At 68.4% G+C, this 54,337-nt stretch carries 71 protein-coding genes and 3 tRNA genes (2 of these 74 running past the window's edge); 69 read left to right on the top strand and 5 right to left on the bottom strand.

Annotated features, from left to right (window positions below; genetic code table 11):
• Positions 1–355, bottom strand: partial view of a S1C family serine protease gene (locus ACYP53_RS33870; protein ID WP_459650286.1) — the 5' portion only. Its footprint begins 668 nt before the window's first position; only the first 355 of its 1,023 coding nucleotides appear in the window; it begins with the start codon at positions 353–355; the stop codon falls past the left edge of the window.
• 172 nt (positions 356–527) lie between these two features.
• Between ACYP53_RS33870 and ACYP53_RS33865 the strand changes: the two genes are divergently transcribed.
• The 5 genes from ACYP53_RS33865 to ACYP53_RS33845 all read left to right on the top strand — a co-directional run bounded on the left by ACYP53_RS33865 (position 528) and on the right by ACYP53_RS33845 (position 5,993).
• Positions 528–1,586: a Clp protease N-terminal domain-containing protein gene (locus ACYP53_RS33865; protein ID WP_459650285.1), complete on the top strand. Its 1,059-nt coding sequence runs from the start codon at positions 528–530 to the stop codon at positions 1,584–1,586.
• A gap of 152 nt (positions 1,587–1,738) precedes the next feature.
• Entirely contained in the window at positions 1,739–4,504 is a 2,766-nt protein-coding gene (gene lanL / locus ACYP53_RS33860) for a class IV lanthionine synthetase LanL (RefSeq protein WP_459650284.1), read from the top strand.
• Positions 4,501–4,623, top strand: a complete 123-nt coding sequence (locus tag ACYP53_RS33855; protein WP_459650283.1) for an ALQxL family class IV lanthipeptide — start codon at positions 4,501–4,503, stop codon at positions 4,621–4,623. Before lanL ends, ACYP53_RS33855 begins: the two co-directional genes overlap by 4 nt.
• 54 nt (positions 4,624–4,677) lie before the next feature.
• Positions 4,678–4,797, top strand: coding sequence for an ALQxL family class IV lanthipeptide (locus tag ACYP53_RS33850; RefSeq protein WP_373313806.1), 120 nt, complete (start codon positions 4,678–4,680; stop codon positions 4,795–4,797).
• Between the two features lie 206 nt (positions 4,798–5,003).
• Positions 5,004–5,993: a right-handed parallel beta-helix repeat-containing protein gene (locus ACYP53_RS33845; RefSeq protein ID WP_459650282.1), complete on the top strand. Its 990-nt coding sequence runs from the start codon at positions 5,004–5,006 to the stop codon at positions 5,991–5,993.
• Between the two features lie 20 nt (positions 5,994–6,013).
• Here ACYP53_RS33845 and ACYP53_RS33840 read toward each other — a convergent pair whose 3' ends face one another.
• The gene (locus ACYP53_RS33840) at positions 6,014–6,268 is read right to left on the bottom strand and encodes an oxidoreductase C-terminal domain-containing protein (protein WP_459650281.1); all 255 of its coding nucleotides are present in this window, start codon (positions 6,266–6,268) and stop codon (positions 6,014–6,016) included.
• Positions 6,269–6,326: 58 nt separating this feature from the next.
• Between ACYP53_RS33840 and ACYP53_RS33835 the strand changes: the two genes are divergently transcribed.
• Entirely contained in the window at positions 6,327–7,880 is a 1,554-nt protein-coding gene (locus ACYP53_RS33835) for a recombinase family protein (protein ID WP_459650280.1), read from the top strand.
• A 313-nt stretch (positions 7,881–8,193) separates the two neighbouring features.
• Positions 8,194–8,264 (top strand) — tRNA-His (locus ACYP53_RS33830).
• A 206-nt stretch (positions 8,265–8,470) separates the two neighbouring features.
• Here the strand turns inward: ACYP53_RS33830 and ACYP53_RS33825 are convergent.
• Positions 8,471–9,184, bottom strand: coding sequence for a hypothetical protein (locus tag ACYP53_RS33825; protein WP_459650279.1), 714 nt, complete (start codon positions 9,182–9,184; stop codon positions 8,471–8,473).
• 615 nt (positions 9,185–9,799) lie between these two features.
• Between ACYP53_RS33825 and ACYP53_RS33820 the strand changes: the two genes are divergently transcribed.
• The 3 genes from ACYP53_RS33820 to ACYP53_RS33810 all read left to right on the top strand — a co-directional run bounded on the left by ACYP53_RS33820 (position 9,800) and on the right by ACYP53_RS33810 (position 10,349).
• Positions 9,800–9,873, top strand: a tRNA-Ile gene (locus ACYP53_RS33820).
• A 38-nt stretch (positions 9,874–9,911) separates the two neighbouring features.
• Positions 9,912–9,983: transfer RNA gene (locus tag ACYP53_RS33815), tRNA-Pro, on the top strand.
• Between the two features lie 6 nt (positions 9,984–9,989).
• A complete protein-coding gene (locus ACYP53_RS33810; RefSeq protein WP_459650278.1) occupies positions 9,990–10,349 on the top strand; it encodes a hypothetical protein in 360 nt (119 codons plus the stop codon).
• Here ACYP53_RS33810 and ACYP53_RS33805 read toward each other — a convergent pair.
• On the bottom strand, positions 10,327–10,596 hold the full coding sequence (locus ACYP53_RS33805) for a response regulator (RefSeq protein ID WP_459650277.1): 270 nt from the start codon (positions 10,594–10,596) through the stop codon (positions 10,327–10,329). The two genes, ACYP53_RS33810 and ACYP53_RS33805, sit on opposite strands and share 23 nt — an antisense overlap.
• A 41-nt stretch (positions 10,597–10,637) precedes the next feature.
• On the opposite strand from ACYP53_RS33805, the gene ACYP53_RS33800 reads away from it, so the two are divergent.
• The 3 genes from ACYP53_RS33800 to ACYP53_RS33790 all read left to right on the top strand — a co-directional run bounded on the left by ACYP53_RS33800 (position 10,638) and on the right by ACYP53_RS33790 (position 12,934).
• Positions 10,638–10,943 (top strand): HNH endonuclease, encoded by a 306-nt coding sequence (locus tag ACYP53_RS33800; RefSeq protein ID WP_459650276.1) that lies wholly within the window; start codon positions 10,638–10,640, stop codon positions 10,941–10,943.
• A gap of 3 nt (positions 10,944–10,946) precedes the next feature.
• Entirely contained in the window at positions 10,947–11,672 is a 726-nt protein-coding gene (locus ACYP53_RS33795) for a spherulation-specific family 4 protein (protein ID WP_459650275.1), read from the top strand.
• An 860-nt stretch (positions 11,673–12,532) separates the two neighbouring features.
• Entirely contained in the window at positions 12,533–12,934 is a 402-nt protein-coding gene (locus ACYP53_RS33790) for a hypothetical protein (protein ID WP_459650274.1), read from the top strand.
• Here ACYP53_RS33790 and ACYP53_RS33785 read toward each other — a convergent pair.
• A complete protein-coding gene (locus ACYP53_RS33785; protein ID WP_459650273.1) occupies positions 12,905–13,090 on the bottom strand; it encodes a hypothetical protein in 186 nt (61 codons plus the stop codon). The two genes, ACYP53_RS33790 and ACYP53_RS33785, sit on opposite strands and share 30 nt — an antisense overlap.
• 342 nt (positions 13,091–13,432) lie before the next feature.
• Here ACYP53_RS33785 and ACYP53_RS33780 point away from each other — a divergent pair, with 342 nt between their 5' ends.
• The 56 genes from ACYP53_RS33780 to ACYP53_RS33505 all read left to right on the top strand — a co-directional run.
• Positions 13,433–13,897 (top strand): phage terminase small subunit, encoded by a 465-nt coding sequence (locus tag ACYP53_RS33780; protein WP_459650272.1) that lies wholly within the window; start codon positions 13,433–13,435, stop codon positions 13,895–13,897.
• A gap of 79 nt (positions 13,898–13,976) precedes the next feature.
• A complete protein-coding gene (locus tag ACYP53_RS33775) occupies positions 13,977–15,644 on the top strand; it encodes a terminase (protein ID WP_459650271.1) in 1,668 nt (555 codons plus the stop codon).
• A 12-nt stretch (positions 15,645–15,656) separates the two neighbouring features.
• Positions 15,657–17,108, top strand: coding sequence for a phage portal protein (locus ACYP53_RS33770; RefSeq protein WP_459650270.1), 1,452 nt, complete (start codon positions 15,657–15,659; stop codon positions 17,106–17,108).
• A gap of 25 nt (positions 17,109–17,133) precedes the next feature.
• The gene (locus ACYP53_RS33765) at positions 17,134–17,910 is read left to right on the top strand and encodes a hypothetical protein (RefSeq protein ID WP_459650269.1); all 777 of its coding nucleotides are present in this window, start codon (positions 17,134–17,136) and stop codon (positions 17,908–17,910) included.
• A gap of 200 nt (positions 17,911–18,110) precedes the next feature.
• Positions 18,111–18,581: a capsid assembly scaffolding protein Gp46 family protein gene (locus ACYP53_RS33760; RefSeq protein ID WP_459650268.1), complete on the top strand. Its 471-nt coding sequence runs from the start codon at positions 18,111–18,113 to the stop codon at positions 18,579–18,581.
• A gap of 15 nt (positions 18,582–18,596) precedes the next feature.
• Complete coding sequence (locus ACYP53_RS33755) at positions 18,597–18,995, top strand: head decoration protein (protein WP_459650267.1); 399 nt, start codon at positions 18,597–18,599, stop codon at positions 18,993–18,995.
• Between the two features lie 15 nt (positions 18,996–19,010).
• The gene (locus tag ACYP53_RS33750; RefSeq protein ID WP_459650266.1) at positions 19,011–20,030 is read left to right on the top strand and encodes a major capsid protein; all 1,020 of its coding nucleotides are present in this window, start codon (positions 19,011–19,013) and stop codon (positions 20,028–20,030) included.
• Entirely contained in the window at positions 20,030–20,257 is a 228-nt protein-coding gene (locus tag ACYP53_RS33745; protein ID WP_459650265.1) for a hypothetical protein, read from the top strand. Before ACYP53_RS33750 ends, ACYP53_RS33745 begins: the two co-directional genes overlap by 1 nt.
• The gene (locus ACYP53_RS33740; RefSeq protein WP_459650264.1) at positions 20,238–20,618 is read left to right on the top strand and encodes a hypothetical protein; all 381 of its coding nucleotides are present in this window, start codon (positions 20,238–20,240) and stop codon (positions 20,616–20,618) included. The genes ACYP53_RS33745 and ACYP53_RS33740 overlap by 20 nt, the downstream gene beginning before the upstream one ends.
• Positions 20,619–20,635: 17 nt before the next feature.
• Complete coding sequence (locus ACYP53_RS33735) at positions 20,636–20,953, top strand: hypothetical protein (RefSeq protein ID WP_459650263.1); 318 nt, start codon at positions 20,636–20,638, stop codon at positions 20,951–20,953.
• Positions 20,953–21,312 (top strand): hypothetical protein, encoded by a 360-nt coding sequence (locus tag ACYP53_RS33730; RefSeq protein WP_459650262.1) that lies wholly within the window; start codon positions 20,953–20,955, stop codon positions 21,310–21,312. The genes ACYP53_RS33735 and ACYP53_RS33730 overlap by 1 nt, the downstream gene beginning before the upstream one ends.
• On the top strand, positions 21,305–21,688 hold the full coding sequence (locus ACYP53_RS33725) for a hypothetical protein (RefSeq protein ID WP_459650261.1): 384 nt from the start codon (positions 21,305–21,307) through the stop codon (positions 21,686–21,688). Before ACYP53_RS33730 ends, ACYP53_RS33725 begins: the two co-directional genes overlap by 8 nt.
• A gap of 64 nt (positions 21,689–21,752) precedes the next feature.
• Entirely contained in the window at positions 21,753–22,337 is a 585-nt protein-coding gene (locus ACYP53_RS33720) for a phage tail tube protein (protein ID WP_459650260.1), read from the top strand.
• 71 nt (positions 22,338–22,408) lie between these two features.
• Positions 22,409–22,729, top strand: coding sequence for a hypothetical protein (locus ACYP53_RS33715; RefSeq protein ID WP_459650259.1), 321 nt, complete (start codon positions 22,409–22,411; stop codon positions 22,727–22,729).
• 397 nt (positions 22,730–23,126) lie between these two features.
• Positions 23,127–27,800 (top strand): transglycosylase SLT domain-containing protein, encoded by a 4,674-nt coding sequence (locus tag ACYP53_RS33710; protein WP_459650258.1) that lies wholly within the window; start codon positions 23,127–23,129, stop codon positions 27,798–27,800.
• Positions 27,800–30,040 carry a hypothetical protein gene (locus tag ACYP53_RS33705; RefSeq protein WP_459650257.1) on the top strand — a complete coding sequence of 747 codons (2,241 nt, stop codon included), beginning with the start codon at positions 27,800–27,802 and terminating at the stop codon, positions 30,038–30,040. Before ACYP53_RS33710 ends, ACYP53_RS33705 begins: the two co-directional genes overlap by 1 nt.
• 62 nt (positions 30,041–30,102) lie before the next feature.
• Entirely contained in the window at positions 30,103–31,146 is a 1,044-nt protein-coding gene (locus tag ACYP53_RS33700) for a DUF5047 domain-containing protein (protein WP_459650256.1), read from the top strand.
• Complete coding sequence (locus tag ACYP53_RS33695) at positions 31,143–31,385, top strand: hypothetical protein (RefSeq protein ID WP_459650255.1); 243 nt, start codon at positions 31,143–31,145, stop codon at positions 31,383–31,385. Before ACYP53_RS33700 ends, ACYP53_RS33695 begins: the two co-directional genes overlap by 4 nt.
• 19 nt (positions 31,386–31,404) lie before the next feature.
• Positions 31,405–32,067 carry a hypothetical protein gene (locus ACYP53_RS33690; protein ID WP_459650254.1) on the top strand — a complete coding sequence of 221 codons (663 nt, stop codon included), beginning with the start codon at positions 31,405–31,407 and terminating at the stop codon, positions 32,065–32,067.
• A 203-nt stretch (positions 32,068–32,270) separates the two neighbouring features.
• Entirely contained in the window at positions 32,271–33,443 is a 1,173-nt protein-coding gene (locus tag ACYP53_RS33685) for a peptidoglycan-binding protein (RefSeq protein ID WP_459650253.1), read from the top strand.
• Positions 33,440–33,736, top strand: coding sequence for a hypothetical protein (locus ACYP53_RS33680; RefSeq protein ID WP_459650252.1), 297 nt, complete (start codon positions 33,440–33,442; stop codon positions 33,734–33,736). The genes ACYP53_RS33685 and ACYP53_RS33680 overlap by 4 nt, the downstream gene beginning before the upstream one ends.
• Before the next feature lie 90 nt (positions 33,737–33,826).
• Positions 33,827–34,426 (top strand): deoxynucleotide monophosphate kinase family protein, encoded by a 600-nt coding sequence (locus ACYP53_RS33675; protein ID WP_459650251.1) that lies wholly within the window; start codon positions 33,827–33,829, stop codon positions 34,424–34,426.
• 7 nt (positions 34,427–34,433) lie between these two features.
• Positions 34,434–34,697: a hypothetical protein gene (locus ACYP53_RS33670; RefSeq protein ID WP_459650250.1), complete on the top strand. Its 264-nt coding sequence runs from the start codon at positions 34,434–34,436 to the stop codon at positions 34,695–34,697.
• Between the two features lie 446 nt (positions 34,698–35,143).
• Positions 35,144–35,455 (top strand): hypothetical protein, encoded by a 312-nt coding sequence (locus ACYP53_RS33665; protein WP_459650249.1) that lies wholly within the window; start codon positions 35,144–35,146, stop codon positions 35,453–35,455.
• 67 nt (positions 35,456–35,522) lie between these two features.
• Complete coding sequence (locus tag ACYP53_RS33660) at positions 35,523–36,287, top strand: hypothetical protein (protein WP_459650248.1); 765 nt, start codon at positions 35,523–35,525, stop codon at positions 36,285–36,287.
• Between the two features lie 199 nt (positions 36,288–36,486).
• Positions 36,487–37,284 (top strand): hypothetical protein, encoded by a 798-nt coding sequence (locus tag ACYP53_RS33655; protein ID WP_459650247.1) that lies wholly within the window; start codon positions 36,487–36,489, stop codon positions 37,282–37,284.
• On the top strand, positions 37,281–37,574 hold the full coding sequence (locus ACYP53_RS33650) for a hypothetical protein (RefSeq protein WP_459650246.1): 294 nt from the start codon (positions 37,281–37,283) through the stop codon (positions 37,572–37,574). The genes ACYP53_RS33655 and ACYP53_RS33650 overlap by 4 nt, the downstream gene beginning before the upstream one ends.
• On the top strand, positions 37,571–38,200 hold the full coding sequence (locus ACYP53_RS33645) for an RNA ligase family protein (protein WP_459650245.1): 630 nt from the start codon (positions 37,571–37,573) through the stop codon (positions 38,198–38,200). Before ACYP53_RS33650 ends, ACYP53_RS33645 begins: the two co-directional genes overlap by 4 nt.
• The gene (locus ACYP53_RS33640; protein ID WP_459650244.1) at positions 38,197–38,424 is read left to right on the top strand and encodes a hypothetical protein; all 228 of its coding nucleotides are present in this window, start codon (positions 38,197–38,199) and stop codon (positions 38,422–38,424) included. Before ACYP53_RS33645 ends, ACYP53_RS33640 begins: the two co-directional genes overlap by 4 nt.
• Before the next feature lie 83 nt (positions 38,425–38,507).
• Positions 38,508–38,717 carry a hypothetical protein gene (locus ACYP53_RS33635; RefSeq protein WP_459650243.1) on the top strand — a complete coding sequence of 70 codons (210 nt, stop codon included), beginning with the start codon at positions 38,508–38,510 and terminating at the stop codon, positions 38,715–38,717.
• Complete coding sequence (locus tag ACYP53_RS33630; RefSeq protein ID WP_459650242.1) at positions 38,714–38,941, top strand: hypothetical protein; 228 nt, start codon at positions 38,714–38,716, stop codon at positions 38,939–38,941. Before ACYP53_RS33635 ends, ACYP53_RS33630 begins: the two co-directional genes overlap by 4 nt.
• A 307-nt stretch (positions 38,942–39,248) precedes the next feature.
• Complete coding sequence (locus tag ACYP53_RS33625; RefSeq protein WP_459650241.1) at positions 39,249–39,728, top strand: hypothetical protein; 480 nt, start codon at positions 39,249–39,251, stop codon at positions 39,726–39,728.
• A gap of 149 nt (positions 39,729–39,877) precedes the next feature.
• Positions 39,878–40,603, top strand: coding sequence for a recombination directionality factor (locus tag ACYP53_RS33620; protein ID WP_459650240.1), 726 nt, complete (start codon positions 39,878–39,880; stop codon positions 40,601–40,603).
• 81 nt (positions 40,604–40,684) lie between these two features.
• Entirely contained in the window at positions 40,685–41,182 is a 498-nt protein-coding gene (locus ACYP53_RS33615; protein ID WP_459650239.1) for a DNA cytosine methyltransferase, read from the top strand.
• A gap of 67 nt (positions 41,183–41,249) precedes the next feature.
• Positions 41,250–41,675, top strand: a complete 426-nt coding sequence (locus ACYP53_RS33610) for a DNA (cytosine-5-)-methyltransferase (protein WP_459650238.1) — start codon at positions 41,250–41,252, stop codon at positions 41,673–41,675.
• Positions 41,665–41,949, top strand: coding sequence for a hypothetical protein (locus tag ACYP53_RS33605; protein WP_459650237.1), 285 nt, complete (start codon positions 41,665–41,667; stop codon positions 41,947–41,949). Before ACYP53_RS33610 ends, ACYP53_RS33605 begins: the two co-directional genes overlap by 11 nt.
• 67 nt (positions 41,950–42,016) lie before the next feature.
• Positions 42,017–42,790: a phiSA1p31-related protein gene (locus ACYP53_RS33600; protein ID WP_459650236.1), complete on the top strand. Its 774-nt coding sequence runs from the start codon at positions 42,017–42,019 to the stop codon at positions 42,788–42,790.
• Positions 42,790–42,981 carry a hypothetical protein gene (locus tag ACYP53_RS33595; RefSeq protein ID WP_459650235.1) on the top strand — a complete coding sequence of 64 codons (192 nt, stop codon included), beginning with the start codon at positions 42,790–42,792 and terminating at the stop codon, positions 42,979–42,981. The genes ACYP53_RS33600 and ACYP53_RS33595 overlap by 1 nt, the downstream gene beginning before the upstream one ends.
• Positions 42,978–43,106 (top strand): hypothetical protein, encoded by a 129-nt coding sequence (locus ACYP53_RS33590; RefSeq protein ID WP_459650234.1) that lies wholly within the window; start codon positions 42,978–42,980, stop codon positions 43,104–43,106. Before ACYP53_RS33595 ends, ACYP53_RS33590 begins: the two co-directional genes overlap by 4 nt.
• A gap of 212 nt (positions 43,107–43,318) precedes the next feature.
• Complete coding sequence (locus ACYP53_RS33585) at positions 43,319–43,456, top strand: hypothetical protein (RefSeq protein ID WP_459650233.1); 138 nt, start codon at positions 43,319–43,321, stop codon at positions 43,454–43,456.
• A gap of 214 nt (positions 43,457–43,670) precedes the next feature.
• Positions 43,671–44,054 carry a hypothetical protein gene (locus ACYP53_RS33580; RefSeq protein WP_459650232.1) on the top strand — a complete coding sequence of 128 codons (384 nt, stop codon included), beginning with the start codon at positions 43,671–43,673 and terminating at the stop codon, positions 44,052–44,054.
• Positions 44,051–44,425, top strand: a complete 375-nt coding sequence (locus ACYP53_RS33575; protein WP_459650231.1) for a hypothetical protein — start codon at positions 44,051–44,053, stop codon at positions 44,423–44,425. Before ACYP53_RS33580 ends, ACYP53_RS33575 begins: the two co-directional genes overlap by 4 nt.
• Positions 44,418–44,825, top strand: a complete 408-nt coding sequence (locus tag ACYP53_RS33570; protein WP_459650230.1) for a hypothetical protein — start codon at positions 44,418–44,420, stop codon at positions 44,823–44,825. Before ACYP53_RS33575 ends, ACYP53_RS33570 begins: the two co-directional genes overlap by 8 nt.
• Positions 44,825–45,031: a hypothetical protein gene (locus tag ACYP53_RS33565; RefSeq protein ID WP_459650229.1), complete on the top strand. Its 207-nt coding sequence runs from the start codon at positions 44,825–44,827 to the stop codon at positions 45,029–45,031. The genes ACYP53_RS33570 and ACYP53_RS33565 overlap by 1 nt, the downstream gene beginning before the upstream one ends.
• Positions 45,032–45,036: 5 nt before the next feature.
• Positions 45,037–45,234: a hypothetical protein gene (locus tag ACYP53_RS33560; RefSeq protein WP_459650228.1), complete on the top strand. Its 198-nt coding sequence runs from the start codon at positions 45,037–45,039 to the stop codon at positions 45,232–45,234.
• Positions 45,235–45,307: 73 nt separating this feature from the next.
• The gene (locus tag ACYP53_RS33555) at positions 45,308–47,770 is read left to right on the top strand and encodes a phage/plasmid primase, P4 family (RefSeq protein ID WP_459650227.1); all 2,463 of its coding nucleotides are present in this window, start codon (positions 45,308–45,310) and stop codon (positions 47,768–47,770) included.
• A complete protein-coding gene (locus tag ACYP53_RS33550; protein ID WP_459650226.1) occupies positions 47,767–49,695 on the top strand; it encodes a DNA polymerase in 1,929 nt (642 codons plus the stop codon). The genes ACYP53_RS33555 and ACYP53_RS33550 overlap by 4 nt, the downstream gene beginning before the upstream one ends.
• Positions 49,590–50,084 (top strand): HNH endonuclease, encoded by a 495-nt coding sequence (locus tag ACYP53_RS33545; protein ID WP_459650225.1) that lies wholly within the window; start codon positions 49,590–49,592, stop codon positions 50,082–50,084. Before ACYP53_RS33550 ends, ACYP53_RS33545 begins: the two co-directional genes overlap by 106 nt.
• Positions 50,085–50,292: 208 nt before the next feature.
• Positions 50,293–50,745 carry a DUF7169 domain-containing protein gene (locus tag ACYP53_RS33540; RefSeq protein WP_459650224.1) on the top strand — a complete coding sequence of 151 codons (453 nt, stop codon included), beginning with the start codon at positions 50,293–50,295 and terminating at the stop codon, positions 50,743–50,745.
• A complete protein-coding gene (locus tag ACYP53_RS33535; RefSeq protein ID WP_459650982.1) occupies positions 50,660–50,944 on the top strand; it encodes a hypothetical protein in 285 nt (94 codons plus the stop codon). The genes ACYP53_RS33540 and ACYP53_RS33535 overlap by 86 nt, the downstream gene beginning before the upstream one ends.
• A gap of 85 nt (positions 50,945–51,029) precedes the next feature.
• Complete coding sequence (locus tag ACYP53_RS33530) at positions 51,030–51,776, top strand: sigma-70 family RNA polymerase sigma factor (protein ID WP_459650223.1); 747 nt, start codon at positions 51,030–51,032, stop codon at positions 51,774–51,776.
• A 30-nt stretch (positions 51,777–51,806) separates the two neighbouring features.
• Complete coding sequence (locus ACYP53_RS33525; RefSeq protein ID WP_459650222.1) at positions 51,807–51,950, top strand: hypothetical protein; 144 nt, start codon at positions 51,807–51,809, stop codon at positions 51,948–51,950.
• A gap of 48 nt (positions 51,951–51,998) precedes the next feature.
• Entirely contained in the window at positions 51,999–52,562 is a 564-nt protein-coding gene (locus ACYP53_RS33520) for a hypothetical protein (protein ID WP_459650221.1), read from the top strand.
• A 313-nt stretch (positions 52,563–52,875) separates the two neighbouring features.
• A complete protein-coding gene (locus tag ACYP53_RS33515) occupies positions 52,876–53,562 on the top strand; it encodes a hypothetical protein (RefSeq protein WP_459650220.1) in 687 nt (228 codons plus the stop codon).
• An 80-nt stretch (positions 53,563–53,642) separates the two neighbouring features.
• On the top strand, positions 53,643–54,326 hold the full coding sequence (locus ACYP53_RS33510; RefSeq protein WP_459650219.1) for a hypothetical protein: 684 nt from the start codon (positions 53,643–53,645) through the stop codon (positions 54,324–54,326).
• Positions 54,323–54,337 carry the beginning of a helix-turn-helix transcriptional regulator gene (locus ACYP53_RS33505; protein WP_459650218.1) on the top strand. It continues 726 nt past the right edge of the window, so 15 of the gene's 741 nt are visible here — the first part of the coding sequence; the start codon lies at positions 54,323–54,325; its stop codon lies off the right edge, out of view. Before ACYP53_RS33510 ends, ACYP53_RS33505 begins: the two co-directional genes overlap by 4 nt.

Below are 54,337 nucleotides of genomic sequence, written 5' to 3'. Positions count from 1 at the left end.
GCAGCACGGCCAGGTCGGAGAGCGGGTCCGCGCCGATGGTATGGAAGGGGGAGGTGGTGCCGTCGGCGAAGGCCAGCGTCCCGGCGTCGGCGTGGCCGACGACGTGGGCGTTGGTGAGCAGGAAGCCGTCCTCGGTGAAGACCACCGCCGAGCCGAGCGCGGTGCTGAACCAGCCGCCCCGCCCGCGCTGGGGCACCTGGAGCGCGGCGACGCGCGGGGTCACGGTGGCGGACACGGTCGTGACGATCCGCGAGTAGGCGTCAAGCGCGTCGGCTGCCGTGTCCGCGGCCCCGTCCACGGGGTCGAAGGTGTCGTCGTCCGGGGCGTGTTCGGGCCCGGGGAGGGTGTCGGCCACGGTGCTCACCCCTTTCGCCGGCGCGGGTTCTCCCGGTGCCAACAACGGTCGGGCGCCGAAGCTTCCGCCGCTGGCCGCTGGCCGCTGACGCCGTCTTGACGGACGGGTGACTATAAAGAAATGGCAAAGCAGGCACATTGCATGAGTAAAGCCACCGAAGTGGGAGGGTCTGATGGAGACCACGCTGGACGCGGACTGGCGCACGCTCGGCACCACGGGCGGCGGTCGGCTCGGGACGGAGCACCTGCTGGCCGCGGTGGTGGGCTCGACCGGCCCGGCCGGTGCGGCCCTCGCCGCCGCCGGGGCCACCGAGAGCCAGCTGCGCGCCCTGCTGCGCGACCGCGACCGCGACCGCGACCACGGCCGTGAGGGCGACCGCGACGGCGACCGCGACGGCGAGGCTGACTGCAACGGCGACGGCGGCTACGGTGCGGGCTGGGACGCGGACGACGAGGCCGACGCCGGTGTGCCCGCCCGGGAGGTGCTCGGCTCGACCAGGGCCCCGGACCTCGTGCTGACCGGCGCCTCCGCCCGCGCGCTGTCCGCCGCGGTGGCGGAGGTCCGGCGCGACGGCGGGCACCGGCTCACCGCGGAGCACGTCCTGCGCGCGCTGCTCGCCGAGGACCGCACCCGGGCCGCCGAACTGCTGCGCGCGGCGGGCGTCGCACCGCAGGCCGTGCGGGAGCGTCTGGACGGCCCGCCCGCCGTGCTGGACCCGCTGCTGATTCCCACCCGGGACGCGCTGCTCGGCCGCCGTTCGCGCCGACTCCCGCGCTGGAGGCGGGTGTTGACGCCGGGTGCGGCCGGACCTGCGGCCCCGGCAGCGGACTGGATCCGGTGGGAGACGGACCAGCAGGCCCAGCGCCTCGGCCGCCGTACGCCCGGCACCGAGCACGTCCTGCTCGCCGTGCTGGCCGTGCACGAGGTGCTGGCCCACCGGCCGCAGCCGGACGTGGACGACACCGGCGGTGAACTCCTGGCCTGGCTCGGCCTCGACTACGTCCGGGTGCACGGGGCCCTCTCGGCCGGGACGGTGGCGCTGCCGGCGGACCCGCGCTCCGTCGAGGCCTACCTGGCCGGCGCGGCCCCCGGCCCGCTGGTGCGGGTGCTGCTCGACGAGCCCACCCGTGCCCGGCGGCTGGTCGAGGCCCTGCGCGCGGAGCAGGACGCTCCGGGAGAGGCGGGGGAGGCAGGAGAAGCAGGACAGACAGGGGAGGCAGGAGAGGGCTGAGGCGTACCACGCCGCGAGCGTGAACATGGGGGCTCGCGGAGCGGAAGATACGTGCTCGTCCCCCATGAACCCCCGGTTCGGCGGCGGCAAGATCGGCGCTGCGGTCGGACGCCGGCCGGCTCCAGCAGTGTCCGGAGAACGGGGGAAGAGCGATGGCGCACGGGTATACGACGGGCCGGGACTCGGCGGATCCGTACGCCGGGTTCTTTCCCGACCTGATCGAGGCGGTGCTCCGCAGGCAGGGCGTGCGGGACTGGTCCGTCACCCCGGAGGACTTCTGGTGCCGCGTCCGCCCGGGCAACGCCGACCCGGTCCGGCGGCAGGGCTGGAAGCTGCACGTGTCGGCGACCCCGCTCTCCGCCCCGATGGTGCTGACCCGGGCCGCCGAGGTGCTCGTCGCCGCCCGGGCCCCGTTCAAGTGCGCCGGTACGCCCGGCCGCCTGGCGGAGCTGGTCTCGGCCCGCCACGACCGGGGAGGCGGCGGAAAGTTCATCACCGTCTACCCGGACGACGACGACCACTTCCGGCGGCTGGCCGAGGAGTTGCACCGGGCCACCGCGTACCTGCCGGGGCCGGGCATCCTCTCCGACCGTGCGTACCGGCCGGGCAGTCTGGTGCACTACCGCTACGGCGCCTTCCGGGGCTTCCCCCGGCTCACCAACGACGGCTCGCCCGAGCCGATGCTGCGGACACCCGACGGGGGCTTCGTCCGGGACCGGCGGCAGGCCGGATTCAGCCCGCCGCCCTGGGCCGTCTCCCCGCTGCCGCCGCCCGAGGACCCCCCGCCCGCCCCCGGGACGAGCGTCCTGCTGAACGGCCGCTACGTCGTGCACAAGGCCGTCCGGCACGCGTACAAGGGCGGCGTCTTCCTCGGCACCGACCGGCGGACCGGGCAGGAGGTCGTCATCAAGGAGGCCCGCCGGCACGTCGGGGCCACCCTGGAGGGCTCCGACGCGGGCGACCGGCTCGGCCACGAGGCGGAGATGCACGCGCTGCTCGCGCCGCTCGGCCTGTGTCCGCAGGTCGTGGGCGTCTTCGGCCAGGGCGGCAACCGGTACCTCGCCGAGGAGCGCATCGCCGGGCAGACGCTGCGCACCTGGATGTCCGAGCGGCTCCGCCCCGACCGGGCGTCGGTGCTGGACCTGGCCGGGCAGCTGGTGACCGTCGTCGGGGCCGTCCACGGACTCGGCCTGGTCCTGCGGGACCTCAACCCCAACAATCTGATGGTCACTCCGGACGGCGAGGTCCGCCTGATCGACCTCGAAGCCCTCGCCCGCCCCGGCGACCACGTCCTGCGGCTCCACACCCCGGGCTACGGCGCCCCCGAGGTGGTCGACGGCGCCCCGATCGGCCCGGCCCCCGACCTGACGTCCGACCTCTACAGCCTCGGTGCCGTGCTGTTCCACCTGCTGACCGGCACCGACCCCGTGCTCGCCCCGGACCGCGGGACGGTGCGCGGCCGTCACGACCGCCTCGCCGTCCTGCTGGCCGCCGCCCTCGCCGACCGCCCCGAGCTCACCGCCTTCCAGCCGCTCGTGCTGGCGCTCATGGCGGAGGACCGCGACGACCGGTGGAGCCTGCGCACGGTCCGCGAGGCGCTGACCGGGCTCCACGTGGACGTACCCTCCGCCGGCGCCGGGAGCGCCTGGGACGGCGGGAGTGCCCGGGACGGCGGGAGCACCTGGGAAAGCGGGGCCGTCCTCGACAACCCGGCCGTCCTCGACGGCCCGACCGCGGAGCGGCTGCTCTCCGACGGGCTGACCCACCTGATGGACACCATGACCCCGCAGGACCCGGTACGGCTCTGGCCCGCCGACGCCTCCGGCGAGCGGACCGATCCGCTGAACGTGCAGCACGGCGCGGCCGGCGTCCTGTCCGTCCTCACCGCGGCCGCCGCACACCGGACGGACCCGCGGTTGCGCGCCACGGTCGCCGAGGCCGCGGCGTGGATCGCCGCCCGGGCCGAGGTCGGCGGACAGCAGCTGCCCGGGCTGTACTTCGGGCGCTCCGGCACCGCCTGGGCACTGCTGGACGCCGCCCGGCTGCTCGACGACGACGGCCTCGCCGGGCACGCGGCCCGCCTCGCCCGCGAGGTGCCGGTGCGCTGGCCCAACCCCGACGTGTGCCACGGCGTGGCCGGCGCCGGTCTGACCCAGCTCCACTTCTGGCGGGCCACCGGCGAGGAGGGGTTCCGGCAGCGCGCGGTGACCGCCGCCGAACACCTGCTGACCGTCGCCGCGAAGGGCCGGTCCGGCGTGGTGTGGCCCGTCCCGGCCGACTTCGACTCCGAGCTCGCCGGCATCACCCATCTCGGCTTCGCCCACGGCGTCGCCGGTGTCGGCACCTTCCTGCTGCTCGCCGGGCTCGCCGCGGAGCGGGAGGACCTCGTCCACGCCGCCCGGGCGGCCGCCGAGACCCTGCTCGCCACCGTACGCGTCCGGGACGGCGGCGCGGGCTGGCCCGTCGAGGACAAGGCGGCCGACACCCCCGTCCACGCGCCCCACTGGTGCAGCGGCGCCTCCGGCATCGGCACCTTCCTGATCCGCCTCTGGCAGGCCACCGGCGATCCCCGCTACCGCGAGAGCGCCGAACAGGCCGGGACCGAGGTGTACCGGTGGCGCTGGCGGAGCTCGCCCACGGCCTGCCACGGCCTCGCGGGCAACGCCGAGTACCTGCTCGACCTCGCCGAGGCCCTGGACGACCCCGCCCACCGGCGCCGCGCCGAGGAACTCCTCGCCTGCGCCCACGCACGTCACGTCGCCCACGACGGACTGCTCCTGATCCCCGACGACACCCTGACCGGGGTGGGCGTCGGTTACAACACCGGACTCGGCGGGTCGCTCGGCCTGCTGGTCCGGCTCCGCCACGGCGGGCCGCGCCTGTGGCTGCCCGCCCCCGACCCGACCGGAAGGAGGTGACCACCGTGACCGAGGACGTCAACGCCCTGCAGCTGCTGGACAGCGAGGAGCAGACCACCACGGACTACGGGTGCTACCCGTTCAGCCTGTGCGACTGGTGGAGCATCGGCGACGTGTAGCGGGTCCGACCCGACCGAACGTACGTGCAGCAGACCCGACCGAAAGGACATGCCATGACCGACGACGTCAACGCCCTGCAGCTGCTGGACAGCGAGGAGCAGGCCGCCACGGGCTACATCTGTTTCCCGTTCAGCATCTTCGTGTGCGGTAACTGGAGCGTCGACGACATGTAAGCCCGACCGACGCCCCACGACGGCGCGGGTGGCCGAGATCCGCTTCGGCGACCCGCGCCGATCGTGAAGGCGTCGGCCGACCGTCGGCGCTCGCGACCCTTCGACCGGCACCTGGCGCTCTTGACGCTCCGGAATGGTCCAGTCCACTGTGATCGAGGGCATGTTCCTGCCACTCTCGACCACGCCTCGACCAAGGAGCGCCGTCCGTGAGCCTGAAGTCCCTGAGTCTGAAGCTTCCTCTCGTCCTCGCCTCCGTCCTCGCCCTCGGAGCCGCCCCCGCTGCCACGGCGGCCCCGGTCCCGGCCCCGACCGGGACCGTCGTCAAGGTCAGCACCGCCAAGCAGCTCCAGGCGGCGCTCGCGGCCGCCGCGCCCGGCCAGACCATCCAGCTCGCCGACGGCACCTACTCCGGCAGCTTCAAGGCCACCGTGCCCGGCACCGCCGCCGCCCGGATCACCCTCACCGGCTCGTCGAAGGCCGTGCTCACCACCCCGACCGGCGGCGGCTACGGCCTCCACCTGAACGGCGCGAGCTACTGGACGGTCCGGGGCCTGACCGTGACCGGTGCGCAGAAGGGCATCATGGCGGACGCCGCGGACTACGTGGTGCTGGAAGACGTGACGGTCCACCACACCACCATGGAGGGCGTGCACTTCCGCAACTCCAGCGCCCACGGCACACTGCGCGGCTCCCGCATCCACGACACCGGCCTGAACCGGGACGGCCTCGGCGAGGGCGTCTACGTCGGCACCGCCAACACCCTCTCCGACCGCAGCGACTACGTGCAGATCGTCGACAACACCTTCGGCCCGAACATCGGCGCGGAGAACGTCGACCTCAAGGAGGGCACCACCGGCGGCCTGGTCTCCGGCAACTCCTTCGACGGCGACGGCCTCACCGGCCGCAACTACGACGACTCCTGGGTCGACGTGAAGGGCAACGGCTACGTCATCGAGAACAACACCGGCAAGCGCACCACCGACGACGGCTTCCAGACCCACAGCGTCCAGCCGGGCTGGGGCTGCGGCACGGTCTTCCGGGGCAACCGGGCCGACCTCACCGGCGCCACCGGGGCGGACCGGTACGCGATCGACGTGACCGACTACGACGCCGGGACGTGCAAGGTGACGATCGGCGCGGGCAACACCGTCACCGGGGGCCGGGGTCTGGTGAACCCCGGCGTCCCGGTGGGCTGAGCACGAGACCTGTCGGAGCGCTACAGCTCGCCGAGCGGTACGCCCGGGTCGGCCAGCGCCTTGGTGTCCACCACCCGCTTCGAGCGCACCAGTTCGCGGATCGGGTCGGTGACGTCCCAGACGTTGACGTTCATCCCCGCGAGCACCCGGCCGCCGGAGAGCCAGAACGCGATGAACTCCCGGTCGGCCGGGTCGCCGCGGAACACCACCCGGTCGTAGCCGTCCGGCTCGACGTAGCCGACGAACTCGGCGCCGAGGTCGTACTGGTCAGTCACGTGGACACCTAGGTATACCCGTTGACGTGCAGCTTCGCCCGGTAGGAGACTCGCCCTCATGCATCGCACAGGCCCGACACCCGAGATGGAAGAGGTCGACCTCTACCTGCGCAAGTCCAAGAAGGTCCGCACGGAGGACCCGCGTGACCTCCTCTCCGTGCAGACCCAGGAGGAGCTAGGACGCGCGTGGGCGGCGAAGCACGGCAAGCGGGTTCGGGAAGTATGGGTGGACAACCTGTCCGCGTGGTCGGACGTGAAACGCCCCGAGTTCGACAAGGCCGTGTCCGCGGTGCTGGCGGGTGAGGTCCCGATCTTGTGGTGCGCGTTCCTCGATCGATTCACGCGCAAGGGTGCAGACGAGATTGTGCCGATCCTTGGCAAGGCTCGCGTGATCTTCGATTACGAGGGGTTGGACAGCTCAATCGAGCGTGACCGGCGATGGATCATTGACCGAGCCGAGCAGGCACGCGAGTTCTCGCAGCGCTTGAGCTTCAACCTACGGTCGACCAAGGCCACGCAGCGCAACGCCGGGAAGTGGCTCGGTAGGCTGCCGTACGGCTTTGAGTTGGACGGACCGGACACGCGGAAGCTCAAGAACAGCGCGGACACGTGGCGCTACGTAGAACACATCTTTGAGTCCGTCGCTCTGGGCGTGCCGGCCCGCATGCAGGGGCGCGCGCTCAACTCCGGGCCGTCCCCGATCCTGTCGCCCGGCGGCGGGGAGTGGCAAGCGTCCACCATCTCCAAAATGATCTGGCACCCGGTGTATGAGGGATGGCAGGTGTCCGTAGCGCAGGGAGCCGTCACGGGTGAGGATGCCGTGTACCGGCACCCGGTGACGGGGGAGCGGATATCCGTCCTCGCCCCGGGCGCGGTACCAATTCCGCCGGAGATCGTCAGGAAGGCCCGCGCAGCACTACAGGGACACCTTCGGTACGAGGAACAGGCGCCCAGCAACAAGTACCATCTGCTGACCGATCTGGCCCGCTGCCGGGGTTGCAGGGGCGCTGCAAGCGGCGGGAAGAACCATGCATGCGGAAGACATGCGTCTGGGAAATCGTGCCCAGCCCCAGCGAGCATCATGCGCCTACCGCTGGAGGCGGTCGTGACGCAGGCATGGTTCAACCGCATGAACTCCGGAGACATTTCGGATCCGCTGCTGTGGATTGCGGCGGAGCGCTACGTAGGCCTGGTGGATCCGGTCACAACAGAAGAGTTGTCCGAGGCTCTGGCGGCACAGAAGGTCGCTGAGGCACGCGTACAGCGCATCGCCGAACAGCAGGCGGCCGGCATGTACGACCCGCCGTTTGACGCGCATCTTCCCCGCCTCCAGAGCGAGGCTCGTGCGGCCCTTCAGGCAGCTATGGAGCGGGTCAACGCGGCGGCTCCACCTAAGCTGGACATCGGATGGCTTCTGGACCACGAGCAGACCATAGAGGCGTGGGAGGCGGCAGATCTCAAACTCCGACGGGAACTGTTGAGACTGGCGATTCGTCGCGTGGTCGTGTCCCGAGGAAGGCGAGGCGTCAACAGACTGACTCCGGATCGCGTAGAGATCCATTGGCTGGACCAGCCTGATCCATGGGCCCTGGCGGACCCAGACCCGTCGTAGCCGCTTCCTCCTCCGGGGCCCGACCGGGGTCCAAAGTGCCGTACTAACCCCTTATTTCTAGTCTCTCTAACACGTGTTAAGAGTAAAAGGGGAAGGGCGCTATTTTCGGCACTTTGGACCCGCCCAACCCCCCCGAATCCGGACCCACGAGCCAGCGCAAACACGCGCACAGTAACTCTGGTGCGGGAGGGAAGAGGCCTGCGACGTCGGCGACTGGCGCGGCGTCCGCTCTCCCTCCCGCGAGGCCGGCGGCGCTCCTGGCGCTCCCCGCTCTCTCCTCCGGGTCGAGTCCGGTAGAGCGCGCCGGCCCGCACCTTTCGTAGCTCAGTGGCAGAGCGGCGGGCCGTGGCCCCGCTTACCCCGGTTCGACTTCGGGCGGAGGGACGAGCCGGAGCGTGCACGGAGACGGAAGCGGGCCCCACGGGTTGCGCACGGAGAGGGGGCGACCTGGCGACTGGCCCCGTAAGCTCAATGGTCTCCGTCTGTCGAGCGGAGGGGGCGCTGGCGCGGGTGCCAGGCATCAGCTCGTGTTCATCGACCGGGTGACCGCCACACTCATCCACCTGCGCGACGAGTTGCCGTACTCTCGACTAGAAGCGCAGGAACCACCACCGGCGCCGAGGTGATCGTTCTTCGGCAGCAGGAATCCAGCTGCGGTCCAAAACGTTCTTATCTGAACCTCCGATTAGCAGCGCAACATGCTTCCTTACGGGATCCAATCGCATTTCAAAAATCACCCGAATGGCGGCCTTGTATCTTGCGGTCAGTTCCCTTAGGTCATCTCCAAGTTGAGCCGAATGGTATTCTGGCAGTGAGCTTGCGTAACTCAGGACAATTTCCTGGGAGCTTTCCAGAAGGTTGCCCAAACCCTTTGCCGAGTCGGCCTTCAGTCCCTTCAGGGAAGTAGTGAAAAGTTCATAAGCGTCAGGACGATGGCCATATAGACCGACATAGGCAGATTCGATATCCTCGGCGCGCTGTTGACTAGAGATTTCATAGCCAAGAGCCTCCAGTCCCCGCCACAAGTGATCGCGACATCGAAGCACATTTTGCCGTTCCTCCAAGAGTTCGCTGCTTTCAACCAGCAATGGACCCGCACTATCGGCGAGGGATACCGAAAAGTCGGCCCACCTTTCGAGCTTGGCAAGGGCCTGTGCAGCTGCAGTCCGAACCTTATCGGCCTGCTCAAGCCGACGTAGCGCTCGATCCTTGCTCCAGGCGTAAGTCAATGTGGCAGCAGCCACGAGAACCGATGCGGCGGTTACCAGGTTTGCCACTTCAATGGTAGGGTTGAATTTCAACATTGCACCCATTGGGCTATTGGCACATGTGCGTATTAGCTGACTTTATGGGGTCTTAGCTGGCAGGTCAAAGCGTACAGTATCCCGCCCTCGGCATGAGATGTCCCAAACATACCGGTCGCTCACGCATATCCTTTGAAGCCGCCACGCAACAGCCGACACTCGCACTCGGTTGGGTGAATCGCTGACCCGGATCCTGCGGGGCGGCTGACTCCCAACCTATTTGAGGCTGGACATCTCGCTGGCAGATGCAATGCAGAGTGACCTTAACTGGATCGCCATACCTTCTCGCCAAGGTGTCCCAGTAATTTATCTAATGCGGTGGCAATATGGGCTGCAGTCTATTCAAGTGTGTTTGCCCGTTCCGCAGGAGTCAGGCCGTCTTTCCGGCGACGAGCACGCGATCACGGATGGTGGCGCGTGGATGTTCTTCCACGATCGCTTGAGCTTGGCGTCCGTGCAGCAGAGCTCTGATTAGTCTGCTCCATCGGACCGACCGGGGCATACCGCGCCGCACCCACCGTGGCGCTTATTTCACGAGGTGGGCCGGTCGACGAGCCGGCGAGAATCGGCGCGCACCCGCGCCCACGGCTGGTCGGTCCGGTCGGCGGGTGGCTATGGCGTGTAGCTCAGTTGGTTAGAGCACCGGCCCGATAAGCCGGGAGTCGGAGGTTCGATTCCTCCCACGTCAACGGAGTTCACGGCGGGCTCAGGCCCGGTCCGTGGACAACTGGTCGTAGCTCAGCGGCAGAGCGCCCGCTTTGGGAGCGGGAGGGCGGGGGTTCGATGCCCTCCGACCAGACCCATCATGACGACGCCCCTGGAGGCACCCATGCCACGCGGCACCATCAACGTCACCTCGTCCGACCGAGCCGGCACTGTTCTGCCCGCTGCGACGGCCGGCGACCCGACGAACGGACACACTGTCGCGAACGACGGTCGAACGCTCCTGATCGTGGAGAACACCGGCAGCACCGTTGCCCGGACCCTCACGCTGCAGATGTCCAAGAGCGTGGACGGCCTGCCGCTGACCGGCTCGCGCACTGTCTCCGTGGCGACCGGTGCGACTCGTCTGCTCGGTCCGTACCCGACCGCGGACTACGGCCCGGCGCTCCTGGTCGACGTCGACAACGCGGAGCTGAAGATCAGGGCCGTTCGTTCGGCGTGACGCCGAGCGGGACGATGCTGAACGTCACCTCCACCCACCGCTGAAGGCCCTGCCCGCCGTGGTGCTGGCTCTCCAGCTTGTAGCCGGCCGCGACAATCCGGGACAGCGCGGCCGACAGCTTCCGGCCGTCGTCGCCGGGGATGAGATGGATGCGGCGGATGTAGATCGCTTGGCCGGTCTTGAACGCCTTCGCGGCCTGCGTGTCCACGGCGGACGACGTCTTCCGCTTTCTACCGAAGATCCCCATGCGCGCGAGCGTACTCGACACCGCGGAGGGGAGGCAGCGCCTTGGCCTGGACAACGAGCGACCGGCGAGACCGGCTTCCCGCGGATTGGCAACGGACCCGGCGACGGATCCTCTGCCGTGACGGCGGGCGCTGCACCGCGACGTTCAGCACCGGTCGTCGCTGCTCAGCTCGGGCGACCGACGTCGACCACATCATTCCGGGCGACGACCACACGGACGACAACCTCCGTGCACTGTGCGGTTGGTGTCACGCGAAGAAGTCCGCTCACGAGGGCGGCACGGCAGCCGGCCAACGCGCTGCCCGACAAGCGCGCCCGACGGCGCAGCACCCCGCGCTGGAGGACTGAACGATGGCAATCACCACGATGGCGGCCGGCGTCCCGATGTATGTGCATCCTGGTGTGGACGCCCGGAGTTGGGCCGCACTGGCGACCGCGGATCAGCCGGTGCGCTGGCTCGTGCTGAACCAGGCCGACGGACCGGGTGCGACGGAGGACGCCGTTCTCTACAACGCCGCCCGCGCCGTGAAGGCGGGCGGACAGACCAAGGTCTGTGGGTACATCAATCTGGACTACGGCGCGCGCGACGACTTCTTCAACGTTCAGGACGCGACCACGTGGGCGGGTCGCGGCATTGACTGCGCGTTCCTGGACCGGGTGGCGTCGACTGAGGCGAGCGTCCAGGCGACGGCGCTATCCGTGCTGCGGATCCGAAACGCTGGGATTCGGTACGTCGTGCTGAACTTCGGCGTACTTCCGCACCCCACGGCGCTGGATATCGGCGACGTGGCCGTGACGTTTGAGGGCGACATGGTCACCTACCGGGGGCTGACGGTGCCCGGGTGGGTAGCCGAGTACGACCCGGAGAGGCTGGCTCACCTCGTCTACGAGGCCAGCCAGGCAGAGGCCCGGGAGGCTATCGCCCTGGCCCGTCAGCGCGGCGTGCACAACGTCTTCGCCACGGACCGGACGTTCGCGTCCGGCAACCCGTGGGCGGGCGTGCCGACGTTCTGGGCTGACGAGGCGCAGGCACTGAAGAGCTACCCCAACCGGCCGGCCCCCGGGCGTGCGACGTGAGCCAGGGCGCCCGGGTGGAGATCGTAGAGCCCGACCACGAGGGCGGCGCCCTAATGCCAACCCTGGTCAGGGTCAACGGTGTTGATGTCGGTCTGATGGCCAGGCCGCCCCAGGTGAGGGCGGGCGGGGACGAGCAGCCGGCCACGGTGACGCTGACGCTGCTGCCTCGTGAGGTGGTGATCAAGGGCGAGCCCAAGGGGGCTCGGTCGGGGGCGACTCCACGACAGCCCTTCGGCTTCGAGTTGCCATCCCGAAGTGAGCCCAGAGGGTTGACTCCGTGAAGCCTGTGCTGTAGATGCCAACTACGCAGTTGAGGCAGAGAGTTGACAGCATGTCGCGTGTGGTGTATTGCCCCCTAGTGATCAAGCTGGAGGCATGTCGGCCAGGGGTGTGCTAGGCACCCCAGGGGGGTATCCCCTCCGAGCGGCCTTGAGAACCGTAAGAGTGCTGGAGTTCGCGCTCTGTACGGGTCTGGGGAAAGTCGGCCGGGGAGGGGCATGGCCGCCCCGCAGGCGGACGAACGACGGGGTGTCGGTCTGGCGGAGACCCCCGATCGGCAGGCGGGCGCATGGGGCTTCGAGTGTCACGGATGATGATCATCCGAACCTGTATCCGCAGGTGAGAGGCTTGAAAGTGTGACCGCGCCCCCGTATCATGAACGCATGACCCGGACCTGTGAGCACTGTCGCGGACCGCTCGCCATCATGGCGCGGCGCCACGCGCGGACGTGCTCACCGCGATGCCGGAAGGCGCTGTCCCGGGCGAACGCCCGCGCCGCACAGACGCTCCCCGATGAGCTGACGACCCGCGCCAGGTGGGTCCGCCATAGCTCCGCGAAGGTCCCGCTGACGCTGGCCGGCATGGTCGCGAGCAGCACTGACCCCGCAACGTGGAGCACGTACGCCGGGGCCGTCGCTTCGATGGCTGGCGTTGGGGTCGGCTTCGTGCTGAGCGATGCCGACGACATCGCGTGCATCGACCTGGACCACTGCGTCCGCCCGGACGGCTCGCTGGAGCCGTGGGCAGCAACCATCGTGAAGGACGCGGGTACTACCTACGTAGAGGTGTCCCCGTCCGGCACTGGGCTGCACATCTGGGGCTATGCGGACGTCCGCCACGGACGCCGTATCCGACGCCCGGACGGCACGGCCGTGGAGGTCTACGGCGCTGGCCGCTACATCACCGTGACGGGCCGCCGGCATGGCGACAGCCCGTCCTCACTCGGTGACGTCTCAGTGCTCGTCGCCAGGCTGCTGAACTAGCTGCTTCGGCCGCCGGAGACTGCGGATGGCCTCCGGGATCACGCCGAAGGACTCGATTGCACGCGCGATCCTCTTGAAGAACGCGGGCGCACCGGCCAGCGCCAGCGTGACGATCGTGGCGGCTCCGGCAAGGTCGGTGGAGGAGATGCTTCCCACTGGTCTTCCAACTTCCCTTTAGGGGTGGTCAGACCGGGAATGGGCATACTCGGTCTGACCACTCGATGAGTGATCAAAACCGAGAGCGCCCCCGATGTCTGTCGCGTGGTCTGTTGCACAGGCCACCGACAGAGCTGCGTCTCTCTGGCGAAGAACTACGTGAGCCAGGGCGAACCCGGGCTCGGGCCAGGAAAAATTGGACATTTTGATTCGCTTGACCGCCCATCGGATTCAACGGTCCAGCGCTTCGCCGACTTAGCGGCGAAGAAAATTTTCGTCCACCATACATGACGGACCGCCAGTTGGAAAGCCCGACTGCTTCGTACCTGAGGAGGTAGGCCCATGGCCGGTCGTGGACCCGCCCCGAAGGACCCGGCCAGGCGCCGCCGGCGGAACGCCGAGTCGGCCCCGCTCGTGACCCTGGAGCCGGACGACGAACTCCGCGGCCCGGAGCTGCCGGAGGGCGTGCTCGGGGAAGACGACGGGGCGTCGGTCGACTGGCACCCCATGACGAAGCTGTGGTGGGAGTCGTGGAGAGCATCGGCGCAGGCGCAGACCTTCACCGCGACGGACTGGCTCTTCCTGATCGACACGGCCTTGATGCATCACACGATGTGGGCGAAGGGACGTTGGGAGTTCGCCTCTGAAGTCCGCCTGCGTGCAGCCAAGTTCGGTGCGACGCCGGAAGACCGGATGCGGCTGAAGATCCAGGTCGAGACGCCCGGGGCGGCCCGTACAGCGACGACCCCAACGACCCCGGCCGGCGTGACGGACATCGCCTCCCGCCGATCCCGCCTGACAGCCTAGGAGACCCGTGCCGCGCGCAGTCGTGCGCGCCCCCGGTCACGATCGCAGCGCCTCCCTCGGGTGGTTGGCGCTTGCGTGGATGGAGTTTTTCGTTCGTCACGGCCCTGGCGACGTCCAGGGCGAGCCCGTTCGCCACGGCGACGAGTACAGCGGATTCGTAGCGGACTGCTACGCCGTTGACGGCGCAGGCAGGTTGCTGTACGACTCCGCTTTCTTCTCCCGCCCGAAGGGCTGCGACAAGAGCGGGTTGGGCGCTCGCATCGGCCTCTTCGAAGCCTTCGGCCCCGCCCGCTTTCTGGACTGGGCGGAGGGCGGAGAAGTCTACGAAGACCCTTGGGGGCTGGGCTTCCGCTACGTCTACGAGGCCGGCGAGCCTATGGGGCAGCCGGTCAGAGTGCCTTACCTCCGCATCATGGCGACGGAGGAAGGCCAGACGGGCAACGTCTTTGACACGATCCACTTCAACCTGACCGACGAGGCGTCGCCCCTCAGTCAGATTCCCGGCGTTGACGTCGGGATCACCCGCATAATCCTCCCGGACGGCGGAGAGATCATGCCGTCTACCGCCTCCTCCAGTTCGAAAGATGGCGGTAAAGAGACATGGGTCTGCTTTGACGAGACTCATCTCTACAACACGCCGGAGCTTCGGCGGATGTACTCGACCGTCACGCGAAATCTGCGGAAGCGGAAGAAGGGTGCTCAGACGTGGTATCTCGAAACCACGACCATGTTCGCTCCCGGGCAGGACTCGGTTGCTGAGCGCACCTACGAAGAGGCGGAGGCAATCCGTGAAGGGCGGAAGAAGCGCGGTCGGTCCCGGCTGCTCTACGACCACCGATACGGCGAGTGCAAGAACCTGCGGGACGAGGACGCCCTCCGGGCCGCTCTCATCGACGCCTATGGCGACGCGATGGACTGGATCGACCTTGACTCCCTCGTTGACGACTTCTACGACACCCGCAACGACAGCGCGGACGGTCGCCGGTACTTCCTGAACTCCCGCACCGTCGCGTCCGATGCGTGGATGGACCCCGACGCGTGGGCTGCCTGCCGGAAGGCGGAATGCCTGCTGCCCGGCGACCTGATCACGCTGGGATTCGACGGGAGCATTCGAGACGATGCGACGGCCCTCGTGGCGTGCCGCGTCTGGGACGGACACCTCCAGGTGCTGGGCGTCTGGGAACGTCCGGAAGGCCCGGAGGGCGACGGCTGGCAGGTACCCCGGGACAAGGTCGACGCAGCGGTGCGCCGTGCGTTCGAGCGATACGAGGTGTGCGGGTTTTACGCGGATCCGCCGCATTGGCAGGACTACGTGGACACCTGGACCCGTGACCACGGCGACGACCTCCGTGTGCGTGCCACGCAGGCCCGCCCGCTGGAGTGGTGGACCAACAGGCCAACGGCCATGGAGCAGGCACTCAACCGGTTCCGGGAGGCGGTGGAGGACTGCACTCTGTCGTTCGCCGCGCTGCTCAGCACGCACGAAGCGTCTGAAGAAACGGTCCCCCAAGATGGCGACGATGCAGAAACGTTCCGCCGTGGAGCAACGCTGAACCGTCATGTCCTCAACGCGCGCCGCAGGCTGATGGGCCGTAACGCGGTAGGCATCGGGAAAGAGCATGCGAAGTCGCCGAAAAAGATCGACTCCGCGATGGCAGCAGTGCTGTCCTACGAATGCCGGGCTGACGCCGTCGCGCTCGGCGTGACGAAGCGGAAGAAGCGCACCGGCCGGCTGGTCGCATTCTAGAAAGGGGGCCGCATGGCCATTGATGCAAGCGTGCCGCAGTCCCCGGGATGGTGGCTCTCTCGGCTCGGCAACCGCATCACCGCGGAGGCCGACGAGCTGAAGACACTGTGGGACTACGCGACCGGAGACCCGCCCATTCCCAACGTTCCCGGGGTAGCCCCGGGAGACGCCCGGGAATGGATGAAGCTCGCCCGTGCGAACTGGGCTGGCCTCGTGATCGACGCCACCTCCGAACGCCTTGGGGTCGACGGGTTCCGATTCGGCACGGAGGGTGGCCTGACGGCGGACCAGGATGCGAATCGGATTTGGCAGGAGAACCACCTCGACGCCGATGCCGACCTGGTCCACTACGGGGCCCTTTCCCAGCGTCGGGCGTACGCGCTCGTGGAGAGAGGGCCCGACGGTCGGCCGGTCGTAACGCACGAGACGCCCCGTCAGATGGTGGTGGAGTACGAGCAAGGGAGCAGGCGCCGGATAGCCTCCGCGCTGAAGCTCTGGCTCGACGACTGGACTGGGACGACCAGGGCGACGCTCTGGTTGCCTGACCGGATCCACTACTTCGCCAGCAAGCGGGAAGCAGCCGGCTTCGCCATCTTCCGCAGCTCGCTGCGCGCGTGGGATCCACTCCCGCTGCCCGGCACGGAGGAGGGTGTTGCCCGGAACCCGCTGGGCCGGGTGCCGGTGGTCGACTTCGTCAACCGACGCAACCGGCACGTGGTCGGCATGGCGGAGCACGAGGACGTTCTTCCGATTCAGGACCGGATCAACCTCTCGCTGATCAACCTTGTCGCCGCCATGCGCTACGGCGCGTTCCGGCAGCGCTTCGCCGCCGGCCTGGAGGTGGACGAGGATCCGGTGACCGGGAAGCCGATCGAACCGTTCCAGCTCGATATCCGGAGGCTTTGGACAACGGACAACCCTGACGTCAAGTTCGGCGAGTTCGCTGCGACCGACCTCGTTCCGTACGTCAAGGCCGTGGAGGCCGCCACGCAGGATCTCGCGGCGATCTCCCGCACCCCGCCGCACTACCTGCTAGGGCAGGTAGTGAACGTGAGCGGAGACGCCCTGAAGGCAGCCGAAACCGGTCTCGTGAGCAAAGTCCGCGATCGGCAGAGGAACTTCGGCGAATCGTGGGAAGCGGTGATGCGCCTTGCCTTCGCGGTGTTGGGCGACGAGCAGCGTGCGACCGCCTACGACGCTGAAACCGTGTGGCGCGACCCGGAGTCCCGCACCCTGGCGGAACTCGCCGACGCGGCCGTCAAGCGCCAGGCCGCTGGCGTGCCGTGGCGTCAGCGTATGGAGGGAATGGGTTACACCCCGACAGAGATCGACCGTATGGACATCGACCGCGCGCAGGACTCCATGTTGACCCCGGAGCCGTCGAACGTGACGCCGCTCCGACAGCCGGCACCGCAGGACTCCCGGGCGGTGATCGGCCGTGGTGACCTCCCGCAGGCTGCCTAGTGCTGAGGCGCGGTACAACGCGCAGGTGTCTGTGGCGTGGTCGAGCGTGCTGGCGCGGCTCACCCGAGCCTGGCAGGGGCTCGGATCCTGGCGGGACGACGACGTTGCCAGGCTTCAGCGGACGGTGCTGCCTGCCGTCCAGGCCGGCCAACGGACGATCGCGTCCCTGACGGCCGGCTACCTGGAGCAGATGCACCGGGAGGTGCTGGGTACAGCGTCGCCGCGGATCCGCCTCGACCCGGACGAGGTCTCCGGGGCGGCCGTCCGAAACGGGGCCGATCCCGCCGACGTCTACCGCAGGCCGTTCAAGGTCACGTGGAAGACGCTTTCGGACTGCGAGCCCTTCGACGTTGCCCAGCAGCGCGGGGCCGCCCGCCTGGAGATCCTGGCGAAGACCGATCTCCAGTTGGCCAGGACCCACACGACCCGGCTCGTGCTGAGCCAGCAGCCGCAGGTCAAGTACTACGTCCGCGAGCTGCGGGGAGAGTTCGACTGCGCGTTGTGCATGATCGCGAGCACGCAGAGGTACCGCAAAGAGAATCTGCTTCCGATCCACCCCGGGTGTGACTGCGGGGTGCGCACGGTCCGGGCTGACTACGACCCGGGCCAAGTCGTGGATGAGGCCAGGCTGGAGGCCATCCACGCGGCCGTGGAGAGCGCGGTAGGCCGGTCTGCCCGCGACGCCCGCGCCGTCGACTACAGCAAGATCATCATCCAGCGCGAGCACGGCGAGATCGGTCCGGTCTTGGGATTCCGGGGCCAGAGCTTCACCGGCCCGAACGATCTCCGACCGCCCTCCTGAGCCCGCCACGGGCACCAACCATTGATCCCGACAGGGGAGTTACTGCCATGCGCCGACGCGCTCTGAACCGTTCCGCGATTCACTCGCTCATCTCGGACCAACCCTGGACCCTCTTCGAGGATGACCCGACGGGCGGGGGCGGTGGAGGGGGCACCCCGGTTGGCCCACACGGCTACCCGGAGTCGACGCCGGTTGCCGAGATGACTCACGAGCATCAGGCCGCGTACTGGAAGCACCACGCCCGCAAGCATGAGCAGCGCGCGGCCTCCGGCCCGACCGCGGAAGAGCTGACGCAGCTCCGCGCCGACGCCGCCGAGCTGGCCACCCGCAAGGCTGCCGAACTGTCCGAGACGGACAGGCTGAAGGCGGAGAAGGAAACCGCGGAGGCGGCTGCCGCACAGGCGAAGGCCGACGCTGCGACCGCCACCCGCCGCGCGCTGCTGCTGGAGGTGGCTGGCGCCAAGGGGCTGACGGCTGACCAGGCGAGCCGGCTCCAGGGCGACACCCGGGAGCAGCTGGAGGCCGACGCCGACGCGCTGAAGACCGCGTTCGGCAACGCCGGGATCACTTCGCCTCCGCCCAGCGGCGGCAACCGAGGTGGCGACGTCGGCGGCGGTACGACCGTCCAGGCCGGCGCGGACCTCTACCGACAGCGCCACGCGCGCACCTGACACCACGGAGGACACGTGGACCTCAGCATCATCTCCGAGTCGTACGGCCAGGACCGCCGGGACTGGCTGGGCAGCCAGCACGGCACCGATGCTCCCCGGAGCATCACGGTTGACCTGTCGAAGGGCTTCGTCAGCGGCACCCACTACCCGACCGGCTACCTGAAGAGCGGGCTTCCGCTCGGCAAGGTGACTGCCACGGGGCGGTACGGCCTGTACGACGACGCCGCGAGCGACGGCCGGCAGACCCTCGTCGGGTTCCTCTTCACGCCGGTTGACCTGCGGAAGAACAGCACCGCGACCGGCGCACTGGGGGCGTCGATCCTCCTCCACTGCTTCGTGGCAGAGGCCAAGCTTCCCGCTCCCGTGGACGCCAACGGCAAGGCGGATGTCGCCGGCCGCATCATCTTCGTCTGAGAGGGGTTGCCCTAGATGCAGCTCATCACCGAGTACGGCTCTCCCGCCGTACTGACCGGCTACGTCCGCGCAGCACTCGCGGACCGACCGGAGAACCAGTTCAGCCTCTCGCGCTGGCTGCCGGACACCACGATCAACGATCTGAACTATCGGCTCACCCGTGGTGGCGGCGGGCTGACGGAGGCGGCCGGGTACCGCAACTGGGACGCCGAGTCGGACATCTCGTCCCGCCCGGGTTCCTCGCGGATCACCGGCGAACTGCCCCCGATCTCCCGCAAAATGCCGGTGGGGGAGTACGAGCGAATCCGCCGGCGCGGCCTGGACTCGCAGAACGCGGAGATCCGGGACGCCCTCCTGGCCGACGGCGTCCGTCTCGGGCGCCAGATCGAAGCCCGCGTCGAGATCGCTCGCGCGGCCGCGCTGTTCGACGCGAAGGTGACCCTGTCGGAGAACGGCCTCACCGGCATCACCGCCGACTACGGCCGCAAGGCGGAGCACAACGTCACCGCGACGAAGGTGTGGTCCGACCCGACCGCGGACATCATCGCGGACACCGCCGCCTGGCTGGAGGTCTACACCGACACCAACGGTGCCCGCCCGGAGTACACCCTGATGTCGCTGAAGATCTACAACTGGCTGCGACGGAACGCTCAACTTCGTGGACTGTCCACGACCGGCGCCACCGCCCCAACCGTGCTGACGGCGAGCACCCTGGACGCCCTCCTGGCGGACTACGGCATTCCCCAGCCCGTGATCTACGACGCGAAGTACTCGCTCAACGGAACCGCGACGCGAGTCACCCCGGAGGACAAGCTCTGCTTCCTCCCGGCCGTCGGCGACTCCGTCGGTCAGACCCTCTGGGGCGTTCCGGTGGAGGGCGACGACCCCCGGTACGGCCTGACTGGCTCGGAGGCCGGCATCGCGGTGGGCGCGTACAAGAGTGAAGACCCGCAGACCGTCTGGACCCGCGCGACCGCGATCGTCCTGCCCGTCGCCGCCGACCCGGACCGGACCTTCGTCGCGGACGTCCTCTGATGGCGCGGCTGAGCACGCACGTCCACGTCACGGACGACGCCGGCCGGGCCGTCGTGCTCGGCCCCGACGACGCGGTCCCGGCGTGGGCGGTCGCACAGATCGTCAACCCGAAGGCGTGGGCGGAGCCGCCCGAGTCGGAGCCCACGCCCGAACCCGAGAAGCCGCCGGCCGCCAAGCGGGCTCCGGCCCGACGGAAGGCTGGCGTCGATGCTGTTCAGCGCGACTGACCTACGGACCTATCTCCGTCGGGCTGTGACCGACGATGAGTACGCCCTCGTCCACGACATGACGGAGGACGCCATCCGCGGAGAGGTGGGTACTCGGCTCGCCGACCCGCCACAGCCCGGAATCAAGTCGGTTGCCCTGGCCGTCGCGGCCCGTGCGCTGACGAATCCGGGAGGCCTCCGGTCCGCGACCGCCGGCGCTGTCAGCGAGAGCTACACGGATGCGCTGACCGGCGTCGTCCTGACGGACCAGGAACTCCGACGACTGCGTCGCGCTGTAGGTCGCTCTGGGGGTGCCGGGATGCTGGACATCGGCCCGGCGGACGTGGCTCCGTGCATCGACGCGCGGAGGCTGATCCTGTGATCGGGCCAGGCACACCCGTGACCGTGGTCCGCGTCCGCTGGACCGTCGTCCAGGACGCCTACGGCAACGACGTGCGCGGTGCGGCGACGGAGGCTGATATTGACGGCTGCCGAGTTCTCCCGCCGTCCGGTCAGACGGCCGCATCGGTGGAGGCAGTGGAGGCCCGGGACCAGGTGGTGATCCTGCGAGTGCTCTTCGCGCCGGCAGGCACCGATCTTCGGGCGACCGACCAGATCCGGCACGCCGGGACGGCGTACGAGGTTCACGGACAGCCGTCCGAGTACCCGGGCCACCTGGCCCACGTGGAAGTCAACCTGAAGGCGGTGAGCGGCTGATGGCGCGAACTCGCAGCACCTACACCGGCCGGTACACCGGCATCGGCAATCTCCTCCGCAGCCCCGGCGTTCAGCGGGCCGCGCTCCAGGCAGCCGAACGACTACAGCGGGCGGCGGTCTTCCTCTCGCCCGTCGGCGACCCGGCGGAGGATCCGCACCCGGGCCAGTACAAGGCGTCGTTCGTTGTCGTGCCGGTCACGAAGAACCTGCCCTACAGAGGGAAGCCGGCCCGACGCCTTGGCGCCCGGCTGCTGAACACGTCGCCGCATGCCACGGCCGTGGAGTACGGGAACGGCAAGGTGCAGAGGTACGCCGTTCTTCGCTCCGCCGTTGACGCTGCGCGGGTGACCGATGGCTGACCCGGTGGACGCGGAGGCCGTGCTCGCGCACTGGCTGCACGCGACGTTCGACGTCCGGACCTGCACGGAGCTGCCGCCGGCTATGGAGACGCTGCTCCCCGTTGTCCAGATCGCGACCGTCGGAGGTCCAGCCGGGCGCTACGCCGACCGACCGCGGATCGACCTGGACGTGTACGCGGCCGACTACGCCTCCGCCCGAACGCTGGCGCTGCGCATCACGACGGTGCTGACGAACTGGCGCGGCCCGGCGATTCCGGGCGCCGTCGTGAGCGAGACCCGGGTCGACTCGGTGCCGTCCCGCAGGCCGTACGAGAACCCCGCGCTCCGGCGCGTCGGGCTGACGGTGACCGTCGCCCTCCACCCGGCGAGCTACTGACCAACTGACCTACACAGGCCTGCAGTTACAAGCTGTTGGCCGTTCGCATGCCCGGGGAGGGCCCGTGAGTGACACTCGCAACGCCGATCTGACCTTTGGCGCCACGGATTTCATCGCGTTCGTGGCGCCACGCGACACCGCCGCACCCACAGGGTTTGCTGACCCGGCAGGCGCCTGGAAGTGCCTGGGGTGGGTCAGCACGGCCGGTGGCACGTTCGCGATCGCGAACGAAAAGAAGGACGTGGCGGCCGCAGGGAGCTTGGAGCCGATTCGCACTCTGCAGACCCGCAGCACGAAGACCATGAAGGCCATCTACCAGGAGGCGCTGAACCCCCTGGTCCGGGCTCTCTACGACGACGTCCCGGTGTCGGCGCTCAACCCGACGGCCGGCAGCGTTTCCTACAACCTGCCGGACAAGCCAGCGGACCTTCACTACGCCTTCATCTTCGACACCGTGGACGGCCTGAAGCGCAACAGGCTCTACATGCCCAACGGCATGGTGACGGAGCGAGGCGACGAGCAGGCGCAGACGGACGACGTCTGGCCGGTGGAGATGACGCTCACCTTCTACAGGGGTGCCGCGAACGCGCCGTCCGTGAACCGGTCGATCGCCTACGGCAGCGTGGACGTCAGCGGCTTCTTCAGTTGATGCATCGTCAACTATCCACCGTGGGTCGACCCACGGTGGACACCCCACCCCATGACTGTCTGAGGAGAATCATGACTGACACGACCCCTGCCACCGCTCAGGAGATCGAAGCGACCGCCGACTACGTCGCCGTGGACCTGGACGGCGAGACCCTGCGCGTCCTCCCGGTCGGCCGGTGGCGGCCTTCCATGCTCCGCGCGCTGCGCACCGCCGATTTCGACGCGTGGGCGAGCCTCGCCCTGCACCCGGACGACGTCTCCCGCTTCGTGGAGCTTGACGCGACCATGGACGAGATCGGCGACTTCACTAGTCGGGCCATGTCGGCCGCTGGGGAGGCCCCGGGAAAGTCTGGGGCACGCTCGCAGTCCTCCAGGACCACGCGGAAGCGCTAGAGGCGGATCTCGCCTGGCGCGGCATCGACTTGCTGGACGTGTACCGGGGGCGCCTGTCGCTTCGCCGGCTCCGCGTCCTGGTCGAGCATCTCCCGCCCGACTCGGCGACGAAGACGGCGCTCCGGAACGCCCTGGCGGCGTCAGAGCGTGAGCGGCTCGCGGAGGAGTCACGCCCGGACCTGGCTGCCTGGAGCGGCGCTGAGCTGTTGCTCGCCAGCATCCTGGACGCGATCCGTGCTCAGACGGCCGTCGCCGTCGCGGCTGCAGGCGGGAAGCCAACCATGCCAGACCCGACCCCGCGCCCCGGCGTCCCGCCGAAGAACCACCGCCGACGTCTGTCGGACGAGCAACGCCGCGCGCTGGACCCGCGGTTGAGGACCGAGCCCCTGGAGGCGTGATGGCTGGCCCGGACATCGTCGGTACCGCCGGCGTCGACATCGTCCCGATGTTGCCGAACTTTCACCGGCGCCTCCGGGACCAGATCCTCCCAATCGCGGACCGCGTGGGCGTGGAGGCCGGCCGACAGCTGGCCGACCGAATGGCGGACGCTCTCCGCGGAGGCCTGGCCAACGCCGGCGAGGGCGTCGGGCGGATCCTTGGTACGGAGATTGCGAACGGTATGCAGCGCCGCATTGCGCAGTCGCTGCCGGACGCGGTCCGGGACGGCGGACGAGAAGCAACGGCCGTCGCTACCCGAGAGGGCAGCAACACCGGCGGTGCCTTCGCACGGTCACTGAAGAGCCGCCTCGAAGCGGCCTACAAGTCGCTGCCAAAGATCAAGGTCGACGCCAACACGTCGCAGGTGGACGCCGAGCTTGCGCGGGTGCGCGAGCAGCTGCGAGAGCTGTCGGGGAAGCGCATCGGTGTCGACATCGACGCCCGCACAGCCTCCGCCCGGATTGCCGACCTGGAGACGCAGCTCCGCCAGCTGGGCAGTCAGCACCCGAACCCGGTGGTGCGGATCGACGCAGCCACCGCCCGCGCGGCACTCGCGGAGGTCAAAGCTGAGATTGCGGCCGTCACCCGCGAACCGCACGAGGTCGAGCTCCGTCCGGGCCAGTTCAGGGAACGCCTCGTTGCCCAGATCCGCGCCGCGACGGCAGCGCTCCCGGGAGTGGACATCGACGTCTCCACCGACGAGGCGGAGATCCGGCTCGCCCGGCTGCGAACCGAGATGGCGGCGATTCCCGAACGGCTCGTCACCGACGCTAACTTCACCGACGCCGACGCTGTGGCGACGATCGCGCGGCTTCGCGCGCAACTCGCTGAGCTGAACGCTGCTTCCGTCCGCATCGACATCCGCGCCGACGCTGTCCGCGCGGAGGCGGAGCTGGCGGCCGTCGCGGCCACCGTTGCTGCGTTGGACGCGCAGCGAGCAGAGATCCACATCGACACGTCCGGTGCGCTGTCGTCGGTGCTTGTGCTGAGCATCCAGATCGCGGCACTTGCTGCGATCCCCGCGATCCCAGTTCTGACGGCTGGAGTTGGCGCTCTCACGGCGTCGTTCGTGGCCGCCGCCAGCGGCGCGGGAGCGCTGGCACTGGCGGCGATTCCCGCGATCCGCGGAGTCGCGGAGGCGATGCAGGCGCGCAAGGCGGCGGAAGATGCATCGGCTACTGCTTCGCGGTCGAGCGCGAACGCGGACTCCACCGCGCAGCAGCGCGCGTTGGCGCTTGCAGGTGCGCAGCAGTCGCTTGCGTCGGCGAGGCGGAACGCGGCGACGCAGGCGGAGAACGCGACCCGCCAGGTCGAGCGGGCGGAGCAGTCTCTCGCGGACGCTGTCGCGCGCGCAGCCGACGAACAGGTGTCCGCGGCCCGGCGGGTGCAGGACGCAGAGCAGTCTCTCGCGGACGCACAGCGGGCGGAGGTGCAGGCGCAAGACGATCTGACCGCCGCACGCAAGACGGCACAGCAGCAACTTGCGGACTACCAGTCCCGGCTGGCGAACGGTGCACTGGACGAGCGCGAGGCGACGATTCGCGTCACGAAGGCGCAGCGGGAGCTGCAAGCAGTACGCGATGCGGGTGACCGTGCAACGCGAGAGCAGCTTGCGGATGCGCAACTCGCTTACGACCGCGCCGTTCAGAACGCAAGTGACCAGCGCGATTCGTACGCGCAGCTGCAGGCGGAGGCAAAGGCGGCTGCAGACACTGGCGTGGATGGCGCGCAAGTCGTCGTCACCGCGCAGGACCGGCTGACGAAGGCGCAGCGGAGCACAGTCGACGCGGCTCGTGCCGTTGCAGACGCGCAAGCGGCTTCCGCGAAGTCGGCTGCCTCGTCCGCGCGAGCGATCGCGGACGCACAAGACCGGGTCACCGAAGCACGGCGCGCTGCCGCGACGGCCGCGCAGTCCGCAGCCGACTCCATCGCGAACGCGCAGCGCGGCGTGCAGCAGGCGATGCTGTCGAGCGCCAAGGCCGCGAGCACCTCCGTGACGGCCGCGGACAAGTACGATGCGGCACTGCGGAAGTTGTCGCCCAGTGCTCGGCAACTCTTCGACGCCATCGCCGGCCCACGCGGGCTGAGCGCTGCGTTCAAGAGCTGGAGCAACAGCCTGGCGCCTGATGTCCTCCCGGTGTTCGTTCGCGGGGTGAACTCGGCAAAGGACACGCTCCCCGGGTTGACTCCGCTCGCACTCGGCGCAGCGCACGCGATTGGCAAACTCCAGGACAAAGCCTCCGCAGAGCTGAAGACCCCGTTCTGGCGGGAGTTCAAAAAGGACATCCAGACCACTGCAGAGCCCGCCCTCGTCGGCCTCGGTGTGGCCCTTGGAAATGTCGTCAAGGGTATGTCGGGCATTTTCGATGCGTTCCTTTCCCACATCGGTGGTATCAACGGGAAGATGGAATCCATCACGGGCCGATTCGCGCGGTGGGGGACGGGGCTGAAGGGCAGCCCAGAGTTTGAGCGGTTCCTGAAGTACGTGTCGGAGACCGGCCCCAAGTTGGCCGAGTTCCTGGGGAGCCTCGGAGGGCTGATCCTTTCCATCTCCGAGGCGATAGCGCCGCTGTCTGGGCCCATTCTTCAAGGGATTGGATGGCTGGCAGATAAGGTCTCCGAGCTTGCGGACAAGTTCCCGGGGCTGATTCAGTTCATCTGGCTCGCGGTTGGTGCCTTCAGCGTCGCACGACTTGTTGCCATAACGGCTGGCGCCGGGATGCTGATCTACAACACCGCAATCGCGGTCGCGACGGCGGAGACGGGAGCCTTTGCGACAGCCGTTCAGGCGACGGGTGTCGTGCCGGTGATCACGGCCATCATCGTGGTGATACTCGCGCTGGTGGCCGGCGTCATTTACGCGTACAACCACTGGGGATGGTTCAGAGACGCGGTTCTGACCACCTGGAACGCAATCCAGGTGGCCGCGCTGGCTGTCTGGGATTCCGTTCTCAAGCCGGTGCTTGACGCAATCGTGTACGGGCTGCAGGTTGTCGGCGCCGTGGCGATGTGGCTGTGGGAAAACGCGATCGGTCCGGCCTTCGGGTTCATCTGGGATGCGGCACGGGTTCTGTTCGCCATTGTAGTGACCGTGGTGATCACCGCACTAATCCTTGCGTTCCGAATTCTGGCAGCCATTGCTATCTGGCTGTGGAAGGACGTTTTCCAGCCGTCCCTCAGCGGGATTGCGGACGTTGCTTCGTGGCTGTGGCAAAAGGTTCTCTCGCCGGTCGTGGATGCGGCGGTGGACGGATTTAAGAAGCTGGGCGAAGGCGCTAGCCTGCTGTGGCGAAATGCTATCAAGCCCGCTTTCGACGCGATCGGGACTGGCGCCGGATGGCTCTGGGACCACGCCCTGAAGCCGGCGTTTGACGCGATTACGAACGCGCTGTCGCCGCTGGCCACGGCCTTCAGCCTGGCAAAGGACCTGATCGCCGCCGCATGGAATCAGGTGGCCGACGTCGCGAAGAAGCCCGTTAACTTCGTGATCGAAAGCGTCTATACAAACGGAATTAAAGCGGTCTGGGACAAAGTCGCCGATTTCGTCCACCTGCCCAAATTGCCCGACGCCCCGAAGCTCCTTGCGGCCGGTGGAACCGTGGGCCCCGGGAGGGGTGAGGCTGCTCCTATGGTCGTCAATCGTCCGACAGCAATCGTCGGCGAAGGTAACCCTAACTACCCCGAGTACGTGATTCCGACGGACCCGAAGTATCGTGGTCGCGCGCTTGCGCTTCACGCTGCCGCCGGAACTCAGCTTATGGCCAGCGGCGGCATCATCGGGTCCATCGTGGACACGGTGAAGGGCGCTGCTTCGGGAATCTGGGATGCTGCAAAGGATGGCGCGGAACTCCTGACGCATCCCTCCAAGATCTGGGAAAAGTTGACGAAGCCGGTTCGCGACCTGTTCTCGACGGTGAACGATTCGCCGCTCGGGAAGGTCGTGATCGGTATTCCTGAGAAGCTGATAACCAGCCTCAAGGACAAGATCGTGGACTTTGTCACCGGGGGTGGCGGAAGCGGGAACCAGGCCGCCGGAAACGGCGGATCCGGCGTCCAGCGATGGGCTCCGCAGGTGCTTCAGGCGCTGACGATGCTGGGGCAGCCGGATTCGTGGCTCGACACCGTCCTTCGACGGATGAACCAGGAATCCGGCGGCAACCCGACGATTGTCAACAACTGGGATTCCAACGCGCTGGCAGGCACTCCGTCCGTCGGTTTGATGCAGGTGATCGGCCCGACTTTCCGGGAATACGCCGGACCGTTCGCCGGAACCGGTCCGTTCTCGTTCGGAACGTCGACCGACCCTCTGGCGAACATCTATGCCGGTCTGAACTACGCGATCCACCGCTATGGCTCGCTGGCTGCACTGAACCGGCCGGGCGGCTACGACAACGGCGGCTACCTGCCAGTGGGACCGTCGCTGGTCTACAACCACACGGGATCGCCGGAACCCGTGTTCACCACGGGCCAGTGGGATTCCATCAGAAACGGCGGTCTCCACGGCTCGGGGGACATCACCCTGAACGCCCGGGTGTACGTCGGTGACCGCGAGATCACCGACATCGTGCGCGTGGAGGTGGACCGCGCGGAGACAGCAACGGCCATGGCCCTGACGGCTGGGAGGCGGATCTAGTGAGCGTCAGCACCAACCTGCTCAGCGCCAACACGTCGGGCATCGAGACCGACGCCAGCGGCTGGACGGCGGGCGCGAGTACGACGATCGCGCAGACCGGGACGAAGTGGCGTACCGGCGCCAAGTCCCTGTTGCTGACCCGCACCGGCACCGCCGGCCCGGCGTCGGCGACGACGGCGACCCGCATCGCCGTGACGGCTGGCAGCACCTACACCGCGTACGCGTACTACGCGCTCGTGGTGGCAGCTGCCGGCCGCACGGCGACAGTCCGCATCGACTGGTGGGCTGGCTCCACCGGCGGGACGGCGCTCAGTTCGGCGACGTCGCCGGTCACCACGCTCGCCAACTCGATTGCGTGGAACGTCAACACGCCCCCGATCGTGATCGCTACGGCCCCCACCGGGGCGGCCTACGCAAGCATGACCGTAGCGGTCGACGGGTTGGGGGCCTCCGAACAGGCATGCATGGACGACGCCGCGGTCGGCCCCGTGTCGCTGCTGGCCGGCAACCTCCTGAGCTACGCTGCTCAGGGCGTGGAGCAGGACGCCTCCGCGTGGAGCGCGTGGTACGGCCTGACGGTAGGGCGAAGCTCCACGGCTGCCGCGGAGGGCGCTTGGAGCCTGCTGCTGACGTCCACGCTGGCGGGCAACGCCCAGTGCGGCGGAGCCTCGTCGGTGACGACAACGCCGGGAACGGACTACGTCGGGTACGCCTCTGTGCAGCCCGGGACCGCGGACATCCCGTTCGTGATCGACCTGCGGTGGCACGACGCGAGCGACACGTACCTAGGCACAACCACGTCGTCCACCTGGACCGGCCTCCCGGCTGGCTCCTGGAGCCGTGTTGCCGTGACCGGGCCTGCACCTGCGGGGGCCGTGAAGGCCCGTCTCGTCCTTCGACCACAGGCGACGGCATCCGGGCAGACGTGGCTGTGCGATCAGATGGGCATCCATGCCGCCACCCCAGAGGCCGGGAACCTACTGACGTACGGCCAGGCCAGCATGGAGGGCGGCGTTAGTCCCTGGACGGCGGTGGGCGGCGGGACGATCGTTGCCAGCACCGCGCAGGCGGCTGCCGGGTCGCTGTCCCTGGTGCTCACATGCACCGGTGCCGCGGACGCCGTGGTGTCGCTCGCAACTCCCGTTCCGGTGACGGCAGGTCAGGCCTACCGGGTCCGGCCGACAGTCCGGCCGCCCGTTGACTCGCTGCCCTACACCGTTCGCCTGGACTGGCTGAACTCGGGCGGGCAGACGATCCGGCAGACGTCGTCCGGCATCATCGCCGGCCCGGCGACGGCCTGGACCGCGAGTTTCACCTCCGACCTGGCCCCCGTCGGTGCGGTGTCCGTCCGCCCGTCGATCGTCCGTTCCGGTGCGAGCGCGGGGGAGGTCTGGTACGTCGACCGGGTGTACCTGGCGGCCGGCGGTCTGGCCGCGTGGGCGGAGCCGTCAACTGCCGGGTACGGGGCGGTTGTTCACGTCCAGGGGCTTAGCACGGATGGGCGGAATCGCTGGGGCCTCTGGAGGACGACGCCGGACGGCGCACAGACGCCGGTCCGGGGCTACTCTGGTGACCTGACGGCGGAGACGACGACCGGTGACACGGCCGTGGTGGAGGACTACGAGGCCCCGCTGGGCGTGGCGGTGGCCTACTACGTGAAGGCCTGGACAGCGCCAGCGGGCGCTGACTGGACGGCCTACTCGGTCGACTGGCTCACCCTGCCACACCCCGACGAGCTGGCGGTCGTCCTGAAGGACCCGGCCCTGCCAGCCCGGAACCTCAAGGCCACTGTCACCACGATGCCCGTGTGGAAGCGCGCGGCCCGCCAAGGCGTCCACGATATCCGCGGTCGGGCCCGGCCGGTGATCCTGACCGACGTCCGGGCCTCCCGTACTGGGAACGTCGCGGTGAGCACGGCAACCGACGTGGAGCGCCAGGCCCTCGTCTGGCTGCTCAGCTCCGGGAACACGCTGCTCGCGCAGTGGCCGGCGTCGTGGGGCGAGCCGGACACCTACATCCAGGTGGGCGACTTGGACGAAGCACGGCCATCCGACTACGCACCCCAGCCCGACCGGGAATGGACGCTCGCACTGACGGAAGTCGACCGCCCGATCGGCGGCCTCGTCGGCACGGCCGGGCGCACCTGGCAGACCGTACGAGACGGTTACGGCACGTGGGCCGACGTCCTGGCCGGTGCCCGCACCTGGCTGGACGTTCTCACCGGAGTTGGAGGTAGCTGATGTACCCCGTAAGCCCGGCATTCCTGGCCGCCCTCTCAACCCCGCATCAGGTTGTCGTCCGGGTGGACGGCACCCTGGCCGGAACCCCGACCGTGACGGACCTGCCCATCGTGGGCGGCGCCGTCTCGGTTGACCGGGGGTCCAAGGTGCGTCGCTCGCTCTCGCTCACGGTGGCGGATCCGTCCTACCTGCCGTGGGCTGCGACGGACCCGCTGGCCGTCTACGGGCAGCAGCTCATCGTGTCACGCGGGATCCAATTCCCTGACGGCACACGGGAGATGTGTCCACTCGGCACCTTTCGGGTGGACGAGCCGTCCGGCGACGTCGACATGGGACCGGTCACCCTGACGGGCAAATCGCTGGAGGCGGCCGTCCAGGACGACCGCTTCAGCGCGCCGCGATCGACGTCCGGCCACTCGTCCACCGTCGGCGCGATCACCGCCCTGATTCAGGAGACGCTCCCGAGCGCCGTGATCGTCAACGCGACGGGCCGGGACCAGCCGTGCTCCACGGTCGTGTGGGATGCCCAGGCAGACCGGTGGGACGCCGTGACGGCCCTGGCGACCAGCATGCATGCCGAGTGCTATGTCAACGTACTCGGTCAGTTCGTGATCGCGGACGTCCCGGACCTGACCACCGCAACCCCAGTGTGGGACATCGCGGAGGGGCCGACAGGCAACCTCATAGCCGCTGGACGGAAGTTGTCGCGCGCCGGTGTCTACAACGCCGTGGTGGTGTCCGGTGAGAGCGCCGTGTCCGGGATCCCGCCCGTGTCGGCGACAGCGCAGGACACCGACCCCACGAGCCCGACCCGGTGGGATGGGCCGTACGGCCGGGTGCCGCGGTTCTACAACTCAGGATTGCTGACAACGACGGCGCAGTGTGCCGCTGTTGCCGCCACCATGCTGCGCGACGCGATCGCACCGACCGTCGAAACGTCGATCAGTAGCCTTCCGAACCCGGCACTGGAGGCAGGCGATTGCCTCCGCTTGCGGTACGCGGGCGGGCGGACGGAGCGCGTGCTCGCGCAGTCGTTCTCCGTCCCCCTCGACGTCACGGGGGCCTTCGCGATCATCCTTCGAGGAAGCAAGGCGGACACCCCGTGAGCACACTCGCCAGCGCCATCCAGCAGGCCGCGGAGCGCGCAGTCCTGGAGCGCGGATCCGGGTGGATGCTCGCCACCGTGACGGCCGTCGGGGCCGGCGTCGTGGCCGTCTCCACTCCCACCGGCCCCGTCAGCGGCATACGCCGACTCTCCAGCTACAGCAGTCCCGTCGTCGGCGACACGGTCATGGTCACCCGCAACGGCGCGGGAACCTGGCTCGTCGTCGGCGCGCTGGCCTAACCGATCCTGAGGAGGATGAATGCCAGGAACCGATTCGTTCCAGCAGGGGCTCCCGTACCCGAGACTTTCCGACGCGCCGAACGCTGAATCCGCAGGTAGTTCGCTCGTAAACGCCATCGCGCCCAAGGCGAATATGCGGTTTTCCGACGCATCGGCGCGGAATGCCGCCATTCCCAGCCCGGTGGCGGGGATGGAGTGCTGGCTCGTTGCCGAAGGTCGGAAGGAGATCTACTCGGGGACCGCATGGCAGGCACACGAGCCAACCGGCACGTGGTCGACGTTCGTGCCGTCGTGGACCGCCCGCGCTGGGACCGGCGTACAGCCCACGCTCGGAAACGGCTCGCTGACCAGCCGGTGGACGCGGACGGGCCGGCTCGTCACGTGGTTCGGCCGGCTCGCGTACGGATCGCTGAGCACCCCGGGTAACGGGCTCTGGTACATGTCCCTACCAACACCGGCCGCCGCCAATGGGCTGGACATCGTAGGCACCGCTAGCTACGTCGCCCCGGGGCTGAACAACTTCACGGGAATCTCGCTGCTGGGGACCGGAGATACGGCTGTCGGCTTTGTCACCAGCCTGTTGGGGACCGACTACACAAACAACCTGACCCACGCGGGGCCGACGACGCACGTAGCCGGAAATCTGCTTCTCTGGTCGCTTTCATACGAGTCAGCCGCCTGAACATCTGAGCGTCAGCAAACTGCAGCCCCGCCATCCGGCCGGGGCATTTTCTATGCCCTGAGGAGGGTCAGAACATGTCGACATCCCCCGCAGCGATCATCACCGTCGCACTCCCCGAAGTCGGGTACCACGAAGGCCGGAACCCCAACGGCAGCTGGAACAACCGTGAGAGGTACGCCGCCGACGTCCCTGGCCTGGCGTGGGTGTCGGACGACGGCGAGCCATGGTGCGCGGTCTTCGTGTCCTGGCTCGCACTGAAGTCCGGCAACGCCGACGTCTACCCGCGTACCGCGTCGTGCTCCGCGGGGGTCGCGTGGTTCCGCGCGAAGGACCGGTTCTCGGAATTCCCGAGCATCGGCGCGCAGGTCTTCTTTGGCTCCGGCGGCGGCTCGCACACCGGTCTGGTGATCGACTACGACGACACCACGATTACCACCGTGGAGGGCAACACCAACGACAACGGGTCGGCGGAGGGTGACGGCGTCTACCGCAAGGTGCGCCGCCGGCGAGACGCGTACGTTTACGGCTACGGCCACCCCGACTTCGCGCAGGGCCCGCGCCGGGCGGTGGAGGCGAAGTGGGTGATCGACGGCTCCGCCACGCCAACGCCGGCTCCGACGCCCACGACGCGGACCGTCGTCGTCCGAGCCGGCCAGACGCTGGGTGCCATCGCAGCTGCCGCAGGTGTCGCGCTGTCGGTGATCCTCGGGCTCAACCCGCAGGTGACGAACCCGGACGTCGTCCACCCTGGCGACACCATCACGGTGCCAGCCGCCCCGGGCCAGGCTCCGCCGTCGCCGACGAGCCCAACGCCTACGCCGACCCCGCAGCCGACGAACCCGGCCCCGTCGACCGCCTTCCCCGGCGCCGACAAGTTCGGGCCCGGCGCGAACAACGCCTTCGTCACCCGCCTCGGTGAGATGCTGATCAAGCGGGGTGGCGGGCGCTTCTACTCCGTCGGCGCTGGCCCGGTCTGGGGTAACGCCGACCGCCAGGCCGTCGCCGCCTTCCAGGCCGCTCAGGGCTGGACCGGGGCGGATGCGAACGGCATCCCGGGCCCGACCACATGGCAGTACCTCGTCACGGGCCAGGGCCGGGACATCCCGACGGCCGCGACGTCGCGGCCGGCCCCGGCGACGCAGCCGTTCCCGGGCAACGTCTACTTCCACGCTGGGGCGTCGAATCGGTACGTCACGCAGCTGGGCCAGGCGCTCGTCCGCCACGGGTATGGCAGTTACTACCGGCAGGGTCCCGGCCCGCAGTGGACGGACGCTGACCGTCAGGCGACGGCCGCCTTCCAGCGGGCACAGGGCTGGCGCGGACCCGACGCGAACGGCTACCCGGGCCCCGAGACCTGGCGGAGGCTGATGCGTTGAGCCCAGAGATCATCGTCGCCGCGATCGGCGCGGTCGGTGTCGTGGCCGGTGCCACGGTGCCGGCGGTGCTCGGTCTCCGGCGTGCCGTCCGCGGAGCAGCGGAGGACGAGGGAGCCGCAACCCGTGAAAGCGTTGCGGTTCTGGGCGCGGCGCTCGCAGAGCGCATCGACGGCGTCCGGGATGAACTTCGTTCTGACGTCGGCGAGTTGCGAGAGCAGATCACCGACGTTCGGGCATGGCAGGCAGCCCACGACGCGGAGCATCTGCTGATCCGCCGTCATCCGGAGGGATGATCGTTAGAATTCTAACGGTTGAGCGCCGTAGCAAACGGTGCCGCCTCCCCGCCCAGTAACTCCCTCGTCTGCGACGACGGAGGGCGAAACATGAACATTGGCATTATCGGACGCGCACGGGTTGGGAAGGACACTGCCGGCGCGTGGCTCGTGGAGAACCGCGGTTACGAACGGGTGGCCTTCGCCGACGCACTCAAGGAGGCAGCACTCCGCGTCGATCCGATCATCCACTACCGATGGGAGGGTGATCAGCACCTTTCCATGAGGCTCTCCCGGACGGTCCGAAACGTCGGCTGGGAGACGGCGAAGGAGATTGGCGACATCCGCCGCTTCCTTCAGGAACTCGGAGCGTCCATCCGCGCTATCGACCCGGAGTTCTGGCTCCGCGCCGCACTGCACCGTGCCGACAAGGTGAACGAGCAGTTCGCCCGCCCAGTCGTGATCACCGACGTGAGATACGCCAACGAGGCCAACACCCTCCGCCGTCGGGGCTGGCACCTCCTCTACATCGACCGTCCCGGGATCCCGCACCTCGTCCATGAGTCGGAGGGCGCTCTCGGGCCGGAAGACGCGGACTACACGATCATCAACGCAGGGTCCGTCGCCGACTTGGAGGCTGCCGTCCAGCTCGTCTACCAGCGCGTCCACGACGCGGAATCCGCCCGGCACTACGGCCGGGCCCATGAATAGGGAGCCCATGCGCAACGCACTCGCGTGGATCAAGAACACTGCCCAGCTCGTTGCCCTGAGTGCCGTCGCCTGGCTGCGCACGCTGCTCGTGACCGAGCCGGCCCGCGTCCGGGCAGCCATCATGTCCGGCGTCGTCGCCCTGGCCGTCTTCATGCCGGCGCTGGCCAACGAGAGCACGGCTGGCCAGGTGACTGGTGTCGTTCTCTTCGTCCTCCAGATAGCCATGGGCGAGCAGACCCGTTCGCGGGTGTCGCCTGTCGGTAAGGAGTAAAACAAGAAACGCCCCCGTCTTCCGCATGGAGGACGGGGGCGTTTCTTGTTTCTCCCTTAAGGCATCTTTAGGCCAACGCGTGCCGGGTGAGTTGTACCGTACGGAACAACGGTTGTACGGTTTGGCGCATGACACCGCCGTCTCCTGTCCCTACTACTGCGCTGACAGCGCTGCTGGGGGAGGAGTGGGAGGCGCTACGTTCTGCGCGCCCCACTCTGCCACCTGCGACGTTTGCGTTCAGTAGCAGCCCACCGCCTCCGGACCACAGTCATGCCAGGTGGCAGGGGCTGAAAGTTCTCCCTGTGACTCTGGGGTGGGAGACCCTGGCGTCAGGTGCTTGCGCGACCATCACGGCCCTGCATCACGAGGCTGCCCACGGCTTGAATTTCGCAGCCAGAGTGGACGATTGCTCCCGAAAGGGCGTCTATCACAACAAGGCGTTCCGAATGTCGGGTGAACTCGTGGGCCTGGAATGGACGCGGGACGGATACGACGCCCGCAGCGGGTTCGGCGACATGACGTTGACCGCGGAGGCCGTGGCTGCCGTCGACATGGAAGCTGTACAGAGCGCGATTGGCGTCGTCCTGACGGCGCTGGCGCCGCCTCCAACTCCGCGGCCCCGCAGTGCTGATCGCGTGCTCGCGGAATGCGGCTGCACGCCGGCCAGGAAAATCCGTGTGGCAAGCAGCGTGCTCGCGCTGGGTCCGATCAGCTGCGACATCTGTCACAGCGCGTTCACAGCTACTACAACGGTGTAGTGCAGCCCAATCGGGCAACTTAGGATGCCCTTGGTAGGCTGCCACCCTCATAGAGATAGGGGGCCCCATGTCGGAGGCCAACCTCCCTGCGCGCAAGAACGCTCCACTTCCGACGAGGCGCGCCAGCATCCCGGACCCGATCGCATTCGCCGACGTTCGGGACCTCAGTCAGCAGGATCTCCACGCGCGCGGCGTTCAGCTCGTACGGGCGTTCCAGCAGGTAGAGAACGTACAGGTCGTAGTCCTTAAGTCACTTGCTGCAGTTCTGGTATCGCTCCGGCTGCACATGGACGACCCTACGGGCGACTCGCACGAATACAAGCAAGCAGCTGCGGATATCTACCGAGACGCAGGGGTCCCGAAGGACACCAAAAGTCATGTCCAAGGCAATGTGCGATGGCATATCGGTAACTTGCTACGGAAGGTACTGCCGCCGGCGGAAGTGCAAGCGCTGGGGTTGAAGGCAGAGGGCCCGGCCGAACGGAAGGCGTTGGCCCGGTCCGTCACGAGGGCGCTCGTGACAGCCCATCGCGCAGGCGAGACACTCGATGCCCTGACGCCGCCAGTTGTGGTGTCAGCACCGAAGAAGTCGACGACGCGGAAGAAAGCCCCCGCCGCCGTTGAGTCCCCTGTGGTGCCGGTCGGCCGCGCGGTCGCCGACCACCTCCGCCTGGCCGAGTCCGTTGGCCAGATCCTCGGACGGATGCAGGACGCCGTGATCACAAACGACATGACGCCAGGTCAACGCGGCGTCCTCGTCAGTCGGCTGCGCGATGCCGTGGCCCGCGCAGAGGAGCTGATCAAGGTCGCGGAGGAAGCAGCCACCACCTGACGTCGCACACACCCTCCTCCGGGGTCCAAAGTGCCCAACCTACCCTTACTTTCTAAACCCTCTAACACGTGTTAAGAGAGAATAGAAAAAGGACGAAGTTCTGGCCCTTTGGGCCCTAGCCAAGGTCTCAGGCCGACGAGGCAAACGGATCCGCCCCGCCGCCCAGTAACTCCCTTGCACCCGAGAGAGAGGGCAAGGGATGGCGGTACAGACGATCAAGCGCGCCGGCGCGCGCTTCTATGTGGACCCGGCGGACGGGGAGAAGAAGGTCCCCGGGGTGACATCGGTGCTGTCGATGCTCCCGAAGGGCTTTCTGACCTTCTGGGCAGCGAAGGAGGTCGCGACGACGGCCGTCGAGGATCTGGGCGCCGTGGTGAACATCGCGCTCCGTGATCAGGCAGCGGCCATCGACTACCTGAAGAGGGCACCCACCCGGACGACGGCGAAGGCGGCCGATACCGGCAGCGCCGCCCACGACCTCTTCGAGCGCATGGCTCGCGGAGAGCGAATCGGGCGCGTGCACCCGGACATGGCGCCGTATGCGCGGCACTTCGACGCGTTCCTTCAGGCGCAGCAACCGGAGTTCGTCCACCTCGAAGAGACGATCTGGAGCGACCAGTACGGCTACGCCGGCTCGTTCGACGCCATCGCGCGGATAGACGGCGAGACGGTCATCCTGGACTGGAAAACCACCCGGTCCGGCGTCCACGAGGACGTGGCGCTTCAGCTGAAGGCCTACGCCCGTGCGGGCCGCATGATTCTCGCGGCCACTGGCGATTCCATCCCGGTGCCTGCCGTGGACGCGGCAGCCGTGCTCCACGTCCGGCCCGAAGGCGCCAAGCTCGTACCGGTGGACTGCTCTGACGATCTGTTCGACGTCTTCACCGCGCTGCTCGCGGTCTTCCAGTGGGACACCGTCCGGAAGAGGTCCGTGATCGGCCGGCCCGTCTGGAACACAGGCGCGGAGGAGACCGGCACGGAGAGGCGGGCGGCGTGACGCGGGTTTCGTGGCCCGACGGTCCGGTGTCACCTGAGGAGTTCCGCACCGCCATCTACGCCGAGAACGCCCGGGGCGGGGAGGCACGTGGCGTTGTCGCGGAGGTCGCTCGGGTGCTCGGCGTCGACATCGACACTGGCCCCGGGCATCGCTGGGACCTGGACCACATGCGGCGCGTGGTTGATGCCGCGAAGGCACTGACGGCGCAGACGGACGAGGGGCCGCTCCGGGAGACGGTCGTCCGCCAGGCGCTGAGAATCACCGAGCTGGAGAAGGAGGAGAGCAAGTGACCACGTTCGCACCCGAGTTCACTGCCTGGCCGAAGACTGCCAGGCTGTTCCGAGACGTCGTCATCACGGAGAAGCTCGACGGCACCAACGCCGGCATCCACGTCTCCGACGACGGCCAGGTGGTCGCGCAGTCGCGGAACCGGCTGCTCTCACTGGACGCCGACAACTACGGCTTCGCCCGGTGGGTGGCTGACAACGCCGACGAACTGGCGTACATCCTCGGCCCCGGCCTGCACTTCGGTGAGTGGTGGGGGCAGGGGATCCAGCGACGGTACGGACTGGCGAAGCGTCCGACCGACGACGGCACGTACACCGCGGACCGTCGGTTCTCGCTCTTCAACGTCGACCGGTGGCACAGGTCTGATCCGGATGGTTCCTCGATGTGCTCGCGTGCCGAGCAGTCATGGCTGTGCGACGTGGTGGACGTTGTTCCGGTGCTCTATCAAGGCGTGTTCCGTGAGGAGGCCATCACGCGGGCTCTGGCGAGCCTGGAGCGTGATGGCTCGTTCGCCGTCCCCGGCTTCATGAACCCCGAAGGCATCTGCGTGTACCACTCGCAGAGCCGGACCGTCTACAAGATCACCCTGGACAACAACGACCGCGGAAAGTGGGAGGACGCAGCGTGAGCGGCTCGGAGAAGAAGGACAAGTCGGCGGAGGCCTTCGGCAAGGCGTGCGGGGCGGTGGTCGTCGTCCTTGCCTTCATCCCGCTCCGGGCCTGGCTGTTCATGCTCGGTGTCGGCGCGGTCCACGACGTCGAGCCGCTCGTTCCGACGCTCGGGTTCGGCTCGGCGCTGGCCGTGCTGCTCGGGTGGACGGCGCTCCAGGGCGTGAAGGTGAGCACGAAGTAGGCGACGTCTGATCCGCACAACCCGCCCCCGGCTGCTTCGGCGCCGGGGGCTTTCGGTGTAGGAGCACGGAGAGGAGAGCAGCGATGCGAACCGCAACACGACGCCAACGCCCGCCGACAGATGCCGCCTTCGTGGCCTGGCTCGTTGGCGTCGACACGGACGAGGTCCGGGCATGCGCGGAGATCGGCGACTGGCCGTCCACGTGGGTTCCGCGCGCACAGGCGACGCTGCGCCGGCTCGGCGTGAGCTGTCATGACGAGGCCCGGGTGATGTGGGAGAGCGGCGTCCGGTGAACCGATCCGTCGAAGCCGTCCGCGCCGAGATACACGGGGACCTGGACCGCTGGTGGGGCGAAGAGTACGACCGTCTGGCGGAGAAGCTGGACGAACTCCTCAGCGCCCACGCGCATGAGCTGGTGGAGAAGATCCGCGCCAACTGCAACGGCCAGGGCGTCGACCTCCCGGATGCGGAGGACGCCGCGAACTTCATTGACCCGGAGGGGAGGTCCCATGGATGACCCCCGCCCCGACGTTGTGTACCCGCTGCCGCCTCATGGCGTGACCGCCGGCGTAGCCTCCGCGATGCTCGACGTCCGGGAGCAGCTGGCGCCCGTCCTGGACGCCGCCGACGGCATGCGGAAGGACCTGGAGGCGGAGGGCTCATGAGGGCTTCGCAGTGGCGCATCCGACGGGTGGGTAGGCGCTGGCACATCTTCGAACCCGGGTGGGCGTTCACGTCGATGGGATCGCGGGCGACATTCGGTGAGGCGCTGGCCTTGCTCACGATCTTCCAGACCAGCAACGGCCGCACCCTGAAGGGGCCTCGTGGTCACCTTCGCTGAGTACCTGGAGCGGCACGCGCGCGACGACCGGACGGCGCTGAAGTGCGCGCGCTGCTACCGACGTCGACCCCGGCTCGACTTTCGCGAAATGCCCTGGCACGGCCGGGCTGCAGCATGCAAGTTCTGTGAGGGGTCGGACCGCTACCTAGCGTTCACCGCTCGGCAGGCGTGGCAGCTGGGCCAGGAGCGGGAGAAGATCCGTGCGCTCAGACGCCGGCTGACCGAAGCGCGGCGAGACAGGGAGCGGTTCCGGGGCGAGATGGCGTACGCCCGTGGCCGGGTCGACGTCGCGAACGAGGCGTGGCGAGTCGTCGTTGCGAAGCGGGACCGTCTCCAGGCCTTCGCCGACGAGGTCCGGCAGCTCCGTGACTGGTCGTTCACGGGCGAGCCCGATCAGTACCGCGACCGCCTCCGCCGTGTCTGGGAGGCGCTGCACGAGCTGGAGAAGTCCATGCGTGTTTAGCCGGCCGTACCGGGGCCTGCTCGCGCGTGAGGACAGCTGACCGTGGGTCGACCCACGGTGGGGGCAAACGGATCCGTCCTGGCGCCCAGTAACTAGAGCACCGGGGGAGAGCCCGGAAGGAACCCTGCAGCCCACGAGAGGCAGACTACATGGCACTGCGAATCTTCGAGACCGACCCTGAGGCCAAGCCCCGCCCGCGATCGTTCGCGGAGGACGTAGTGGGACGCTTCCGTTCCGGCCGCATGACCGGCCGCGCGCCCGAGAGTCTGAACGAGTGGCGCGTGACCACCGGGGACCCGGCCGTCGCAGCCCGCGTCGCCGAGATGCTCGGCGGCGAGCCGGCCTCGTGGGAGACGGAGGCGGAGGACAACCTGGAAGTGCTGACCTCCGCGCCGAGCGTGAAGATCGTCATCGACAGCGCATCCGCGATTTCGTCGGACATGCGCCTCTACGGTGCGTTCGGCAGCGACCCCATCCACCACTGCGACGGCCTGGAGTACCTGAGCCCCGACGAGGACAAGGGTAAGCCGTGCGGCTGCCCGGAGCTTCTCGTGGACCGCAAGGCACTTGCGCGTACGGGACGCGGCCCGAAGCCGAACATCACGGTGATGTTCAAGCTGGAGGAGGCACCGGAACTCGGCCTGTTCCGGTTCAGGACGGGTTCCTGGGACCTGGCCAAGGTCCTGCATCAGGTGCTGGAGGCGCTGGACGAGGTCGGCGGTCCGGCACGGGCGAAGCTCAGCATCGAAGAGGTGAGCTTCGTTCCGAAGAGCGGCCCCCAGAAGGGCAAGGTTGTCAGCTACAACAAGCCGGTGATCAAGGTTCTCGGTGCCGTCTCGGCTGCCGCTTTCGCGGAGCTGCCGGCAGCCGCCTGACACACAGCTGCGCCCGGTCCTGCGGAGTAGAGATCCGCAGGGCCGGGCGCTGTCCATCGTAGCGAAGAGGCCGAGGAGAGTATGCCGATCCTGGAGCTGTGCGCCGGCTACGGCGGGCTGGGGATGGCGGTGGAGCAACTGACGGGCGACCGCGTCGCGTTCGTGGCCGAGTCCGACCCGGCCGCTTCCGCCGTCCTGGCCGTGCGCTTCCCCGAGGCGCCGAACATCGGGGACATCACCACCTACGACTGGGGCCAACTCGTTGGCCAGGTCGACATCGTCTCGGCCGGGTGGCCGTGCCAGAACATCAGCAACGCGGGGGACAAGAGGGGACTTGATGGCGACCGCTCGAAGGTCTGGCACAACGTTGCCGAGGCTGTTCGCACGATACGACCGCGTCTCGTCTTCCTGGAGAACGTCAGCGCTGTCCGATCCCGGGGACGCGGGCTCGACCGAGTACTCGGCGACCTGGCCGAGATCGGGTACGACGCGCGATGGGTCTGCCTACGAGCTTCCGCAGTGGGAGCCGCCCACCGACGAGACAGGTTCTTCTGTCTCGCGGTTCCTGCCGACTCCTGACACCGGCATGAGCCCAAACGGGCATGGACGGCGGGGAGGGCGGGCCGGTAACGGCCGGCAGTCCGGAGTGTCGCTGGACGCGGTGGTCAAGTCGCTGCCGACCCCGACGGCCTCCGACGGTCGGGGTGGGCCGGGCGGCAGCCGAGACGGCGGGCCGAATCTGCGAACGGCCGTCACCATGCTGTCCGCAGCTGTGGATGGGGTACAGGACTGGGCAGAGTACGAGCCCGCGATCCGTCGGCAGGAAGAGCTGTCCGGGCGTCCTGCCCCCGTGCCGACAGAGGCCGGCCCGAAGGGCGGTCGTCGACTGACGGCCGCGTTCGCCGAGTGGCTGATGTGGCTGCCCAAGGCGCACGTAACCGGAGTCCCGGGCCTGACTCGACTTCAGCAGCTCCACAAGATCGGCAACGGCGTTGTGCCGCCGCAGGCCTACGAGGCGTTCCGGTGGCTGATGCAGCAGAACGAAGAGGAGAGGAAGAACCATGGCGCGTAAGTTGACCGACTTCACTGCCCAGTCCGTCCGGGAAGGTGCGGTGATCGTCTACGGGACCCGCCAGGGCAACAGCGTCCGGCTCTCGGAGGGCGTCGTCCGTCAGATCAGCTCGTACCGCGACCAGCGCGGCCGAACGCACCGGACCCTCCGCGTGGAGCCGACCGGACGGGACAGCGGCGACATCCAGCGCAAGACTCTCGCGGAGGTCGAGATCGCGGCCGAACACTTCGCGGTGATCGGCTACGACGACCGCGCGGGCACCGTGCAGGCCTGACCTACCCCGCTTCCCAGCCCCCGCGCACCGACGACGTGGGGGCTTCTTCACGGTTGAAAGAGGAGAGATGACGCAGACGTTCCGCAACGGCGACGAGGTGGAGTTCGGCGGTCTGGGCGGTGTCACCGGCATCCTGCGGGGTGACCGCTTCACGAACCTGGACGGAGATCCGGCGTGGCTGGTGGAGCGGACCAGCGGCCACCGTGCCGGGAAGGCCTGGCCGGTGGCGGAGCGCCGCCTCCGTCAGCGAGTACCCGACTTCGAGCACGGGGCGGCCGTCATGGTCGACGGTGAGCCGCACACCATCGCCGCCGGCCCGTTCCGCGACCAGTTCGCGCCGGACCGTCCGTGGTACGTGGTAGAGGATACGGACGGCAACCACGGAACGCACGCGGTGCACCTGCTGAAGACAGCGCTGGCGGACGACCCGATCGGGGTCGGCGACTGGGTGCGAGTGCTGGAGGATGACCCGCTGGTTCTGAGCGGTCACTTCGTCGGCAAGACCGGCGTCGTGCGAGAGCTGAACGATCCGGTGGACGGTGGTCGGGAGCTGCGGTTCAATATCGAGTTCGATGCCGGTCAGCTCGTCCGACACGGTACCTGGAACGTGCGCCGCGTGGAGCGCGTGGACGAGGCCCCGAAGACCTACTACACCTACGGCGGCGTCCAGTACGACCTCACGGCCGCCTACCGTGACCGGGACGGCGACGTCTGGCGGTTCACCGGCCACTCCGACACGGGCGGCCGGCCGCTGGCACGGATGTCCTTCGGGGGCCCGACTGGCCGTCCACTTCCGGAGATCATCAACGTCTACGGTCCGCTGACGAAGACCACCGCCTGATGGCCGTCTCCGTCATCAGCCCGGACGCCGCCCCTGCACTGGGCGACGTCCGGGCGCTGGGGGAGCGGGACCTGATCATCATCGCGGTCGGCTCCCGGGCTCGCCAGGACTGGCCGCGCTACATGGACGCGATCGGTGTTGCCGTCACGCGCGGCGCCCGGCTGATCAACGCGGAGGAGGAGACGTCGTGAACAGTTTGCTGATCTACATCATCGGCATCCTCTGGGCGGCCGGGTGCGCTGCCCTCGTGGTGCTGGCGGTCGTTGGTCTGGCCCGGTTTGTCGGCCGACTCGCGGAGCGGAGAGAAGAACGCTGATGGCAACTGACGTCAGGCTTAACGACGCTGAGGTGTGGCGGTCGGTAGTGCGCTACCGAGACCGGCTGACGAACCCTGACCACACGTGGGAGAACCGGCACACGGTGCCGTCCCGCCTTGACGGGTGGGGCGACACGGTGCACACCCGGGTACGGGGGCCCTACAGCAGCCCTGGCAACGCCCGGCGCCAAGCAAGCCGGGATGCTGCTGAGTTGGAGCAGCAGACGGATTGGGAACCCGACGACGTCAGGGTTCCCGTTCATCAGCTTGTCTCCGTCGCCATCGAACGGACTTTGCTGGCGTGGGAGGAAGTCGACCGGCGCGATCCGGAGAAGGGATGGGGCGGCTGATGAGACGCGGAATCGCGAAGCTCTACCGGGTGGTTGTGGAGTCGGCGCCGACGGAGCGCCACTACCAACTCCCCTGGCTCCTCTATGACGTTGGTGCGGAGAAGGGCCCATACCAGACCCTCGCGCCGGCCAAGGCCCTCCGCACTCGACTCGCGGAGGCTGGTGGTCGGGGGCGCATCGACGTGACAGAACTCAACTGGACGGAGCTGGGGGATTGAGCGAGTACCTGCGCGACAAGGACGGCGACGTCTGGCGAGTGGGCGTTGGCGAGTTGGTGTTTCACCGGTACGACGGTGGGCGCCTTGCTGATGTGGGTGCCGCGGACCGTAGAGGTCGCGGCCACGTCGAAGCCAAGTGGGGTCCGCTCGTCCCCTGTACCGAGGAGGGGTCTCCGTTGGTGCCGGAGCCGCATGAGGCGGGTGTCCGGGCCCTCGTGGCTGCCGCCTTCCTGGAGTTCGCCGCAGAGATGGATCGGGCGTACTGGGCAACGCGGGAGTCGACGGAAGAAGCGGTGTACATCCGGGCCCGGGACGCCGCGAAGGCCGTGACGGAGGGCGTCCTGAGCGGGGACATAAAGCCGGCGGAGGGTGCGGAGTGAAGGACTCATTCGGCATCGAAATCGAGCCCGGGGACTACATCCTTTCCTCCTCCACCACGTCCGGCCGGGTCAAGGTAGGTCGGGCGAAGCAGGGGCGGCGCGGCATCGCGATGACGATCGACCTCAGTGCGACCCACGGCATGGTGGAGTCGTCGCACCCGCGCACCGGCCAACTCGGGTACAACACCGTCGTTCTCCGGAAGGCGGACGGCACAGCGCCGGCGCACATCGGGCCGACACCGGACGTGGACGCCGCGATCCGGGAGCGCGTCGTGGCCGAACTCCAGGCGAAGGCCGCGCGGGACTGGCCCGGCATCGGGTCTTTGCTCGACGCCATCACACGTGTGGTGCGGGGCGGTGTCGATGGCTAATCCGTCGAAGCGACGCGGGACCGAGTGGGAGTCCGCCGTCCGTGCCTACCTCCAGGAGCACCACAACTCCGAGACACGTCGCAACGTCCAGATGGGCGCGAAGGACATCGGGGACCTGGACGGCTACTACCTCCACGCTGCGGAGTGCAAGGACGAGAAGACGATCACGCTCTCGTCGTACATAGCGCAGGCCAACCGGGAGGCGGTTAACGCCCACCAGCCCTACGGCGCGGCCATCATTAAGCGCCGCCGGGCGAACGTCGCAACCGGCTACGTCGTGCGGGACCTGGAGACGGACGTTCGGCTGGTCAACCGGCTGAAGGACGCGGAGGAAACCCTCCTGGTCATCGCACCGACGGTCTACGCGGACCACGTCCAGCGGCACGGAAAGGGGCACTGATGGCGCGTACCGCGCTGATCACGTTCGCGGCCACCCTGGAAGTGGTGGAGGACGGCAACGAGTGGGAGGGCGGAGACATGTCGACCGAGGACGCCCGGGGGTGGGTCAGTCACGCGCTCGCGCGCGGTGACAAGCACGCGTGGAATTACACCGCGGTTGGCACGAGCGTCGCGGGCGTGGAGTACGGCCAGCGCGAGGAGGAGTGAGCAGCGTGGACACCTACATCAGCCACTCGTCGCTTCGCCGCGACAAGTGGAAGGCGCACCCGTCGATCAGGGGCGTCCGCCAGGCCATCGAGTGGGACCGTGGCCGCAGCCGCCTGACCATCTTCGGGTTGGAGCACACGCCGACCGGCCGCGTCTACGTGGAGATTCCGCGCGAGGACTGGGACACGGAGTTCTCGGACTAGTACCACGCACGGCTCACGGGGCGTCCTCTTCGGAGGGCGCCCCTTTACTGCATTCCAGAGGAGAGGAGACCCCGTGCGACTGTCGGATCTGTTGGGCCAGCTGAAGGGCGTCACGGAGGACCACGACGGCTACCTAGCTCTCTGCCCTGCCCATGCGGACCGGCGGACGCCATCGCTGAAGTTGACGCTGAAGGAAGACGGCGTCCTGCTCATCGTCTGCCGGGCCGGCTGCGAGAAGGACGCGGTCCTGAAGGCACTCCGCCTCCAGACGAGCGACCTCTTTGACGTCACCCCGGGCACCGCGACCCGCACCGTTTCCGCTGCCCCGCCGGAGTCGATCGGGCCCGGCGAGATAGCCGGACTGCGGGTCTTCGTGGACGAGACTGCCGCCGCTCTGGCGTCGTCGCCGGAGGCCGTCGAATACCTGGCGCGTCGCTTCGGTGTCGGCCTGGAACTGGCGGAGGATCTGGGCGTTGGATATGCCGCTCCCGGCGACCGACCGCGGACGTGGTTGAGCCGCGGATTCACCCGCCACCCGCGCATCACGGTTCCGTTGACCGGTGCCGACGGCGTCGTTCGAGGGCTGCAGGGCCGCGACGTCTCCGGCAACTGCCCGGCCCGTTGGGTGAGTTTGACGAACGTGGACGGGCGGACGTGGGCGAAGTGGGGGTTCCTCTCCGCCGGTTCCGGCTACGACACCGTGCTCGTCACGGAGGGGCCGGGGGACGGTCTGACGTCGGTCGCGTGCGGATACGACGCCGTGGTGATCCGGGGCGCCGGTCTCGCGCAAAGCACCGACGTTGTAAGGGAGTTGGCGGGAGTCCTTCGCGGCCGTGACGTCGTCTTCGCCGGGGACCCAGACCGAGCCGGCCGGGGGTTCACCTCCAACCTGGCTCGGGCGCTCGCAACTGAGGGGATCCACGGTCGGCGGCTGGCGTTCCCTAGGGAGGGCGTTGACCTGACGGAGTGGCGGGAGGACGACCCGGCGTCGTTCCCCGCTGCTCTGCACCGCGCCGTTCGCGTTGCGGAGCCCATCGACCTGGACGAGCCGGAGCCCCCGACATCGGCACCCGTTGCCGTGGAGGACGAGGCGGATCTCCCGGTGCTCCGCGGATCGGCGCGGGAAGCATTCGACAGCACGGACGTCGGCCTGGCCGTCCGCCTCCGCGACTACATGCGGTCGACGGGCGGAGGCGTCCGCTACGCCTCCGGGCTCGGGTACCTCGTCTGGGACGGGACCGTGTGGGTCCAGGGGCAGGACGCCGTCCGTCGTGCGCTGCACCGGATGGGTGCGGAGATGATCGCTGAAGGGGGCGACGCTGAGCGGAAGTTGGCGTTGAAGGCGCTCACCAACCGGCACATCACGGGGATCCTCGCTGAGCTTCCGAGCGTGCCCGGCGTGCCGGCGGACGCGGCCGATTTCGACGCAGACCCGGAACTCCTGTGCGTGGCCAACGGCACGATTCACCTGCCGACGAAGATCCTGCGCCCGCACGACCCGGCAGACATGATCACGAAGCGGCTCGCGATCCGCTACGTCCCGGACGCGCCGGCGGAACGGTGGACGCAGTTCTTGGCTGAGGTCTTCCCCAACCACCCGGAACTCCCCGGCTACATGAAGCGGCTCGTTGGCTACGGCGTAAGCGGTAGCACTGCGGAGCAGTGTTTTGCCTTTCTCCACGGCCAGGGCGCGAACGGCAAGTCCGCGTTCCTGGACGCGTTGGGCTACGTCTTCACCGGCATCACGAAGGCGACCGAGTTTTCGACATTTGAACAGCGCGTGAACGTTGGCCAGGCGTCGCCGGAGCTGGCGTCGCTGCGCGGTGCCAGGCTGGTGACGGCCTCAGAGACGGAGAAGTACTCGCGCTTGGCGGAGGCGCTGGTGAAGCAGTTGACGGGCGGCGACCCGGTGACGTGCCGGTTCCTGAATCAGAACCCGTTCACCTACATTCCGCGCTTCCTGCTGATGGTGGCCGGCAACTACAAGCCCGCGATCCTCTCGCAGGATCTCGGCGTTTGGCGGCGGGTGAAGTTGGTTCCGTTCGAGGCGACGTTCCGGGGAGCCAACGCGGATCCGACGCTCCCGGCCAAGCTGCGCGACGAGGCGGAGGGCATCCTTGCGTGGGCTGTCGCCGGCGCGGCGGAGTGGTACGCGCACGGCCTGGAGGAGCCGTCGACCGTCCAGGCCGCGACGACGGACTATCGCGAGTCGGAGGACAGGTTGGCGGAGTTCATCGCGGCGTGCCTCTTCGTGGAGCCTGGCGCCCGAGTCGCTCCGATGCAGCTCCGCCGTGCGTACGCCGACTGGGCGGAAGACGCCGGCCTGAGCCGGAAGGAAGTGCTGTCCGGCTGGGCACTCGGAGTCGAGATGGAGAGCAGGGGGTTCCGCAAGCGCAAGAGTTCCGGCAAGTGGGGGTTCGACGGCATCCGGCTCGCTACGGATGCTGAGCGGCGTCAGGACGGGGCAAACGATTTCTCCGCCCAGCCCAGTAACGAGAGCACGGACATATTCGGGCAGCAGAGAGGGGCGGCGTGATCACCTACCAGTTCCCGGTGCGCGGACGGCCGGTCCCTGTTCACGTTGTCCTCACGGACGACGACGGATACGTCTTCCGGCAGTGGATCACCACGATGGCGACGGAAGGCCGGCGCGTCTCGGTGGATACAGAGACCACCGGATTGGCGATGTTCGGCCGAGACTTCCGGCTACGGGTCGTTCAGTTCGGCACGACTGACGTTGCGTACGTGCTACCGGTGGACCGAAACCCCCGACTTGCCGCACTGGCTGGCTGGGCTGTCTGCACGCTTCCGACGCTGCTCATGTTCAACGCCCCGTTCGATTGCCTGGTGATGGGGGTTGGACTCCCCGGCGTCTCCCTTGAACTGCTCTGGCCCAAGGTGCTGGACGGCTACATCCTGTCCCATCTCTGCGACCCGCGTCGCCGAGATCAGGGCGGAGTGGGGAACAAGCTGAAAGAGGCGTCGGAACACTACGTGGATCGGTCGTCCCCCGACCAGCAACGCGAGTTGTACGCGGAGTTCCACAAGATCGGACGGACGAGGGCCGACGGCTGGGCACACATCGGACTGACCAACGAGAAGTACCTCACCTACGCCGGCGCCGACGTGATCTTGACGTCGTTCCTTGTCCCGGAGTTGGAGAAGCGTCTCGGTGAGCTCTCCGTGAATCCCCAGCTCGTGCCGTTCGAGCATCAGTTGGCCTTCATCTGCGCACAGATCGAGCGACGCGGGATGCGGATCAACCGGGGCTACGCGGAGCGGCTGTCGGGTCGCCTGGCCGATCAGTCTGCCCAGTTCGCGAACGAGGCGGCTGGCTACGGGGTGGCCAACGTCAACAGTACGAAGCAGTTGTCGGAGGCACTGCTCGGGATGGGCGAAGTTATCCCGGAACGCACCGCCTCCGGTGCCGTCCAGGTCGACAAGACGGTACTGATGCGGCTCGCCGACGTGGACAAGGACTGGCAGCCGATTGGCTCCCGGGCCGGCAACCCGCTGGCCATGGCCGTGCTGCGCAGCAAGCGTGCCGCGAAGTGGCGCCTCTCGTACACGGACGCGATGCTGGCCAAGGCCGACGCCGACGACCGGGTCCACCCCAAGATCGGATCGTTGATCGCGCGGACGGCGCGGATGTCCCTCAGCGACCCTCCGTTCCATCAACTCCCCTCGGGTGACTGGTCGGTGCGCGGGTGCGTGGAGGCAGACGAGGGCCGACGGATGATCTCCGTCGACTACTCCTCCGTTGAGCCCCGCGTCATGGCGGCGCTGTCGGAGGATCCGGTCATGACGGCTGCCATCCTGCGTGGTGCGGACCTGCACAACCTGACAGCAGAGAGCGTGTTCGGGTCCGGGTTCACCCCCGGACAGCGAAAGGTTGCCAAGGTGGTTCAGCTGGGAGTCGCGTACGGAGGCGGCGCGAAGACGATCGCGACGCAGACCGGCCTGACGCTGGGTGCTGCGCAGGAAGCTCTGAAGGGGTACAAGCGCACGTACCCGACGCTGGCCCGCTACATCCGCTCGCTTCAGCGGCAGGTGACGCGGGACGGGTACACGCTCTACACGCCCTCCGGCCGGCGGCTCGTGTTCGACCGGGACGCCGCCTACGCGTCGTTCAACGGCGAGATTCAGAGCACGGCGCGGGACGTCTTCGCGCAGGGGATGTTGGAGATCCACGACCGCGGATTGACGCCCTACGTGCTCGCCCCGATCCACGACGAGATCGTTGCGGACGCTCCGGCGGAGGACGCGGAGGAAGTCGCGAAGGAGATCGGAGAGGCCATGGCCATGACGTTCCGTGGAATCCCGATCGACACTGACCCTGAGGTAGGCGGTCGGTCGTGGGGCTCCCTCTACATGAAGACGGCAGAGACCATGATCAAAAACGACTCGTGGTACGCCGCGAACCCCGAAGCCGCACGGGCGGCGGAGCTGGCTCGGGCGTGAGGGCGGTTCGTCTTCGACCATGCACCGACGGTACCGCCGGGCACCGACAAAGGGAACAAGAGTTCGAACGTGTCGCACGACGTCGTCCGGTCGTCGTGACGGTGGTCCGGCGACGTGGTCGTCAACCCGCCTTCGCTTCAGAGGGGCAACTCCTCCGACAGTGGGAGGAGTTGGGTTGGTACGCCTGCTTTTACTGTGACGGCCCCGGGCCGCTGGAGGCCGACCACGTCGTCCCGGTCTCTCGGGGCGGCTTGGACGGGCCCGGGAACCTTGTGCCGGCGTGCTCGGCGTGCAACGTCAGCAAATCCAACCGGCCGGCCGTCTTTTTCACGCCATGGGCACACGGCTGGCACTCGGAGCACGCAGCGGCACTGGGTATCGCGGTGTGACCTGCGACGTTCCGTGGGCGACACGCCGGAGTGCTCGCGTCCGATTGGCATATTTGATAACGATCCGGTCACGGCATGGGCTCGCCAAACGTGCTGGTCATGTGCCGTACGGCACAAGTCGGCGCCACGTTCGATCGGGATCCTACCTGACAAATGGCTCATATCGGACGCTTCAATGTCGAACTAGTTTGTTGTCCGAAAGGTGCTCATGACCTACAGTCCCACTCACGTCACTCCAGCTCAGAGGGTGGAGGATCTGGCGGCGGCGCTGACGCGCGACCTGGCCGAAATCCCCCGCCTCTTCGAACTGTGCGACGCCGTAAGTGACATGAGGGGGCGACGTCCACCCGCCGACCCCGATGGAACCGGTCGACGCGCGAGCGCCGGCCCCGGACGTCCCACCGAAGACACGGCCCTGGATGAGGCCCGTCAGCTGGTCACTGACGAGCAGCGCGCCGCCGTGCAGCACATGGTCAAAGCCGCAGCCTACGTCAAGGGCGTTCGCGCGGCGCTGGACCGGGCCCTCTCGGCGTGGGAGGGGGAGCCGGTGGAGTCGCACGACGAGGGGGCAGCGAGTGCAGACGGTCACGACGCGGGAGATCCTGACGAGCCGCCGGGCCTATCTGACGGGACCGATGATGACCCCGGAGCAGCGGGGTGAACTCGGGCAGGCTGCGGCGCTGCTGACGGTGCCCGTCGCCGACCGTCAGTCCGACTGGCTGTGGGACGCGGAGGCGCTGCTCGTCCTGCCCGGGGCGGACGCGTGCTCGCACGCCCGGTGCGACATCACGCTGGCCGAGTGCAGTGCCATCCTCGTGCACCACCTGGCGATGCCGGCCATGCTGGCACGTTCCGCCTGATCTTGTGTGGCACAGGTCACAACACTGGACGCAAACGCGTTCGCCTCCCCGCCCAGTAACTCCCGTACCGAACGAGGAGGCACGAGTGATCACCGTCGACACCGTCCAGTCCGCGCAGGCCGGCGACTCCACCGCCATGTGGCACATCCTCACCGAAGCCGAGCCGATGATGCGCAACATCATCCGCACAGTGACCGCAGGTGGTCAGGCGTCGGCGGACGACGTGGAGGATCTCCTCCAGGAGTCGCGCGCGGTCCTGATAGCACGCGTGCAGGCATACGACACCGCAGGCCCGGCGACCCTGCAGACCCGGGCGTACCAGGAGATCTACGGAGCCATCTCCCGAGCGTGGGTGACGACGCGTTCGGCGGTGACCCCCGAGCCCGATGTCGTCCTCCGCGTGCGGCGCGCACTCGCGGCGACGGAGGGCGACGCGGAAGCGGCGTGCCGTCAGCTGGAAGCCTTGCCCAAGGGAAGTCGCGTGAGCCGTCCGCGCTTCCTTGCTGTGCTGGATCTTCTGAGGGAGCCGGAGACGTTCTACGCCGGCGCCGGTGCCGACGGGGACACCCTTCCGCTGGCCGAAACCCTCTCGGACACCCGGGAGGACGACATCGCGGACCGTGCCGCCCGTCGTGATCTGGCGGAGCGGGCACTCGCGTCGGTCACGCCCCGCAGGGCGCTCGTGCTGCGAGCCTCGTACGGCGTCGGCATGCCGCCCATGGAGGACGCGGAGATCGGCGGCCATCTGGGCCACGTGACGCCCACTCGCGTCCGCCGGATCCGGTGGGACGGCATCCAGCAGGCGCGCGCGGCCCTGTCCGTAGCTGCATGAGTCACTCACTATGCAACCAGAGGAGAACCGATGCGGCTGCCCAACCTGGACGCCTACGACATGGCCGGCGTCCGACCCCACGAGGCCGCGACCTGGCCCGATGAGGAGCGGGAGGCATATGACGATTGGACCGACGTCGAGTACCGGAGCAGCGCGGAGCAGCTTCTGAAGTAGCACCGTGGGTCGACCCACGGTGCTTCCGAACCAACCTGAGGAGAGAGCTTGACCGGCATCAATGTGTCGTCCCGGTACATCAGTGCCGCCCACACGCTGACCGTGGAGGACTCCCGTCATGAGCGTGGCGGAGCGTATATCCGGCTGGGCTCCGGTGCGGCCCATCTGACCCCCAGCGAGACCCGCCGGCTCCGCGTCGAGCTGGACGGCATCCTCGGGGAGCAGCCGGCCCGCCTCGTCGTCGGCGCCCGCGTGGTGATCGTGGCGGAGGATCCGGACGGGCCGGACACGCCTCACGCCGGCAAGGCCGGGCGGCTCATCTCCACGGACCTGGCCGATGCCCGGTACCCATACTTCGTGGGTATCGAGGACGGTCCGGACATCTGGTGTCACTCCGTCCGCCTGGTCGGCGAGTCGGATGACAAGCCCATCCCGGCGGACGGCGAAGGGAACGGTGCGTCGTCGGTCGTCGGCGGCGACTTCCTCCGCCGGCACGAGGCGGCCGTGAAGGCGAAGGACCTGCTGTCCGGCACTATCACGGCTGGCTCGTACGGTGCGCCGCCCGACGCCCTTATACGGGTCGCGGACTGGCTGCTGGGCGTGACCGACTGACCAACGCCCAAGGGGCCCCCGCGAGTAGAGGACGCGGGGGCCCTTCGTCGTTTCTGGAGGAAACCATGTCCCACCGCGTCACTCGCGCCCCCGGCGCTGTCGTCCCTGGCCGGGCCGGAGTGTGACGAACTGACCCCGAAAGAAGCCCGTGCGCTTGCCCGCCAGCTGGTCGTCGCCGCGCGGGACGTTGAGCGGCAGGTGCCGACGGTGGGCGACGGGTGGGTGCAGCCGGAGTTGGGCTAGGGACTTGTGCCGTACGGCACAAGTGTGTCAGCATGGAGTCACGCAAGGAACCCACGCAGAGGAGCAACTCGTGTCCATGACTCCCGTCATGAAGAAGTACAAGTTCAGCATGCGCATGGTGGACGCCCTGATGTCCGGCGAGAGCGCTGATGGGGCTCACGGTCGGACCGGAACGCTCGTGGCCCTGATCGACCGCCAGATGGTCACGTCGGCGACTCGCGAGACCGGCGGTCGTCATCTCCTCACCGAGAAGGGCCGGGAGGCGCTCGCTGAGCTGCGAGCGGCGGCGCAGCCGGAGACGCTGGCGGGCGAGGCGCCGACGGCCGTGGACACGGTGCCCCAGACGGACGACCAGATCCGCGTCACCGACGGCGGAGCGCCGACCTACAAGACGGTCATCAAGGCCGAGACCACTTGGACGCTCCAGTCCCGCAAGGACGACACCGACGCGTGGTCCTACGTCAGCGACCACGGCAGCGAGGAAGCCGCCACCCTCCGCGCGCACGCGCTCCTGATCGACGGGTCTCGCCGGCACTTCCGCGTCATCGAGCACTGCACCGAAGTGCGGGCCACGGACCCCATCGAGCCGCCGAAGGACACCAAGTCCCAGCCCGAGGGACCGCGCTACGTGGTTGAGCCCGTTCGTCTCGGCTTCGCCGTGGTGGACACCTCCACCGGCAAGCCGGAGGCCCGAATGGGCAGCCGCTACGCCGCCAACGACATGGCCGACCGGCTGAACGCCGAGTTGGCGCAGTAGCGCGCCGCCCGAAGCACCCTTCGGCCGGACCTGCGAGTAGAGGACGCGGGTCCGGCCCTTCGCAGAGAAGAGGCAGAGAGATGAAGCACGCCCCGCAGTCCGTCACCGCCTCCAGCATTGCCACGGAGGCTGGCGTTCCGGAGGTCACCGTCCCGGCCCTTGTCGACCAACTGGCCGCGCTGGACGGCACGTCGACCGTCGTCACCTCAGACACTGGCGGACGGCTGGCGCTGACGCTGTCGGCAGCCGCCGTAATCCGCGAGCAGCTCGGCCTGACCGAGACCGCGATGCACGCCGTCCCCTTCCCGCGGACGGACGCGCCGCTATGGGGCATCCACTGCCCGCAGTGCGGCCTGAGCGCGCCGACGGACGAGCGCCGGGAGTCGGCGGGAGTCTATGCGGAGGCGCTGGTGTGTGAACACCCGCGCTGCACGGCGACGTTCGCCCCGCCGAACGCGGAGTCCATGCCCTGCGTCCTGGCCCTGCACCCGAGTACCGCGGACCACGAGACCGACCCCGTGGGCAATCCCGGCCGACCGTGGGCATGGCGAGACGGCGCCCCCGGGGCGACCCTCCCCGTCCACCGCTTCGCGGAGGCGCGGGACCTGGAGGAGGGTGACCGGATCGAACACCACGGCCGGTGCTGGACGGTGGCCTCCGTCTGGTGGGTTGGGGACGGTTGCACGATCTTCGCGACGAACGGTGGGGAGATCATCACGGAGCCGCACCACCTGTTCGAGGCGCGACGGGAGGGCGACCGGTGACCCGCACCCCC

This window comes from Kitasatospora sp. Ki12 (assembly GCF_054601375.1).
The sequence above is the reverse complement of the archived record's forward strand: the minus strand, read 5'-3'. Positions and strand labels throughout refer to the sequence as shown.

Bases quoted from the DNA above. Each gene is read 5' to 3' on its own strand.
- ACYP53_RS33865 (WP_459650285.1), top strand. From the start codon at position 528: ATGGAGACCACGCTGGACGCGGACTGGCGCACGCTCGGCACCACGGGC.
- lanL (WP_459650284.1), top strand. From the start codon at position 1,739: ATGGCGCACGGGTATACGACGGGCCGGGACTCGGCGGATCCGTACGCC.
- ACYP53_RS33850 (WP_373313806.1), top strand. From the start codon at position 4,678: ATGACCGACGACGTCAACGCCCTGCAGCTGCTGGACAGCGAGGAGCAG.
- ACYP53_RS33835 (WP_459650280.1), top strand. From the start codon at position 6,327: ATGCATCGCACAGGCCCGACACCCGAGATGGAAGAGGTCGACCTCTAC.
- ACYP53_RS33825 (WP_459650279.1), bottom strand. From the start codon at position 9,184: ATGTTGAAATTCAACCCTACCATTGAAGTGGCAAACCTGGTAACCGCC.
- ACYP53_RS33810 (WP_459650278.1), top strand. From the start codon at position 9,990: ATGACGACGCCCCTGGAGGCACCCATGCCACGCGGCACCATCAACGTC.
- ACYP53_RS33805 (WP_459650277.1), bottom strand. From the start codon at position 10,596: ATGGGGATCTTCGGTAGAAAGCGGAAGACGTCGTCCGCCGTGGACACG.
- ACYP53_RS33795 (WP_459650275.1), top strand. From the start codon at position 10,947: ATGGCAATCACCACGATGGCGGCCGGCGTCCCGATGTATGTGCATCCT.
- ACYP53_RS33790 (WP_459650274.1), top strand. From the start codon at position 12,533: ATGGTCGCGAGCAGCACTGACCCCGCAACGTGGAGCACGTACGCCGGG.
- ACYP53_RS33780 (WP_459650272.1), top strand. From the start codon at position 13,433: ATGGCCGGTCGTGGACCCGCCCCGAAGGACCCGGCCAGGCGCCGCCGG.
- ACYP53_RS33775 (WP_459650271.1), top strand. From the start codon at position 13,977: ATGGAGTTTTTCGTTCGTCACGGCCCTGGCGACGTCCAGGGCGAGCCC.
- ACYP53_RS33770 (WP_459650270.1), top strand. From the start codon at position 15,657: ATGGCCATTGATGCAAGCGTGCCGCAGTCCCCGGGATGGTGGCTCTCT.
- ACYP53_RS33760 (WP_459650268.1), top strand. From the start codon at position 18,111: ATGACTCACGAGCATCAGGCCGCGTACTGGAAGCACCACGCCCGCAAG.
- ACYP53_RS33750 (WP_459650266.1), top strand. From the start codon at position 19,011: ATGCAGCTCATCACCGAGTACGGCTCTCCCGCCGTACTGACCGGCTAC.
- ACYP53_RS33745 (WP_459650265.1), top strand. From the start codon at position 20,030: ATGGCGCGGCTGAGCACGCACGTCCACGTCACGGACGACGCCGGCCGG.
- ACYP53_RS33740 (WP_459650264.1), top strand. From the start codon at position 20,238: ATGCTGTTCAGCGCGACTGACCTACGGACCTATCTCCGTCGGGCTGTG.
- ACYP53_RS33730 (WP_459650262.1), top strand. From the start codon at position 20,953: ATGGCGCGAACTCGCAGCACCTACACCGGCCGGTACACCGGCATCGGC.
- ACYP53_RS33725 (WP_459650261.1), top strand. From the start codon at position 21,305: ATGGCTGACCCGGTGGACGCGGAGGCCGTGCTCGCGCACTGGCTGCAC.
- ACYP53_RS33715 (WP_459650259.1), top strand. From the start codon at position 22,409: ATGACTGACACGACCCCTGCCACCGCTCAGGAGATCGAAGCGACCGCC.
- ACYP53_RS33710 (WP_459650258.1), top strand. From the start codon at position 23,127: ATGGCTGGCCCGGACATCGTCGGTACCGCCGGCGTCGACATCGTCCCG.
- ACYP53_RS33690 (WP_459650254.1), top strand. From the start codon at position 31,405: ATGCCAGGAACCGATTCGTTCCAGCAGGGGCTCCCGTACCCGAGACTT.
- ACYP53_RS33675 (WP_459650251.1), top strand. From the start codon at position 33,827: ATGAACATTGGCATTATCGGACGCGCACGGGTTGGGAAGGACACTGCC.
- ACYP53_RS33670 (WP_459650250.1), top strand. From the start codon at position 34,434: ATGCGCAACGCACTCGCGTGGATCAAGAACACTGCCCAGCTCGTTGCC.
- ACYP53_RS33665 (WP_459650249.1), top strand. From the start codon at position 35,144: ATGTCGGGTGAACTCGTGGGCCTGGAATGGACGCGGGACGGATACGAC.
- ACYP53_RS33660 (WP_459650248.1), top strand. From the start codon at position 35,523: ATGTCGGAGGCCAACCTCCCTGCGCGCAAGAACGCTCCACTTCCGACG.
- ACYP53_RS33655 (WP_459650247.1), top strand. From the start codon at position 36,487: ATGGCGGTACAGACGATCAAGCGCGCCGGCGCGCGCTTCTATGTGGAC.
- ACYP53_RS33635 (WP_459650243.1), top strand. From the start codon at position 38,508: ATGCGAACCGCAACACGACGCCAACGCCCGCCGACAGATGCCGCCTTC.
- ACYP53_RS33620 (WP_459650240.1), top strand. From the start codon at position 39,878: ATGGCACTGCGAATCTTCGAGACCGACCCTGAGGCCAAGCCCCGCCCG.
- ACYP53_RS33615 (WP_459650239.1), top strand. From the start codon at position 40,685: ATGCCGATCCTGGAGCTGTGCGCCGGCTACGGCGGGCTGGGGATGGCG.
- ACYP53_RS33605 (WP_459650237.1), top strand. From the start codon at position 41,665: ATGGCGCGTAAGTTGACCGACTTCACTGCCCAGTCCGTCCGGGAAGGT.
- ACYP53_RS33600 (WP_459650236.1), top strand. From the start codon at position 42,017: ATGACGCAGACGTTCCGCAACGGCGACGAGGTGGAGTTCGGCGGTCTG.
- ACYP53_RS33595 (WP_459650235.1), top strand. From the start codon at position 42,790: ATGGCCGTCTCCGTCATCAGCCCGGACGCCGCCCCTGCACTGGGCGAC.
- ACYP53_RS33570 (WP_459650230.1), top strand. From the start codon at position 44,418: ATGGCTAATCCGTCGAAGCGACGCGGGACCGAGTGGGAGTCCGCCGTC.
- ACYP53_RS33565 (WP_459650229.1), top strand. From the start codon at position 44,825: ATGGCGCGTACCGCGCTGATCACGTTCGCGGCCACCCTGGAAGTGGTG.
- ACYP53_RS33540 (WP_459650224.1), top strand. From the start codon at position 50,293: ATGACCTACAGTCCCACTCACGTCACTCCAGCTCAGAGGGTGGAGGAT.
- ACYP53_RS33525 (WP_459650222.1), top strand. From the start codon at position 51,807: ATGCGGCTGCCCAACCTGGACGCCTACGACATGGCCGGCGTCCGACCC.
- ACYP53_RS33510 (WP_459650219.1), top strand. From the start codon at position 53,643: ATGAAGCACGCCCCGCAGTCCGTCACCGCCTCCAGCATTGCCACGGAG.